Origin of the sequence: Antarcticirhabdus aurantiaca (assembly GCF_009765365.1) — a bacterium.
Lineage (GTDB): Bacteria > Pseudomonadota > Alphaproteobacteria > Rhizobiales > Rhizobiaceae > Antarcticirhabdus > Antarcticirhabdus aurantiaca.
Window position 1 is genome coordinate 386,454 of the sequence record NZ_VTOM01000001.1, and the last position, 52,592, is coordinate 439,045.

The 52,592-nt window shown below is 70.2% G+C and carries 55 protein-coding genes (1 of these 55 only partly in view); 25 read left to right on the top strand and 30 right to left on the bottom strand.

The window, feature by feature from the left end:
• The first annotated feature begins 214 nt into the window (after positions 1 to 214).
• From leuA to FZN60_RS01950, 4 genes are all read left to right on the top strand, one after another.
• Entirely contained in the window at positions 215 to 1,942 is a 1,728-nt protein-coding gene (gene leuA / locus FZN60_RS01935) for a 2-isopropylmalate synthase (RefSeq protein WP_158870467.1), read from the top strand.
• 8 nt (positions 1,943 to 1,950) lie between these two features.
• Positions 1,951 to 3,603, top strand: a complete 1,653-nt coding sequence (locus tag FZN60_RS01940) for a thiamine pyrophosphate-dependent enzyme (protein ID WP_158870469.1) — start codon at positions 1,951 to 1,953, stop codon at positions 3,601 to 3,603.
• Positions 3,600 to 4,403 carry an alpha/beta fold hydrolase gene (locus FZN60_RS01945; protein ID WP_158870471.1) on the top strand — a complete coding sequence of 268 codons (804 nt, stop codon included), beginning with the start codon at positions 3,600 to 3,602 and terminating at the stop codon, positions 4,401 to 4,403. Before FZN60_RS01940 ends, FZN60_RS01945 begins: the two co-directional genes overlap by 4 nt.
• A 90-nt stretch (positions 4,404 to 4,493) precedes the next feature.
• The gene (locus FZN60_RS01950; protein WP_158870473.1) at positions 4,494 to 5,111 is read left to right on the top strand and encodes a hypothetical protein; all 618 of its coding nucleotides are present in this window, start codon (positions 4,494 to 4,496) and stop codon (positions 5,109 to 5,111) included.
• A 63-nt stretch (positions 5,112 to 5,174) separates the two neighbouring features.
• Here FZN60_RS01950 and FZN60_RS01955 read toward each other — a convergent pair whose 3' ends face one another.
• The gene (locus FZN60_RS01955; RefSeq protein ID WP_158870475.1) at positions 5,175 to 6,134 is read right to left on the bottom strand and encodes a metallophosphoesterase family protein; all 960 of its coding nucleotides are present in this window, start codon (positions 6,132 to 6,134) and stop codon (positions 5,175 to 5,177) included.
• 63 nt (positions 6,135 to 6,197) lie between these two features.
• Here FZN60_RS01955 and FZN60_RS01960 point away from each other — a divergent pair, with 63 nt between their 5' ends.
• On the top strand, positions 6,198 to 6,659 hold the full coding sequence (locus FZN60_RS01960; protein ID WP_158870477.1) for an NUDIX domain-containing protein: 462 nt from the start codon (positions 6,198 to 6,200) through the stop codon (positions 6,657 to 6,659).
• Between the two features lie 10 nt (positions 6,660 to 6,669).
• Here the strand turns inward: FZN60_RS01960 and FZN60_RS01965 are convergent, their stop codons facing one another.
• Positions 6,670 to 7,653, bottom strand: a complete 984-nt coding sequence (locus FZN60_RS01965; RefSeq protein ID WP_158870479.1) for a glutathione S-transferase family protein — start codon at positions 7,651 to 7,653, stop codon at positions 6,670 to 6,672.
• A 313-nt stretch (positions 7,654 to 7,966) separates the two neighbouring features.
• Between FZN60_RS01965 and FZN60_RS01970 the strand changes: the two genes are divergently transcribed.
• A complete protein-coding gene (locus tag FZN60_RS01970) occupies positions 7,967 to 8,470 on the top strand; it encodes a GNAT family N-acetyltransferase (protein WP_422570284.1) in 504 nt (167 codons plus the stop codon).
• A 46-nt stretch (positions 8,471 to 8,516) separates the two neighbouring features.
• Here FZN60_RS01970 and FZN60_RS01975 read toward each other — a convergent pair whose 3' ends face one another.
• From FZN60_RS01975 to FZN60_RS01990, 4 genes are read right to left on the bottom strand one after another with little or no spacing between them, the layout of a single operon-like run.
• Positions 8,517 to 10,595 (bottom strand): hypothetical protein, encoded by a 2,079-nt coding sequence (locus FZN60_RS01975; RefSeq protein ID WP_158870481.1) that lies wholly within the window; start codon positions 10,593 to 10,595, stop codon positions 8,517 to 8,519.
• A 12-nt stretch (positions 10,596 to 10,607) separates the two neighbouring features.
• Positions 10,608 to 13,529 (bottom strand): DUF4159 domain-containing protein, encoded by a 2,922-nt coding sequence (locus FZN60_RS01980; protein WP_158870483.1) that lies wholly within the window; start codon positions 13,527 to 13,529, stop codon positions 10,608 to 10,610.
• Complete coding sequence (locus tag FZN60_RS01985; protein WP_158870485.1) at positions 13,526 to 14,437, bottom strand: DUF58 domain-containing protein; 912 nt, start codon at positions 14,435 to 14,437, stop codon at positions 13,526 to 13,528. The genes FZN60_RS01980 and FZN60_RS01985 overlap by 4 nt, the downstream gene beginning before the upstream one ends.
• Positions 14,438 to 14,444: 7 nt before the next feature.
• Positions 14,445 to 15,455, bottom strand: coding sequence for an AAA family ATPase (locus FZN60_RS01990; RefSeq protein ID WP_158870487.1), 1,011 nt, complete (start codon positions 15,453 to 15,455; stop codon positions 14,445 to 14,447).
• A gap of 218 nt (positions 15,456 to 15,673) precedes the next feature.
• On the opposite strand from FZN60_RS01990, the gene FZN60_RS01995 reads away from it, so the two are divergent.
• The 3 genes from FZN60_RS01995 to FZN60_RS02005 are packed head-to-tail and all read left to right on the top strand — an operon-like array spanning position 15,674 to position 18,140.
• A complete protein-coding gene (locus tag FZN60_RS01995) occupies positions 15,674 to 16,252 on the top strand; it encodes a DUF1285 domain-containing protein (RefSeq protein WP_158870489.1) in 579 nt (192 codons plus the stop codon).
• Positions 16,249 to 16,896 (top strand): CoA pyrophosphatase, encoded by a 648-nt coding sequence (locus tag FZN60_RS02000; protein ID WP_246726525.1) that lies wholly within the window; start codon positions 16,249 to 16,251, stop codon positions 16,894 to 16,896. The genes FZN60_RS01995 and FZN60_RS02000 overlap by 4 nt, the downstream gene beginning before the upstream one ends.
• Positions 16,893 to 18,140 (top strand): CCA tRNA nucleotidyltransferase, encoded by a 1,248-nt coding sequence (locus FZN60_RS02005; RefSeq protein ID WP_158870491.1) that lies wholly within the window; start codon positions 16,893 to 16,895, stop codon positions 18,138 to 18,140. Before FZN60_RS02000 ends, FZN60_RS02005 begins: the two co-directional genes overlap by 4 nt.
• 68 nt (positions 18,141 to 18,208) lie before the next feature.
• Here the strand turns inward: FZN60_RS02005 and FZN60_RS02010 are convergent, their stop codons facing one another.
• Positions 18,209 to 18,385, bottom strand: coding sequence for a DUF1059 domain-containing protein (locus FZN60_RS02010; RefSeq protein WP_158870493.1), 177 nt, complete (start codon positions 18,383 to 18,385; stop codon positions 18,209 to 18,211).
• 101 nt (positions 18,386 to 18,486) lie between these two features.
• Positions 18,487 to 19,395 (bottom strand): oxygen-dependent coproporphyrinogen oxidase, encoded by a 909-nt coding sequence (hemF, locus tag FZN60_RS02015; RefSeq protein WP_158870494.1) that lies wholly within the window; start codon positions 19,393 to 19,395, stop codon positions 18,487 to 18,489.
• 250 nt (positions 19,396 to 19,645) lie between these two features.
• Here hemF and FZN60_RS02020 point away from each other — a divergent pair, with 250 nt between their 5' ends.
• The 3 genes from FZN60_RS02020 to FZN60_RS02030 are packed head-to-tail and all read left to right on the top strand — an operon-like array spanning position 19,646 to position 20,465.
• Complete coding sequence (locus FZN60_RS02020; protein ID WP_422570204.1) at positions 19,646 to 19,906, top strand: hypothetical protein; 261 nt, start codon at positions 19,646 to 19,648, stop codon at positions 19,904 to 19,906.
• Positions 19,907 to 19,938: 32 nt separating this feature from the next.
• Positions 19,939 to 20,178: a transcriptional regulator gene (locus FZN60_RS02025; protein ID WP_158870496.1), complete on the top strand. Its 240-nt coding sequence runs from the start codon at positions 19,939 to 19,941 to the stop codon at positions 20,176 to 20,178.
• Positions 20,175 to 20,465 (top strand): type II toxin-antitoxin system RelE/ParE family toxin, encoded by a 291-nt coding sequence (locus FZN60_RS02030; RefSeq protein WP_158870498.1) that lies wholly within the window; start codon positions 20,175 to 20,177, stop codon positions 20,463 to 20,465. Before FZN60_RS02025 ends, FZN60_RS02030 begins: the two co-directional genes overlap by 4 nt.
• On the opposite strand, the gene FZN60_RS02035 is transcribed toward FZN60_RS02030, so the two are convergent.
• Positions 20,426 to 20,986: a tRNA (cytidine(34)-2'-O)-methyltransferase gene (locus tag FZN60_RS02035; RefSeq protein ID WP_158870500.1), complete on the bottom strand. Its 561-nt coding sequence runs from the start codon at positions 20,984 to 20,986 to the stop codon at positions 20,426 to 20,428. The genes FZN60_RS02030 and FZN60_RS02035 overlap by 40 nt on opposite strands.
• 230 nt (positions 20,987 to 21,216) lie before the next feature.
• Between FZN60_RS02035 and FZN60_RS02040 the strand changes: the two genes are divergently transcribed.
• The 5 genes from FZN60_RS02040 to FZN60_RS02060 all read left to right on the top strand — a co-directional run bounded on the left by FZN60_RS02040 (position 21,217) and on the right by FZN60_RS02060 (position 28,142).
• Complete coding sequence (locus FZN60_RS02040) at positions 21,217 to 23,091, top strand: ABC transporter ATP-binding protein (protein ID WP_158870502.1); 1,875 nt, start codon at positions 21,217 to 21,219, stop codon at positions 23,089 to 23,091.
• Positions 23,091 to 25,001 (top strand): ABC transporter ATP-binding protein, encoded by a 1,911-nt coding sequence (locus FZN60_RS02045; RefSeq protein ID WP_158870504.1) that lies wholly within the window; start codon positions 23,091 to 23,093, stop codon positions 24,999 to 25,001. The genes FZN60_RS02040 and FZN60_RS02045 overlap by 1 nt, the downstream gene beginning before the upstream one ends.
• A 231-nt stretch (positions 25,002 to 25,232) precedes the next feature.
• On the top strand, positions 25,233 to 25,793 hold the full coding sequence (petA, locus tag FZN60_RS02050) for a ubiquinol-cytochrome c reductase iron-sulfur subunit (protein ID WP_158870506.1): 561 nt from the start codon (positions 25,233 to 25,235) through the stop codon (positions 25,791 to 25,793).
• Between the two features lie 23 nt (positions 25,794 to 25,816).
• A complete protein-coding gene (locus FZN60_RS02055; protein WP_158870508.1) occupies positions 25,817 to 27,130 on the top strand; it encodes a cytochrome b in 1,314 nt (437 codons plus the stop codon).
• Between the two features lie 202 nt (positions 27,131 to 27,332).
• Entirely contained in the window at positions 27,333 to 28,142 is an 810-nt protein-coding gene (locus FZN60_RS02060) for a cytochrome c1 (RefSeq protein ID WP_246726538.1), read from the top strand.
• A gap of 83 nt (positions 28,143 to 28,225) precedes the next feature.
• Here the strand turns inward: FZN60_RS02060 and FZN60_RS02065 are convergent, their stop codons facing one another.
• The 17 genes from FZN60_RS02065 to lgt form a co-directional block, all read right to left on the bottom strand.
• On the bottom strand, positions 28,226 to 28,702 hold the full coding sequence (locus FZN60_RS02065) for a MaoC family dehydratase (protein WP_158870512.1): 477 nt from the start codon (positions 28,700 to 28,702) through the stop codon (positions 28,226 to 28,228).
• Positions 28,699 to 29,166 carry a MaoC family dehydratase gene (locus FZN60_RS02070; RefSeq protein ID WP_422570205.1) on the bottom strand — a complete coding sequence of 156 codons (468 nt, stop codon included), beginning with the start codon at positions 29,164 to 29,166 and terminating at the stop codon, positions 28,699 to 28,701. Before FZN60_RS02070 ends, FZN60_RS02065 begins: the two co-directional genes overlap by 4 nt.
• 82 nt (positions 29,167 to 29,248) lie before the next feature.
• A complete protein-coding gene (gene ychF, locus FZN60_RS02075; protein ID WP_158870516.1) occupies positions 29,249 to 30,352 on the bottom strand; it encodes a redox-regulated ATPase YchF in 1,104 nt (367 codons plus the stop codon).
• A gap of 36 nt (positions 30,353 to 30,388) precedes the next feature.
• Entirely contained in the window at positions 30,389 to 31,132 is a 744-nt protein-coding gene (gene pth / locus FZN60_RS02080) for an aminoacyl-tRNA hydrolase (RefSeq protein WP_158870518.1), read from the bottom strand.
• 63 nt (positions 31,133 to 31,195) lie between these two features.
• Positions 31,196 to 31,867, bottom strand: a complete 672-nt coding sequence (locus tag FZN60_RS02085) for a 50S ribosomal protein L25/general stress protein Ctc (protein ID WP_158870520.1) — start codon at positions 31,865 to 31,867, stop codon at positions 31,196 to 31,198.
• Between the two features lie 180 nt (positions 31,868 to 32,047).
• Positions 32,048 to 32,710, bottom strand: coding sequence for a hypothetical protein (locus tag FZN60_RS02090; protein ID WP_158870522.1), 663 nt, complete (start codon positions 32,708 to 32,710; stop codon positions 32,048 to 32,050).
• Positions 32,711 to 32,747: 37 nt separating this feature from the next.
• Complete coding sequence (locus FZN60_RS02095) at positions 32,748 to 33,026, bottom strand: hypothetical protein (protein ID WP_158870524.1); 279 nt, start codon at positions 33,024 to 33,026, stop codon at positions 32,748 to 32,750.
• Between the two features lie 80 nt (positions 33,027 to 33,106).
• Complete coding sequence (locus FZN60_RS02100; protein WP_158870526.1) at positions 33,107 to 33,397, bottom strand: curlin repeat-containing protein; 291 nt, start codon at positions 33,395 to 33,397, stop codon at positions 33,107 to 33,109.
• An 83-nt stretch (positions 33,398 to 33,480) separates the two neighbouring features.
• Positions 33,481 to 33,783 (bottom strand): curlin, encoded by a 303-nt coding sequence (locus FZN60_RS02105; RefSeq protein WP_158870528.1) that lies wholly within the window; start codon positions 33,781 to 33,783, stop codon positions 33,481 to 33,483.
• Between the two features lie 454 nt (positions 33,784 to 34,237).
• Positions 34,238 to 35,722: an autotransporter domain-containing protein gene (locus FZN60_RS02110; RefSeq protein ID WP_158870530.1), complete on the bottom strand. Its 1,485-nt coding sequence runs from the start codon at positions 35,720 to 35,722 to the stop codon at positions 34,238 to 34,240.
• A 122-nt stretch (positions 35,723 to 35,844) separates the two neighbouring features.
• On the bottom strand, positions 35,845 to 37,260 hold the full coding sequence (locus FZN60_RS02115) for an MATE family efflux transporter (protein ID WP_158870532.1): 1,416 nt from the start codon (positions 37,258 to 37,260) through the stop codon (positions 35,845 to 35,847).
• 158 nt (positions 37,261 to 37,418) lie between these two features.
• Positions 37,419 to 38,351 carry a ribose-phosphate pyrophosphokinase gene (locus tag FZN60_RS02120; protein WP_158870534.1) on the bottom strand — a complete coding sequence of 311 codons (933 nt, stop codon included), beginning with the start codon at positions 38,349 to 38,351 and terminating at the stop codon, positions 37,419 to 37,421.
• Positions 38,352 to 38,485: 134 nt separating this feature from the next.
• Positions 38,486 to 39,352, bottom strand: coding sequence for a hypothetical protein (locus FZN60_RS02125; RefSeq protein ID WP_158870536.1), 867 nt, complete (start codon positions 39,350 to 39,352; stop codon positions 38,486 to 38,488).
• Positions 39,353 to 39,459: 107 nt separating this feature from the next.
• Entirely contained in the window at positions 39,460 to 40,608 is a 1,149-nt protein-coding gene (locus tag FZN60_RS02130) for a M24 family metallopeptidase (protein WP_158870538.1), read from the bottom strand.
• An 11-nt stretch (positions 40,609 to 40,619) separates the two neighbouring features.
• Positions 40,620 to 41,426, bottom strand: a complete 807-nt coding sequence (gene pgeF, locus FZN60_RS02135; RefSeq protein WP_158870540.1) for a peptidoglycan editing factor PgeF — start codon at positions 41,424 to 41,426, stop codon at positions 40,620 to 40,622.
• A 32-nt stretch (positions 41,427 to 41,458) separates the two neighbouring features.
• On the bottom strand, positions 41,459 to 42,556 hold the full coding sequence (locus FZN60_RS02140) for a class I SAM-dependent methyltransferase (RefSeq protein ID WP_158870542.1): 1,098 nt from the start codon (positions 42,554 to 42,556) through the stop codon (positions 41,459 to 41,461).
• A complete protein-coding gene (lgt, locus tag FZN60_RS02145; protein WP_158870544.1) occupies positions 42,553 to 43,431 on the bottom strand; it encodes a prolipoprotein diacylglyceryl transferase in 879 nt (292 codons plus the stop codon). Before lgt ends, FZN60_RS02140 begins: the two co-directional genes overlap by 4 nt.
• A 166-nt stretch (positions 43,432 to 43,597) precedes the next feature.
• On the opposite strand from lgt, the gene FZN60_RS02150 reads away from it, so the two are divergent.
• From FZN60_RS02150 to FZN60_RS02165, 4 genes are all read left to right on the top strand, one after another.
• Entirely contained in the window at positions 43,598 to 43,894 is a 297-nt protein-coding gene (locus tag FZN60_RS02150) for an accessory factor UbiK family protein (RefSeq protein WP_158870546.1), read from the top strand.
• 359 nt (positions 43,895 to 44,253) lie between these two features.
• A complete protein-coding gene (locus FZN60_RS02155) occupies positions 44,254 to 44,751 on the top strand; it encodes a type III secretion system chaperone family protein (protein ID WP_158870548.1) in 498 nt (165 codons plus the stop codon).
• Positions 44,752 to 44,754: 3 nt separating this feature from the next.
• The gene (gene proC, locus FZN60_RS02160) at positions 44,755 to 45,576 is read left to right on the top strand and encodes a pyrroline-5-carboxylate reductase (protein WP_158870550.1); all 822 of its coding nucleotides are present in this window, start codon (positions 44,755 to 44,757) and stop codon (positions 45,574 to 45,576) included.
• An 11-nt stretch (positions 45,577 to 45,587) separates the two neighbouring features.
• Positions 45,588 to 45,956, top strand: a complete 369-nt coding sequence (locus FZN60_RS02165; protein WP_158870680.1) for a tRNA-binding protein — start codon at positions 45,588 to 45,590, stop codon at positions 45,954 to 45,956.
• Between the two features lie 12 nt (positions 45,957 to 45,968).
• Here FZN60_RS02165 and FZN60_RS02170 read toward each other — a convergent pair whose 3' ends face one another.
• From FZN60_RS02170 to FZN60_RS02180, 3 genes are all read right to left on the bottom strand, one after another.
• Positions 45,969 to 47,327: an ATP-binding protein gene (locus FZN60_RS02170; protein WP_246726540.1), complete on the bottom strand. Its 1,359-nt coding sequence runs from the start codon at positions 47,325 to 47,327 to the stop codon at positions 45,969 to 45,971.
• A 69-nt stretch (positions 47,328 to 47,396) separates the two neighbouring features.
• Positions 47,397 to 48,086 (bottom strand): response regulator, encoded by a 690-nt coding sequence (locus FZN60_RS02175; protein WP_158870684.1) that lies wholly within the window; start codon positions 48,084 to 48,086, stop codon positions 47,397 to 47,399.
• Between the two features lie 67 nt (positions 48,087 to 48,153).
• Positions 48,154 to 48,702 (bottom strand): MarR family winged helix-turn-helix transcriptional regulator, encoded by a 549-nt coding sequence (locus FZN60_RS02180; protein ID WP_158870552.1) that lies wholly within the window; start codon positions 48,700 to 48,702, stop codon positions 48,154 to 48,156.
• Positions 48,703 to 48,893: 191 nt separating this feature from the next.
• On the opposite strand from FZN60_RS02180, the gene FZN60_RS02185 reads away from it, so the two are divergent.
• The 4 genes from FZN60_RS02185 to FZN60_RS02200 all read left to right on the top strand — a co-directional run bounded on the left by FZN60_RS02185 (position 48,894) and on the right by FZN60_RS02200 (position 52,499).
• Positions 48,894 to 49,784 carry a branched-chain amino acid aminotransferase gene (locus FZN60_RS02185; protein WP_158870554.1) on the top strand — a complete coding sequence of 297 codons (891 nt, stop codon included), beginning with the start codon at positions 48,894 to 48,896 and terminating at the stop codon, positions 49,782 to 49,784.
• Positions 49,781 to 50,641 (top strand): glucosamine kinase nucleotide-binding domain-containing protein, encoded by an 861-nt coding sequence (locus FZN60_RS02190; protein ID WP_158870556.1) that lies wholly within the window; start codon positions 49,781 to 49,783, stop codon positions 50,639 to 50,641. Before FZN60_RS02185 ends, FZN60_RS02190 begins: the two co-directional genes overlap by 4 nt.
• Before the next feature lie 68 nt (positions 50,642 to 50,709).
• Entirely contained in the window at positions 50,710 to 51,846 is a 1,137-nt protein-coding gene (locus tag FZN60_RS02195; RefSeq protein ID WP_158870558.1) for an anhydro-N-acetylmuramic acid kinase, read from the top strand.
• Positions 51,847 to 51,857: 11 nt separating this feature from the next.
• The gene (locus FZN60_RS02200; RefSeq protein WP_158870560.1) at positions 51,858 to 52,499 is read left to right on the top strand and encodes an MBL fold metallo-hydrolase; all 642 of its coding nucleotides are present in this window, start codon (positions 51,858 to 51,860) and stop codon (positions 52,497 to 52,499) included.
• 3 nt (positions 52,500 to 52,502) lie between these two features.
• Here the strand turns inward: FZN60_RS02200 and FZN60_RS02205 are convergent, their stop codons facing one another.
• Positions 52,503 to 52,592: the final stretch of a hypothetical protein gene (locus FZN60_RS02205; RefSeq protein ID WP_158870562.1), read on the bottom strand. Its footprint extends 501 nt past the window's final position; the window shows 90 of its 591 coding nt (coding positions 502-591); its start codon lies beyond the right edge, outside the window — the gene reads right to left on this strand; the stop codon is at positions 52,503 to 52,505.

A 52,592-nucleotide genomic window follows, 5' to 3' on the forward strand; every position in this document is an offset into this window, starting at 1 on the left:
GCGACCGTCGGACCCGTTGATCGAAAAGGGGCGTCCGGCGGTCGAAGCCGGCGCCCGTCCCCGAACCCGCTGAGGTTCGCCGATCGCCGCTGCCCCTTCCGCTTTACATCCGATCCGATTTGCCGGATGACCGCCCGCATCGAGCCGCCCGAGGCTTCGGCGCAGCACGGCATCCGCTGAACAGTTCAAGCGACGAAGGCGCTCTTCAGAACCCATGTCCGCGATCCGCCAGCCCGTATCCCCCTCCGCCGATCAGGCTCCCGCCACAGGCGGCATGCCCACCGCTCCGCGCAAGTACCAGCCCTATCCCGCCGTCGACCTGCCCGACCGCACCTGGCCGTCGAAACGCATCGAGACGGCGCCGATCTGGTGCTCGGTGGACCTGCGCGACGGCAACCAGGCCCTCGTCGACCCGATGGGCCAGGACCGCAAGGAGCGCTTCTTCCGTCTCTTGAAGGCCATGAACTTCAAGGAGATCGAGATCGGCTTTCCCTCGGCCTCGCAGACCGATTTCGACTTCACCCGCTGGTGCGTCGAGAAGGGCGAGATCGCCGACGACGTGTCGCTGCAGGTGCTGGTGCAGTGCCGGCCGGAGCTGATCACCCGCACCTTCGAGAGCCTGGAAGGCGCCAAGCGCCCGATCGTCCACTTCTACAACTCCACGAGCGAGCTGCAGCGCCGCGTCGTGTTCAACAAGGATCGTGCCGGCATCAAGCAGATCGCCGTCGATGCCGCCAAGATGATCGCCGACATGGCGGCCAAGGTCGGCGGCGACTACCGCTTCGAATACTCGCCGGAAAGCTTCACCGGAACCGAGCTCGAATTCGCCGCGGAAATCTGCAACGCGGTCGCCGAGATCATCCGGCCGACCCGCGAGAACCGGCTGATCCTGAACCTGCCGGCGACCGTCGAGATGTCGACGCCCAACATCCATGCCGACCAGATCGAGTGGATGTGCCGCAACCTCGACAATCGCGAAACCATCATCGTCTCGCTGCATCCCCACAACGACCGCGGGACGGCGATCGCCGCGACCGAGCTCGGTCTCCTGGCGGGCGCGGACCGCGTCGAGGGCACGCTGTTCGGCAATGGCGAGCGCACCGGCAACGTCGATCTCGTGACGCTGGCGCTGAACATGTTCACGCAGGGCGTCGATCCCGGCCTCGACGTGTCGGACATCAACGCCGTCAAGGAAGTCTACGAGTACTGCAACCAGCTCGCCATCCCCGAGCGACACCCTTACGTCGGCGAGCTGGTCTACACGGCCTTCTCCGGCTCGCACCAGGACGCCATCAACAAGGGCATGAAGGCGGCGAAGGTCGCCAACTCGCCGCTCTGGGAGGTGCCCTACCTGCCGATCGATCCGAACGACGTCGGGCGCTCCTACGAGGCGATCATCCGCATCAACTCGCAGTCGGGCAAGGGCGGCATCGCCTACGTGCTGCAGGCCGATTACGGGCTGAACCTGCCGCGCGCGCTTCAGGTCGAGTTCCGCGACGAGATCCAGCGGATCACCGACGAGGAAGGCAAGGAACTGCCGGTCAAGCGCATCTACGAGCGCTTCCTTGAATCCTACGTCGAGGCGAACCAGTCGGGTGCGCGGCTCCGCTACGTCGACCACGTGACGCGCACCGAGGGCGGCGACCGCACCCGCCGGATCGTCGAGGCGACGATCCGCGACGGTGGCGGCGATATCTCGATCGAGGGCCGGGGCACCGGCGCGATCGACGGCTTCATCGACGCCCTGTCGCGCCATCTCGGCGTGCCGCTCACCGTGCACGACTATTCCGAGCATTCGCTCCAGCACGGGTCGAACGCGTCGGCGATCGCCTATATGGAGATCGAGCATCCCGGCGGCCGCGTCTTCGGAGCCGGCATCGACCAGAACGCCACGACCGCCTCGCTGAAGGCGATCGTCGCGGCTGCCAACCGCATCGGCTGAGGCGTCCGATGAGCGTTGCGGGCGGCGTCCTTCTCGTGAAGGCCTTGGAGAACCAGGGCGTCGCCCGCGTCTTCTGCGTGCCGGGGGAAAGCTATCTCCCGGTGCTCGACGCGCTGCATGATTCGCCCGTCGAGACGGTGGTCTGCCGCCAGGAGGGCGGCGCGGCGATGATGGCGGAAGCCGACGGCAAGCTCACCGGCCGCCCCGGCATCGCCTTCGTCACGCGCGGCCCCGGCGCCACCAACGCGTCCGCCGGCGTCCACGTGGCGGCCCACGACCGGACGCCGATGATCCTCTTCGTCGGTCAGGTGCCCAAGCGCTTCCGCGGCCGCGGCGCCTTCCAGGAGGTGGATTACGACCGCTTCTTCGGCGGCATGGCCAAGGCCGTGTTCGAGGCGGAGAACGCCGACGCGCTGCCCGGAATCGTCGAGGAAGCCTATCGCATCGCCCTCGGACCCGCGCCCGGGCCCGTGGTCGTCGCGCTGCCGGAGAATACCCTGTCGGGACCGACCGCGGCCGCGGCGCCGGATTTCGTCGAGGCGCCGTCGGTCGAGCCGGACGCCGCGGCGATGGAAGCGCTCGGCGCCCGTCTTGCCGAGGCGGAGCGGCCGGTGGTGATCCTCGGCGGCCCCCGTTGGACCCGCGAGGCCGTCGACGACATCGCAGCCTTCGCGGCGGACTGGCGCCTGCCGGTCGTCTGCTCCTTCCGCCGGCAGGTCTTTCCGACTGGCCATCCGAGCTATGCCGGCGACCTTGGGCTCGGCGTCAATCCGGCGCTCGCGACCCGCATCGCGGAGGCCGACCTCGTGCTCGCGATCGGCGCGCGGCTCGGGGAGGTGCCGAGCCAGGGCTACACGCTCTTCGCCGTGCCCGAGCCGCGCCAGCGCCTCGTCCACGTTCTGCCGGACGCCGCCGCCATCGGCCGGCTCTATCGGCCCGCGCTCGGCATCGCCGCCGATCCCGTCGCCTTCGCCCGGGCCCTGCGGCGGCTTGCGCCGACCACGGTGCCGGTCTGGGCGGAGCAGACGCCGATCGCGCACGAAGCCTATCTCGCCTGGTCGACGCCGCAGCCCGAGGCGACGCCCGCGGGCACCGTCGACATGTTCGCCGCGATCGCGGCGTTGCGCGACGCGCTTCCGGCGGACGCGATCGTGACCAACGGCGCGGGCAACTACGCCGCCTGGGCGCATCGCTTCCTGCGCCAGGCGGGCTTCGGCAACCAACTCGCGCCGACCTCCGGCTCGATGGGCTACGGCCTGCCGGCGGCGGTGGCGGCCAAGCTCCGCTTCCCCGAGCGCGCCGTCGTGGCCCTTGCGGGTGACGGCTGCTTCCAGATGACGGGACAGGAGTTCGGCACCGCCGTCCAGGCCGGCGCGGCGGTGGTGGTCATCGTCTTCGACAACGGCCAGTACGGCACGATCCGCATGCACCAGGAGCGGCACTATCCCGGCCGCGTCTCCGGCACCGGGCTCGTCAACCCGGACTTCGCCGCGCTGGCGCGGGCCTACGGCGCCCGGGCCGAGCGCGTGGAGCGGACGGAGGACTTCGCCCCGGCGCTGCGCGCGGCGCTCGCAGCGGGCGAGCCGGCACTCCTTCACGTCGTCACCGATCCGGCCCGCATCTCGCCGTCCACGCGGTACGCACCGGCCGAGCCGCGATGAGCGGTCCGCATCTCGCCCGTCGCGAATGGCCCGCGACGCGCGAGGCGGCCGGGCGACCCGTTATCCTTCTCCACGGCTTCGACGGCTCGGCCGCGGCCTGGGAGGTCGTCGCGCCGATGCTGGCGCGCCAGCGCCGGGTCGTCGCCTTCGACCTGCCGGGGCATGGCGGGTCCTTGTCCTATCCCGGATACGGGCCGCCCAAGCTCGCGGCCCGCGCAGTCCTCGCCGAGCTGTCGTGGATGGGCGTCGAGGGGCCGGTGCACCTCGTCGGTCACTCGATGGGCGGCGCCGTCGCGTCGCTCGCCGCCCTGTTCGAGCCGGAGCGCGTCGCCTCGCTGGCGCTGATCGCGCCGGGCGGCTTCGGACCGGACATCGGCCTCGACCCGATTCGCGCCGTCATTATGGCGCGGAACCCCGCCGATCTCGCGGATGCCCTGTCCACCATGGGCGCGCCCGGCTGGCGTGCGCCGGCCGCGATCGCCGCGGCGATCCTTGCCGAACGCTCGGCGGCCGGCGAAGCGGGGCGGGCGGCTGTCGCCTCGATCTTCGACCAGCTCTTCGGCACCGGTCTGCAGGGCGTCCTGCCGCTCGACGCCGTCGCCGCGGCGGGCCGCCCCGTCACCCTCGTCTGGGGCGACGCCGATCCGGTGACCCCGACAGCACAGGCGCACGGCGCGCCGGCCGGCTTCCAGCGCCGGTTCCTGGAAGGCGTCGGCCACCTGCCGATGCTGGAAGCGCCCGGTCAGCTCGCCGCGATCCTTTCGGAGCACCTCGCCGCGGCCGATGCAGCCTGTCGATAGGCGACCTCGCGCGTCGTCGGCGCAGGAAGCATTCCCTTCCGTGATGTCTATGACATATGGTGAACGAAAGGTGTTCGGCGGTCGGGTGTGATGATTGACGGAGTTGAGGGCGCCGCGGTGGCCTCCGGCGGGACGCGCCGGCTGGCCGAGGCCGTGCGCCAGGCCAAGATCGCGGCCGCCAGCCGGTCCGACGTCGTCGTCGACATTCGCGAGGCCGACCGCGCGCGCCTGGAAATCCTTCAGGAGCTTCTGGACGGTCTGATCGCCGATCTCCCGGCCGACAGCGAGTTCTTCGACTTCGCGCTGTCCGGCGGGCTCCAGCCGCGCCTTTGGATCGACGCGACGGCGCACGTCGCCATGGCGCGGGACCGGCGGACCTACCGCTTGTCGCGCGAAACCCGGGTGGGCCGGGTGCTGCTCGCCGAGGCGACCGATCCGCGCGTGATGGCGGACCGTGTCACCGACTACGTCGCGGAGCGCATCGTCGAGCGCGACCGGGCGCTCGCCGTCGGCGATGGTATCGCCGAGCGCGTCGCCGTCGGCGTTCGAAGCCGGGCCGGCGGTGGCGCGGCCGCCGATCCGCTCGAGATCAAGGCGGGACGCGCCAAGGAAGGGCTCCTGGCCGCCATGTGGCTCATGCTCGGCATCGTGCTCGGCGCCGGCGCGCTGCTGGCGCTCGCTTATTACCGCGGCTTCGCGCTGAACTGATCGGCCCGGGGCGACCGGCCTCGCTGCCGGGCGGGCGGGAGATGCGAGCCGGTCCGCCGCGCCTCAATCCTCGTCCCGGGCCGGCGCCGCGTCTTCCGTTTCGGGCACCGCCTCCGCCGTGCCGTCGTGGAGAAGGCGGCGCTGGCGGACCCAGCCGATGCCGGATCCGTCGGGTTTCAGCCCGCGCTCGCGCTGGACGAGGTCCCAATGGCCGGGCTCGCCCGAGATCTCGAAGAGGTTGTAGCGCGCGGGCGGCTTGGAGGAGCCGGCGGACTGGCTGGCCGAGGGCACGCCGACCACCGGCACGCGCCCGTCGCGGCCGTCCAGCCAGTAGAGGGTGTCGAGGTGGGTATGCCCGTGCAGCACCAGCTCGGCGCCGGCATCGCGCATGACCTTGGAGAAGAACTGCTTGCCGATCAGCCGTTTGTGCCAGTCGGTCGAGCCGGCGATCGGCGGGTGGTGGATCATCACGACGCGGAAGAGGCCGAGCGCCCGGCAGCTTTCGAGGAGGCGCGCGAGCTCGATCGCCTGTCCGCGCTTGAAGGTGCCGGTGGCGAAGAAGGGCGCCGTCGCTTCGGCCGTGGAGACGCCGAGGATCGCGACGTTGCCGCGCACGCGAAGATAGGGAAAGCGCTTTTCCGTCGAGGGATGGGCGTTGTCGCCCGCCATGTAGAGGTTCCACTCCTGGCAGGCTCGCTTCAGGGCGCCGGGCACGTAGGCGTCGTGGTTGCCGGGAACAACCGACACCGCCTTCGGAGCGCCGAGCGCTTCCAGCCAGAGCCGGGCGGCGATCGTCTCGGTTCGCGTCGCGAGATTGACGAGGTCGCCCGTGACGGCGATATGGTCTGCACGCTGCGCCTTCAGATCGTCGAGGAGGTGCAGCAGCGTGTCCCCGAACATCGATTTGGCGCGGTTGCGGTGCCAGTTGACGAAGCCGGTGATCCGCTTCGTCGCGAGCTCCTTGATGGAGAGCTCGGGCAAGGGACCCAGATGAATGTCGGAGAGATGGGCAAGGCGGTACATGGCGGGTGAAGTAGCCTGCCGCCGCCCCGCGGAAACCCGGCCGACCCAACAAAAGGACCAGGAATGGCGCTGCCGAAGATCGTGCTGAGGGCCCTCCACAAGGGCTTCCTCGCCACGCGTCCCCTGACGCTCGGGGTTCGCTGCGCGCTGTTCGACGCGCAGGGGCGGATCTTCCTCGTGCGCCACACCTACATGACGGGCTGGTTCATGCCGGGCGGCGGCGTCGAGGCAGGCGAAACGGCCGGCGAAGCGATGCGCCGCGAGGTGCGCGAGGAGGGCAATATCGAGCTCCAGGGCGAACCCGCCCTCTTCAACCTCTACTTCAACAACCAGGCCTCGCGCCGCGACCACGTCGCGCTGTTCCGCTCCGACAGCTTCGTCCAGAGCGCGCCGAAGGTGCCGGACCGCGAGATCGCCGAGGCCGGCTTCTTCGCGCCCGACGCGCTGCCGGAGGACGCGACGCCGGCCACGCACCGGCGGCTTCGGGAGCTGGCCGGCGAGGTGCCCGCCTCGCCCTACTGGTGAGGCGTCCGCCTCAGCCGAGCCGCGCCCGGTCGTGCGCCTGCCACAGGTCCTCTTCGGGGCCGAGCGGCACGATGCCGGTCGGGTTGATGGTCTTGTGGCTGATATAATAGTGGTTCTTGACGTGGGTGAAGTCGACGGTCTCGGCGACACCCGGAACCTGATACAGATCAAGCATGTAGGCGAAGAGGTTCGGGTAGTCCGCGATCCGCTTCTTGTTGCACTTGAAGTGCCCGACATAGACCGGGTCGAAGCGGATCAGGGTCGTGAAGAGGCGCCAGTCGGCCTCGGTCGGCGCCTGCGATCCGACGAGCCAGCGCTGCGTCGACAGGCGCTCATCGAGCCGGTCGAGGGCTTCGAACAGCTCCCGGAACGGCTTCTCGTAGGCTTCCTGCGTCGTCGCGAAGCCGCATTTGTAGACGCCGTTGTTGACCGCGCCGTAGACCTCTTCGTTGATCGCGTCGATCTCGGCTCGCAGTTCCGGCGGCGAGATGCGGACGGACGCGTCGCCCCAGGCATCGAAGGCCGTGTCGAGCATGCGCAGGATCTCGGCCGATTCGTTGTTGACGATGCGCTTCTCCCGCTTGTCCCAGAGCACGGGCACCGTGACGCGGCCGGAATAGTGCGCATCGCTGAGGAGGTAGACCTCGTAGAGCCGCTGCTTGTTGTTCACCGTGTCGGGGATCGCGCCGTCGCGCTCGGAGAAGACCCAGCCCTCCGATCCCATGTGCCAGTCGACGATCGACAGCGAGATCGCGTCCTCAAGCTTCTTCAGCTTGCGCGCGATCAGCGTGCGGTGCGCCCAAGGGCAGGCGAGCGAGACGTAGAGATGGAAGCGGCCGGGCTCGGCCTTGACGCCGCGCTGCCCGTCGGGACCGGGACCGCCGTCTGCGGTCACCCAGTCGCGGAAGCTCGTCGTCGTCCGCTTGAAGCTGCCGCCGGTGGACTTGGTATCGTACCACTCGTCCTTCCACTCGCCGTCCACCAAGAGCCCCATGGCCGTCCTCCGTCGCGCGTGCCGATCTCGTCAGCACACATGGCGCCCCGGCCGGCCGGAGGCGAGGGGCTCGGCATGCGACGCAGCGTCGACCAATGCGGCTCCCTTTCGCATCTCGCGGTGAAGTGATATGGCGCTCGCGGACGAACTCCCGACAAGGGCCGCGCGCGATGATCATCCGGCGACGACGACAGGTTCCACGCGCCCTCGCGCGCTGACCGCCGTTCCGTCCGCCCGACGATCCGCACCCATGCCGGACCCGGGAGCCGAGGCGCAGCGCATCCCGCACAGCCGCTCCGTTCCGGTCCCGTCCATGCTGCTCTTCTCCGACATCCGCTACGCGCCGGAAGCGCGCGAGCACGACGCCGACATTCTCGACATCTGCGAGGAGGCTTTCGGCCCCGGGCGGTTCGCGCGCGCCGCCGAGCGCGTGCGCGAGATGGCGCCGCACGCGCCGGAGCTTTCCTTCGTCGCCCTGATCGGAGATGCGGTGGTCGGCGCGGTGCGGCAGGTGCCGATCAGCATCGGCGGCCGGCCGGCCCTGATGCTCGGGCCGCTCGCGGTGCGGCCCGGCTTCAAGGGACGGGGGGCCGGGCGGGCTCTGATGCGCCTCGCCGCGCAGGCTGCGCGCGAGGCCGGCGAGAGCGCGACGATCCTCGTCGGCGACGCGCCCTACTACGCCCAGTTCGGCTACCGCGCCCTGCCGGAGGGAAGCGTCCTCATGCCCGGCCCCGTCGATCCGCGGCGCCTCCTCGGGCTGGCGCTGCGCGAGGGCGGGCTGGACGGGCTCGCCGGCCGCGTCGGGCCGCGTCGCTGAAGCCGGGGACGAAGCGGCGCGCCCGCTTCGCGACGGGCGCCTCGCCTCAGCGGCCCTCGCGGTACCAGGTGGCGGAAAGGGCGAGGAGGAGGACGGACAGGCCGAGGAAGCCGGCGAAGAGCGGCATGCGGTCGACGCCACGCAGCACCGTCTCCTCCGTCGTCTTCAGGCCGATCCAGTCGCGCCCCGAAGCGTCGGCGCGGCCGGCGACGGGGATGACGCGCGGCACGGACACGCCGTCGCCCTCGGCGACGCGGCGCACGCTGCCGCGTGTTTCCTCGGCGATCGGCTCCAGCTTCTGCGTGGTCGAGACGGCCTCGCGATATTCGCGCGGGTTCTCCGGGCCGACATTGGCCAGGGCGCGGAGTTCGCCGTTCGCGGCCTGGAAGAGCCCGAGCTCTTCCGTTTCCAGCGTGCCCTGCCAGCGGCCCTCGCTGAGATCGGCGAGCGGCACGGTGACAGCTTGGCCCGAGGGCGTGACGACGGTGGCGGGGCCGGGGTCCTCGCCGACGGTTTGGCGCGTGACGACGAGGTCGCGACCGCGGGCGGTGGCGTCGAGCGCTTCCTCTTCCAGCTCCGGCTCCTTCATCAGCCAGTGGGCGAGACGGCGGAAAAGGGGGACGTGCGGGCCGCCGCCCTCGAAGCCGCGCGACCAGAGCCAGCCCTGATCGGACAGGAGAAGGGCGATGCGGCCCTCGCCGGCGCGATCCAGCACCAGGAGCGGCTTGCCGTCCGGCCCGTTCATCACCGTTTCGCCGCGGGGCGTCGCGACGTCGACCGAGCGGAACCAGGGCGCCCAGTCGGGCGGCGTCTGGTCGGAGCCGGGCAGGTCGCGCGTCACCGGATGCTTACGGCCGAGGTCGGAGAGCGTGGGATAGAACGCCTTGTTCTCGACGCCTCCGGTCGGAAGCGCCGGCAGGATCGATTCCAGCGGCGTCGTCGCCACCGAGTCGTAGCCGGCATATTCCGGGCCGGAGGCGATCAGGAGGGCGCCGCCGTTCTCGACGTACTGGGCGATGTAGTCGAAGTAGAGCGTCGGCAGCACGCCGCGCTGCTGGTAGCGGTCGAAGATGATGAGGTCGAAGTCCTCGATCTTCTCCACGAACAGCTCGCGCGTCGGGAAGGCGATCAGCGAGAGCTCGTCGATGGGCGTGTTGTCCTGCTTCTCCGGCGGGCGCAAAATGGTGAAGTGGACGAGGTCCACCGCCGCGTCGGACTTCAGGAGATTGCGCCAGGTGCGCTCGCCGGCATGCGGCTCGCCCGACACGAGGAGGACGCGCAGGTTCTCGCGGATGCCGTCGATGGTGGCGATGGCGCGGTTGTTGACCGGCGTGATCTCGGCCGGATCGCGGGCCACCGAGAGCTCGACGATGTTCTTGCCGGCGCGCGGCAGCCGCAGGCCGACCTCCGTATCCTGGCCGGGTACGGCCTGCTCGCGGGCGACGAGATCGCCGTTGAGGAAGACGCGCACCTCGGTCGGCGCGGTGCTGGCGCGCGGCCCGTCCTCCATGACGCGGTAGACGAGGCGCTGGTCCTCGTCGACGAGGCCGAAGCGGGGCGCCGAGCGCACCTCGATGCGGCGGTCGAACTCGTCCGGCTCGCCGGTCACGAGGGCGTGGACGGGCGCGTCGAAGCCGAGGGCCGAAGCGTTTGCCGGGATGTCGTGGACCTGCCCGTCGGTGATGAAGACCGCGCCGCCGACGCGCGCGGGCGACACGTCGCCGAGCGCGCCCTTGAGCGCCGAGAAGAGCGCGGTGGTGGCGTCGGAATTGGCGTCGCCGGTGCCGCGCGCCTCGACGGTGCGCACCTCGAATTCCGGGAAGCGGGCGAGCGAGGCCTGGAGGGCGCGCTCCGCCTCGTCGGTCTCGGCGGCACGCGCGCCGATGGTCTGGCTCTGCGAGCGGTCGACGACGAGGGCGACGACGCTCTTCAGGGGATCGCGCTCCTCGCGCAGAACCACGGGGTTGAGGAGGGCGAGAAGGAGGGCGGCGATGGCGAGGACGCGCAGCAGCGCGCCGCGCACGCGAGTGAGGATCAGGACGGTCGCGAGGATCGCCGCAGGGACGGCCAGGATCGCGATCGTCGCCAGCGAGAAGAAGGGGGCGAAGTCGAGGGACCAGGTCATGGGCTTCTCCTCCTACTGGCCGAGCCGTTCGAGGAGCGCGGGCACGTGGACCTGATCGGCCTTGTAGTTGCCGGTGAGGACGTACATCGCGATGTTCACCCCGGCGCGGTAGGCGTGCTCGCGCTGGACCGGGTCGGACGAGTCGGTCGGGTAGAGGAACATGCCGCCGGCGTCGACCGCCCAGGCGCTGGCGAAGTCGTTGGACGTGATCATGATCGAGGACACGCCGTCGCCGGCATTGGCCGGGCGCTCCGCGGCGTTCGGGTCGCGCACCAGGGACTCGACCCAGAGGTCCGAGCCCTCGTGCCGGCCGGGAAAGTCGTCCATGATGTAGAAGGCCTTGGTGAGGACGTGGTCGGCCGGCACCGGCTCCAGCGGCGGGATGTCGAGGTCGGCGAGGATGTCGCGCAGGCGTCGCTGCCCGTCCGAGACCGCACCGCCGTTCAGCCCGCCGAGCGCGCCCTCGTCGACGTCGAAGAGCACGGTGCCGCCCTGTTTCATGTAGGCGTCGATGCGGCTGATCGCGGCATTGTCGGGCATCGGCGCCGTGGCGCGGATCGGCCAGTAGATCAGCGGGTAGAAGGACAATTCGTCCTGGGTGATGTCGACGCCGACCGGCGCACCCGGCTCCAGCGCGGTCTTGGCCGCGACGAACTGGGTGAGGCCGTCGAGGCCCTGGCGCGAGATTTCGTCGACATCGGACTCGCCGGTCTCGACATAGGCGAAGTGGGTCGTCTCGGTCGCCTCGATGGCCGCGGCGACATCGATGCCGAGGTCGTTCGGATCGGCGGGGCGCGGACCGCGGCGCTCCGTTTGAGGCGGGCCCCCCGGCTCCTGCGCGCTCGCCTGGCCGCTCGTGCCGAGAAGCATCGCGCCGGCGGCGAGACACAAGGAGACGCCCGCGGCAGTGCCGACCCGGCGCCCGCCAGCCATACGCCCGAGCCGGGCGAAGACGCCGTTCATCCAGAGAAGGGCGAGTGCGTCGAGCGCGAAGAGGAGGAGCGCGCCGGCGAAGAGCCAGGGCGTGAGGTTGCGCGAGGCGTCCGCGCCGTAGCCGCGGGCCGCCACCGGCGCGCCGAGGTTCAGGTCGGCGGGGAGAGGGCGCAGGACCGTGTCGGGGGAGAGAAGGTTCAAGGCGACGTAGCCTTCCTCGCTGCCGTAAAGGCCGGGGGGATGGGCGGGCGAGACGCGCGGCGGACCGCCGGGCCCGAGCTGCAGCGGCTCCACCTCGGGATCGGGAGAGGTCAGGATGCCGTTCGCGTCGAGCATGCGGTAAGGCGCGAGCGTCACCGCCTCGCCGGGCTCGGTGCCGGCCTCGGGCGCAGGGCCGGCGGCGCGCGACAGGGTAACGATGCGGCGGAGCATGTCGACGAAGGCGCCGGAGATCGGCAGGTTCGACCAGGTCGCCTCGGCCGTGGTGTGGAAGAGGACGATCTGGCCCGAGCCGAGCGGGCCGGCGGTGACGAGCGGCGTGCCGTCGGCGAGGCTCGCCCAGGTGCGCTCCGTCAGGTCGACGGAGGGCTCGGCGAGGATCTGGCGGGTGACGGTGACGTCCTCGGGAACGGTGATCCCTGCGAAGGGGCTCGTCGGCGCCATCGGCGCGATCGCCTGCGGCTCCGACCAGGATAGGGCGCCGCCGAGCTGGCGCTCGCCGCCGCGCAGGCGCACGGGAACGAGCGGGTCCTCGCCCGTCGAGGCGGCGAGCCGCGGGCCGGCGAAGCGCACCAGCGTGCCGCCGCCCTCGACCCAGCGCGTCAGCTCCGTCCGAGCGGCCTCCGGCAGGACGCCGATATCGGCGAGGACGATCATCGAGGGGCGCTGGGCGATCAGCTCCGGCACGCCGCGGGCAAGGTCCGCGTCGGTCGGTCGGGCGAGATCGGCGAAGGGCTCCAGCGCGCGGGAGATGTAGTAAAGCGGCGAGAGCAGCGGCTGGGCGAGATCGGCGGCCTCGCCGGACAGGAGCCCGACGCGCCGGCGGCGGAAGGAATCGTCGACAAGCCGCACGGCCGCGGCGTTCGCCTCGCCCTCGACTTCGAGGCGGGCGATGTCGTTGCGCAGCTCCGGCGGGATTGCGAAGCGCGCCTCCGCGGCGGCCGAGCCCTGGTTGAAGACGAGCGGCGCGCGGCCGACCTCGCGCCCCTGCGCGTCGAGGGCGCGGAGCTGATAGGTGACGGAGCCGACGGAGCCTTCGGGGCGCACGGCCGAGACGGAGAGCGCGTCGGTGGCGTTGCTGGCGTTGGTGAGGCCCGCGAGGCCGTCGACGCTCGGGCGGTAGAGGAGCGCCTGACCTTGGCCGAGGCCCGCAAGCGGCGCGAGCGCGGCGGAGGCCGCCTGCGGCTCGCCCTCGCCGTCGAGACCGTCGCTGAGGAAGGCCAGCGTGCCGGGAGCGTTGCCGTCGAGGGCGGTGGCGAGGCGCTGGGCGGCCGCCGCGCGGTCGGCCGGCACGGGACGCGGGCGGGCGGCGGCGAGGCGCTCGAGGGCGGTCGCGGCCTCGACGGGCGTCGCGTCGTTGCTCGGGCCGTCCGCGGTGAAGGCGAGGGACACCGGACGCCCGGCCTCGCCGGCCTGATTGATGAGGTCGGCGGCTGCGGCCTCTCGGGCGTCCCAGTCGCCGGCGCTCGCCCAGCCGTTGTCGACGAGAACGGCGAGCGGGCCGTCGCCGGACAGGCGCTCGTCGGACGGGTTCAGGATGGGCGCGGCGAGCGCCAGGATGATGAGGGCGGCGAGGAGGAGGCGCAGCAGCGTCAGCCACCAGGGGCTTTTCGCCGGCGTTTCCTCGACCTTCAGCACGCGCTGGAGGATGCGCAGCGGCGGGAACACCTCCGTCTGCGGGCGCGGCGGCGTCAGCTTCAGGAGCCACCAGATCACCGGCAGGGCGAGAAGCCCGAACAGGACCAGCGGCGCGCCGAAGGACAGGGACAGGCCGCCGATCATGCGCGTTGCCTCACGGTTTGCGGCACGCCGCTCATGCGGCCGTGGACGGCGATCAGCGCTTCGGAGGCGAGCCGGTCGGTGCGGTGGGGGATGAAGCTCCAGCCGAGATGTCGGCAGTGATCGGCGAGCGTCTCGCGCTGGGCGCGGTAGAGCGTCGTGTATTCGGCGCGCAGGTTCTCCGCCCGGCCGGCGGTGAGCTTGGCGCCGGTCTCGGGATCGCGGAACTCGGTGCGGCCCGAATAGGGGAAGGCTTCCTCCGCCGGGTCGGCGACGCAGACGAGGTGGCCGCGCACGCCGCGTCGCGCGGCGCGGTCGATCCGCTCGACGGTGGTCTCGACGGGATCGAGGAAGTCGGACACGAGCACCAGCTCGCTATGCCGCTTCAGCCGCTCGTCCGACGGGAAGCCGGTGGCGGGGCGGTTGTTGAAGAGGGCGGTTGCGATGCGCTCGGCGGCGTTGCGCGAGAGCACGGGCTCCATGACGCCGGGATAGCCGATCCGCTCGCCGGATCGGGCGAGGAGCTCGGCGAGGGCCAGGACGATCACCAGCGCGCGGCTTTCCTTCGACACGCTCGCCGTCTTCGACTGGTAGAGCATGGAGGGCGAGGGATCGGCCCAGAGCCAGACCGTCTGCGCCGCCTCCCATTCCCGGTCGCGCAGATAGACATGGTCGTCGCGCGCCGAACGGCGCCAGTCGATGCGGCTCACCGGCTCGCCCTCGACGAAGGGGCGGAACTGCCAGAAATTCTCGCCGACGCCGCGCCGGCGCCGCCCGTGCCAGCCGGCCGCGACGCTCGCCACGACCCGCTGCGCCTCGACGAGGAGGTCCGGCAGGAGCGCGGCGCGCGCCCGCGCGCGCAGCAGCGCGTCGGGGCCGGTGGTCAGTTCGACCGTGGAGCCGATCGCCATGGGGCCGTCAGCCGGCGGCGCGCTTGAGCTGGGCGATCACGTCGCGGACGCTCATGCCTTCGGCTCGCGCCGAGAAGTTCAGCGCCATGCGGTGCTGGAGGATCGGCTCGGCAAGCGCGTGCACGTCGTCGACGGAGGGCGCCAGGCGGCCGTCATAGAGGGCGCGGGCGCGAACGCAGGTCATGAGGGCCTGGGAGGCGCGGGGCCCGGGACCCCAGGCGATGTGCGAATCCGCTTCCTTGGACCCGTTGCCGGGGCGGGCGGAGCGCACGAGCGCGAGAATCGCCTCGACGACGCTTTCGGGCACGGGCATGCGGCGGATCAACCCCTGGATCTCCCGGAGGCGCGCGGCGTCGAGCACGGGCTCGGCGACGGCCTCGGTCTCGCCGGTGGTCTGGAGAAGGATCTGCCGCTCGGCCTCGAAGGACGGGTAGGGCACGTCGACCTGCATCAGGAAGCGGTCGAGCTGGGCCTCGGGCAGGGGATAGGTGCCCTCCTGCTCCAGCGGGTTCTGCGTGGCGAGGACGTGGAAGGGCGCAGGCAGGTCGTGCCGCTCGCCGGCAACCGTCACGTGATACTCCTGCATCGACTGGAGCAGCGCCGACTGGGTGCGGGGGGACGCGCGGTTGATCTCGTCGGCCATCAGGAGCTGGGCGAAGACGGGACCGCGCACGTAGCGGAAGGAGCGGCGGCCGGTCTCGTCCTGGTCCATCACCTCGGTGCCGACGATGTCGGAGGGCATGAGGTCGGGCGTGAACTGGATGCGGCGCGCGTCGAGGCCGAGCGCGCGGCCGAGCGTGTCGACGAGCTTGGTCTTGGCGAGGCCCGGAACGCCGACGAGGAGGGCGTGGCCGCCGGCGAGGATCGCGATCAGCGTCTGCTCGACCACGCTTTCCTGGCCGAAGATCACGGTGCCGACGGTCCGGCGGACCGATGCGATGTCGGCGAGCGCGCTTTCCGCCAGCCGGACCACCGCATCCGCGTCGAGAACGGGTTGCTGCGGTGCAAGATTCGTCATCGCGGAACGGCTCCGTTTGGGGGAAGGCGAGAAGGCTGGGCCGGGGCGGCCGCTTTGGATTCGGACAGGCGACGCGGCGATGCCGCAGCGCACCGGCCATCAAAGCCCCCGTCCCATGTCCTGGCAAGCGCGAGGCGCGCAACTATTTCGTGACCGCGAAGGCGGGCCGAAATAAGACGGGCGCCCGGACGGTCATTTCGTCGCAAGAACGGCAGGCCATGGAAAATCAACGTCATAGCTCCGCGGGCGTCAGCCTCCAGGCGCTCGTCTCGCGCGCCGAGCGGGCGGGAAAGGGCGCGCCGCCCGTCGAGCGGTGGGACCCGCCCTTCTGCGGCGACATCGACATGGTGATCCGACGCGACGGCTCCTGGGATTACATGGGCACGCCGATCGCTCGTCCAGCCCTGGTCCGCCTGTTCTCGACCGTGCTGCGCCGCGAGGCGAAAGGCGGCTTCGTGCTCGTCACGCCGGTGGAGAAGCTCGGCATCACGGTCGAGGACGCGCCCTTCGCCGCCGTCGAGATGAGCGCCGAGGAGCGGCAGGGCGAGCCGGCGCTCGCCTTCCGCACCAATGTCGGCGACCTCGTCGAGGCCGGGCCGGCGAACCCGCTGCGCTTTGCCGAGAGAGAGGAGGGCGGCTTCGTGCCCTACGTTCTGGTGCGCGGCGGCCTGGAGGCGCGGCTGACGCGGGCGCTCGCCTTCGAGCTCGCCGACCTCATCGAGGAGGATGCCGACGGCCTGTTCCTGCGCTCCAACGGTGCGCGCTTCGCCATTCCTCCGGAGTCGGGCGGCGCATGAGGATGGAGAGCGAGGCCGCGCCCTTCTCGGCGGCGGATCTGCGGACGCGAATGGCGCGGATGGGCACGGGCGAGGACGAGACGACGCGCTACGGCGACCATCTCCTCAACCCCGACCTCGTCCAGCTCGCCGAGCATGCCGAGGCGCGCGACGCCGCCGTGCTGGTGCCGGTGGTCGACTACGGCTTGGGGACGGAGGCCGGCGTCATCCTGACGACGCGGGCGGCGCATCTGCGCAAGCATTCCGGCCAGATCGCCTTTCCCGGCGGCTCGGTGGATCCCGGCGACGGCTCGCCGGAAGCCGCGGCGCTGCGCGAGGCGGAGGAGGAGGTGGCGCTCGAGCGCCGCTTCGTCGAGCCGATCGGGCGCCTGCCGCGCTACTTCACGACCACCGGCTTCCGGATCACGCCGGTGGTCGCGATCGTCTCGCCGGGCTATGAGCTGCGGCCGAGCCCGAGCGAGGTCGACGACGCCTTCGAGGTGCCGCTCGGCTTCCTGATGAACGCTGCCAACCACCGGCAGGAAAGCCGGGTCTGGAACGACGTGCTGCGCCACTACTACACCATGCCCTTCGGCGACCGCTTCATCTGGGGCGTCACCGCCGGGATCATCCGCACCCTCTACGAACGGTTCTACGCATCGTGACCAGCCCGACCCGCATCGACGCCGACTGGCTGCGCGCCGAGCCGCTGCAGCGCCTGCTTTCCGCCCTGTCCGAGAACGGCGAGGAAGCGCGCGTGGCCGGCGGCGCGGTGCGCAACGCGCTGATGAAGCGCGATGCGACGGACATCGACGTCGCGACGACGGTGCTGCCGCAGGAGACGATCCGCCGGGCCGAAGCCGCCGGCTTCCGCGCCGTGCCGACCGGCATCGAGCACGGCACGATCACCGTCGTCACGCCCGGCGGTCCCTTCGAGGTGACGACACTGCGCGAGGACATCGAGACGGACGGGCGCCGCGCCGTCGTGCGCTTCGGCCGCGACTGGAAGCGGGATGCGGAGCGGCGCGACTTCACCATCAACGCGCTCTACGCCGACAAGGACGGGGCGGTGCTCGACCTCGTCGGCGGGATCAAGGACATCGAGGCGGGCGTGCTGCGCTTCGTGGGCGATCCGGAAACGCGCATCCGCGAGGACTATCTTCGAACCTTGCGCTTCTTCCGCTTCTTCGCCTGGTACGGCTCGGGCCGGCCGGACGCGGCTGGGCTGCGTGCCTCGGCGCGGCTGAAGGACGGGCTGTCGCGGCTCTCGGCCGAGCGCGTCTGGATGGAGCTGAGGAAGCTCCTGGCCGCCCCCGATCCCTCCCGCGCGCTGCTCTGGATGCGGCAGGCGGGCGTTCTCACGGCCGTCCTGCCCGAGAGCGAGAAATGGGGCATCGACGCGATCCATCTGCTGACGCAGGCCGAGGCCGCGCTCGGCTGGCCCGCCGACGCGCTCCTGCGCCTCCAAGCGATCGTTCCGCCGGATCCGGAACGGATGGTCGCGATGGCCGGGCGCCTGAAGCTGTCCAACGCCGAGCGCGACCGGCTGCTCGCCTGGACGCAAGCCGACAAGCCCGATCCCGCCATGGCGGACGGCGCCTTGCGCGCGCGGCTGTTCTTCGGCGACCGTCAGGCGATCCTCGATCGCCTGCGGCTGGCTCTCGCCTCCGCGCGCGGAAGGGCGGCGGGCGGCGCGCCGGACGCGCTGGCCGAGGCGGCGGCGCTGTCGCGCCAGCTCGATATCGCCTCGCGCTTCGATCCTCCCGCATTTCCCGTGTCCGGCAGCGACGTCGTCGCGGCGGGAACGCCGGCGGGACCCGAGGTCGGGCGGGCGATCGATCGCTTGAAGCGGCTCTGGGTGGACGGTGGCTTCGTGATGAGCCGCGAGGATCTCCTCGCTCGGCTCTGAGGCGCAAACGAAAAGCGGGCCCGTGGGCCCGCTCCATCATCGACTCGATTCGCGGTGCGGTTTTGCCGTCAGTTCGGCAGTTCGGTGGTCTTCTCGCGGAACGAGTCGAGCAGGGCCGGGGTGATCTTCTCGAAACCGAGCTGGCGCGCCTGCACCACCGCCCGGCGCACCACCTCGGCTTGGCTCTCGGCACGGATCACGCGCTCGCAGCCCGGGATGATGCCTGCGCAATTCAATTCGTACATGATTGATCCTCCCTGATCGATCACTCCCTGACCATGTCGTTTCGAAATGGTCTGTGAGGATTAATAAGGAAGGTTGCCGGCTTCACAAGAGGAAGGCGCGTTCACGGCCACTTAACGATTGGTGGAAGCGAAGAGAGGATCGACGACACGTTGCCGCCGGTCTTCAGCCCGAACAGCGTGCCGCGATCGTAGAGCAGGTTGTATTCGACGTAGCGTCCGCGCCGGATCAGCTGCTCCTCGCGGTCCTCGTCGGTCCAGGGCTTGGCGGCGTTCTGCCGCACGATGTGCGGATAAACCACGAGGAAGGCCTTGCCGAGGTCGCGCGTGAAGGCGAAGTCGGCTTCCCAGCCCCCGGCCTCTTCCGCCGAATGCAGCCAGTCGTAGAACACGCCGCCGACGCCGCGCGCCTCGTTGCGATGGGGCAGGAAGAAGTATTCGTCGCACCAGGTCTTGAAGCGCTCGTAGTCGGCGATGCCGGGATGACGCTCGCAAACGAAGCGCATGGCGCGGTGGAAGGCGCGGGTGTCCGGGTCGTCCTGCGTGCGGCGCCGGTCGAGGGTCGGCGTTAGGTCCGCACCACCACCGAACCATTGCCGGCTCGTCACCACCATGCGGGTGTTCATGTGGACGGCGGGAACATTCGGATTGCGCATGTGGGCGATCAGCGAGATGCCGGAGGCCCAGAACGACGGGTCCTCGTCCGCCCCCGGGATCTGCTTGCGGAATTCGGGCGTGAACTCGCCGTAGACGGTGGAGACGTGGACGCCGACCTTCTCGAAGACACGTCCGTGCATCATCGACATGACGCCGCCGCCGCCGTTCTCTCCGCGGTTCCAGGCGGTCTGGACGAAGCGCCCGGGCTCCATCCCGTCCTCGGCTCCGAACTCGTCCTCCAGCCCTTCGAAGGCGGTGCAGATCCGGTCGCGCAGCTGCTCGAACCAGTTCCTCGCCGTCGCCTTCTTGGCGTCGATGTCCTCGGGGATGCCGAGGGGGATCTCCGGGCGTTCCATGGCGAAGCGGTCTCCTGCGGCCTGTCCTGAAACGGGACAACGATCGCGCATCCCGTGAAACCCCGAATCTAGAGCGCCATGCAAGCCCGGACGGGGGACCGGCGCGCAATCCACAAGAGGTTGGATCGGCGCCGCACGATTCGGCGCCGGCTCGGCTCGAAAACCAGGGCTCGCGCACTTATCTCTGGGGGCGAAAATCAAGGCTGCGAACAGGGTGCGGACCAGGGACGGACACGGAGGCGGCGAGGCCATGACAATGCGCATCGAACCGCCGCGCGAAGCCCTGCGTCGGCGCCTGTCGAAGACGCGCCGCGGCGCTCCCTCGACCGCGGCGCCCGACCTCTTCGTCCGGGAGACCTTCACCCTGCCGCGCGAGGCGGCGCGCTCGAAGGCGCGCGAATGGTTCGAGAGCTTTCCCAAGGCCGCCTACTGGACCAGCATCGAGAGCTGGCGCGAGCTGCCCGAGAACCGCATCGAGTTCACCATGCGGCGACTGCCGACGGCGGATTGAAGGGCGGTCGAGACCGTGAGACAATGCTGCGCATGACGACGGACAGCGCCATCTCCGAGCACCTGCGCCCGCGCTTGCAGGCCTTGACCGAGCGCATGAACCTGTCCGCCTCCGACCTCGTCGCAGATGCCCTGGAGAACGGCCGCTCGCTCGCTTGGCAGGAGCGCTTCGTCGATACGGTCGTGCGCGGAATCGAGGCCGCAGACCGCGGCGACTTCGCAGGCGAGGACGAGATCGCCGCGGTGCTCGACAAGTATCGCCCTGCCGGATGACGGTTCGCTGGACGCGGCCGGCGCTCCAAGACGTCGAGCAGATCCAGGACTTCGTCGCCAAGGATAGCCCGGTCGCCGCTCGCCGGCTTGCTCAAGCCCTGATTTCGCGCTCGACGGCCATCCTGGCAGATAACCCGTCCGCAGGCCGCGCGGGGCGAGTGGCCGATACGCGTGAGCTCGTGGTTTCCGGCACAGCCTTCATCGTCGTTTATCGGCTGCGCCAGAGCGTCGAAATCCTGGCCGTGTTTCACGGTGCGCGCGAATGGCCCGACGAGTTCTCGGCCTGATCCGATGGGTCTAGGTTGGCGGCCGTCCCGCCCCAGCGCACCTGCCGCAGCGCTTCGCCGGCCGCCATGCCGGCGGCGACGGCGAGGTTGAGCGACCGGCCGCCACCGTCCATGGGGATCAGGAGCCGGGCATCGGCGATGTCGTGGAACGCGTCGGGAACGCCGGCGCTCTCGCGGCCGAAGAGAAGGGCGTCGCCTTCCTGGAAGCGGAAGTCGGTGTAGCGCGTCGCGCCTTTCGTCGTGAACAGGACGAGGCGGCGGCCTGTGGCGTGGCGCGCCGCTTCGAAGCTCGCGAAGTCGACGTGGCGGGTCAGCGCGGCCATCTCCGCATAGTCCATGCCCGCGCGCTTCAGCGCCCGGTCGGAAAAGTCGAAGCCGGCCGGGCCGATCACCTCGACGCCGATATCGAGGCAGGCGCCGAGGCGCAGGATCGTTCCGGTGTTGCCCGCGATGTCCGGCTGGTAGAGGACGAGACCGAGCCGCGGGGCCTCGCGGGCGGTTCGAATCGGCGCGTGGTTCATCGTCGCAACTCTCCGGCGTGACCTTGGGCGAGAGGCTGCCTATATCAGGCCCCTCGGGGGATGCCGCCACACGCGAACGGTGTCGATCCTTCGCCCGTCGACCGGCCTTCCGGGCCGGCGCGGACGCGGGCCGCCGGCGCTCCGCCCCTGACCGGCGGGCGCCCAGCCCGAACTTTCGCGCGTCGCCCGCCGCGACGCATCGGCACGAACGACGCATGGATGGACCTGGCATGTTCTCGCGCTTCGAGAGGATGGTCGACGCGTTTCCGGACGACGGCGCCCGCACGCCGCCGGCCGGAAGCCTCTTGTCCTTCATCTGGTTCTATTCGCGCCCGGTCTGGCCCTTCCTCCTCGGCATGGCGGTGTTCACGATCGCCGTGTCGATCATCGAGGTGTCGCTTTTCGCCTTCCTCGGCCAGGTCGTCGACTGGCTGAGCGGCCTCGACCGCGAGACCTTCCTGCAGAACGAGGGCTGGAAGCTGGTCCTGATGGGCCTGACCATCCTCGTCCTCCTGCCCGGCCTCGTCTTCGCCGAGGGGCTCTTCACCTTCCAGGCGCTGTCGGGCAACTATCCCATGCGCTTCCGCTGGCAGGTGCATCGCTGGCTGCTCGACCAGTCGCTCGGCTTCTTCCAGGACGAGTTCGCCGGGCGCATCGCGACGAAGCTGATGCAGACCGCGCTCGCGGTGCGCGAAGCGGTGATGAAGTCGATCGACGTCCTCCTCTACGTCGCGGTCTATTTCACCGGCGTCATCGTGCTTGTCGCCAGCGCCGACTGGCGGCTCGCGCTGCCCTTCGCCGGCTGGGCGGCGCTCTACGCGCTCATGCTCTGGTACTTCATCCCTCGCTTGGGGATCGTCGCCGAGGCGCAGGCCGACGCGCGCGCCGAGATGACAGGCCGCGTCGTCGATGCCTATTCCAACATCCAGACGGTGAAGCTCTTCGCCCACACGCGGCGCGAGGCCGACTTCGCGAAAGCCAGCATGGGCGGCTTCCTGAAGACGGTCTACAGGCAGATGCGGCTTATCAACCTCTTCTTCTTCTGCCTCTACGCGCTGAACTCGCTGCTCCTGTTCGCCGTCGGCGCCCTGTCGATCACGCTCTGGCTGAACACGGCGGTCTCGATCGGCGCGATCGCCGCGGCGCTCGGCCTCGTCCTGCGCATCAACGGCATGAGCCAGTGGATCATGTGGGAGGTGTCCGCGCTCTTCGAGAACATCGGCACCATCCGCGACGGCATGGCGACCTTCACGCAGGGGCGCGCCGTCGCCGACAAGCCGGGCGCGCCGGACCTTAAGGTCGAGCGCGGCGGAATCCGCTTCGAGGCCGTCACCTTCCGCTACCGGGCCGATGGACGCCTCCTGGAGAACTTCAGCCTCGACGTGCGACCGGGCGAGAAGATCGGCCTCGTCGGCCGCTCCGGCGCCGGCAAGTCGACGCTCCTCAACCTCCTCCTGCGCTTCCACGACGTGGAGAGCGGCCGCATCCTCGTCGACGGACAGGATATTTCACAGGTCACGCAGGAGTCTCTCCGCCGGTCGATCGGCATGGTGACGCAGGACACCTCGCTCCTCCACCGCTCGATCCGCGACAACGTGCTCTACGGCCGCCCCGAGGCGAGCGAGACGGAGCTGCTCGCCGCGCTGGAGCGCGCCGAGGCCTCGAACTTCATCGCCGAGCTGTCCGACGTCGAAGGTCGGCGCGGGCTCGACGCCGAGGTCGGCGAACGCGGCGTGAAGCTCTCCGGCGGGCAGCGCCAGCGCATCGCCATCGCCCGCGTCATGCTGAAGGACGCGCCGATCCTTCTCCTCGATGAGGCGACGTCGGCGCTCGATTCCGAGGCCGAGGCGGCGATCCAGGAGAACCTCTATCGGTTGATGGAAGGCAAGACCGTGATCGCCATCGCCCATCGCCTGTCGACGCTCGCCGCCATGGACCGGCTCGTCGTCCTCGACCGCGGCCGGATCGTGGAGGAGGGGACCCATGCCGATCTCGTCGGTCGCGGCGGCCTTTACGCCGAGCTCTGGCGCCGGCAGGTCGGCGGCTTCATCGACGCGGGCGAGGACGCCGACACGCAGGCCAAGCGCATGAAGGCGGCGGAGTGATGCTGGACCGGCTGCTGAGACCCTTCGAGCGCGTTCTCGATCCCTTCGAGGACCGGATCGGCGAGGAAGCGCGCGAGCGCGAGCGCCTGACCGGCCACCTCGCGCCGCTGCCGACCACGGCGAACAGCTTCATCTGGTACTTCGCCCGCCAGGCCAAGTGGCCGCTCCTCGGCGTGCTGGTGATCGGCGGGCTCGCGGCCATGGTCGACGCGGCGATGTTCACCGGGGTCGGCTGGATCGTCGATGCGCTGGAGCATTCGACGCCCGAGACCCTTTTCGCCGAGCACGGCGCGCTGCTCTTCGGGCTCGCGGCTCTGACCCTCGTCGGCCGGGCGGTGGTGCTCGTCGCCTCCTCGATCCTCGAGGAGCAGGTGATCGCGCCGAGCTTCTACAACCGCATCCGCTGGCAGAGCTACCGCCGGCTGATGGACCAGCCCTACACGTTCTTCCAGAACGATTTTGCCGGACGCCTCGCCACGAAGGTCCAGCAGATCGGCCAGGCGACCGGCGACTTCATCATCACGACGCTTCAGACCTTCTGGAGCTTCGTCGCCTTCGTTCTCCTCACCGTCACCATCCTCGGCGCGATCGACTGGCGCATGGCCGTGGTGCTGGCGTTCTGGACGCTCGGCTACGCCTGGATCGTCTACGCGCTGCTGCCGCAGATCCGGCAGTACGGGCGCGAGCGGGCCAATGCCAATTCGGTCTGGACGGGGCGGGTCGTTGACTCGTTCACCAACATCCTGTCGGTCAAGCTGTTCGATGCGACGCGAGCCGAGGATGCCTTCGTGAAGGAGGGCTTCTCGTCCTATGTCGAGGCGGTCTGGCGCGTGTCGCGGGCGCTGACGGGCGTGCGCGGCGCGACGGCGATCCTCAACGGCATCCTGATCACCGGCGTCGGCGTCGTCGCCGTTCTCGGCTGGCAGGCCGGCACGACGTCTTCCGGCGCCGTCGCGACGGCGCTCGGGCTCGTGCTGCGCCTCAACCAGATGAGCGGCTGGATGATGTTCAACATCAACGGCCTCGTACGCAACTACGGCACGATCCAGGACGCGGTCGCGACGATCTCCGTGCGGCCCGCCCTGATCGACCGGCTGGACGCGACGGATCTCGTCGCCCCGCGCGGCGAGGTGCGCTTCGAGGACGTCACCTTCCACTACGGCAAGGGCGCGGGCGTCATCGAGAACCTGTCGCTCCACATCCGTCCCGGCGAGAAGATCGGCCTCGTCGGGCGCTCGGGCGCCGGCAAGACGACGCTGGTGAACCTGCTGCTCCGCCTCTACGACGTCGAAGGCGGCCGCATCACGATCGACGGCCAGGACATCGCCGCGGTCACGCAGACCTCGCTTCGCTCGGCCATCGGCGTCGTGACGCAGGACACCTCGCTCCTTCACCGATCGATCCGCGACAACATCCGCTACGGGCGCGAAGACGCCGACGAGGCGGCGATCGAATCGGCCGCGCGCCGGGCCGACGCGCTGGCCTTCATCGCCGGGCTCAAGGACCCCAAGGACCGCACCGGCTTCGAGGCCCATGTCGGCGAACGCGGCGTTAAGCTCTCCGGCGGGCAGCGCCAGCGCATCGCCATCGCCCGCGTCCTCCTCAAGGATGCGCCGATCCTCGTTCTCGACGAGGCGACGAGCGCCCTTGATTCGGAAGTCGAGGCGGCGATCCAGGAAAACCTCCAGGAAATGATGCAGGGCAAGACGGTGATCGCCATCGCGCACCGCCTCTCCACCATCGCCTCGCTCGACCGGCTGATCGTCTTGGATGCCGGCCGGATCGTGGAGCAGGGGACGCATGCCGAGCTGATCGCCCGGGGCGGACTCTACGCCGACCTGTGGCATCGCCAGTCCGGCGGATTTATTGGAGCCGGCGACAAAAAGAATCGCGTGGCGGCCGCCGAGTGAGGCCAGACCTCGCCGATCTGCAGCGAGGCTTGTGCAAGGCGGCGACACGTTGACCCTTGGAGCGCTTCCAATCTGGACAAGATCGAGGCAGGCAGCTTAATAGCCCCTGCGCCGAGGGGAGGCGTGCGTCATCGCTTGGCCGTGCGTCCCATCCCTTGTCGCCGCGCTTCGAATCCGCAACAACGATTCCAAACAAAAGCGCGTGTCCGATTTCAAGGAGTGGCCAGCCCCGTGAGCGTCAACGAATCCGCCGAGCCGACCCGCCGGGACTTCCTCTACATCGCGACCGGCGCGGCGGGCGCCGTCGGTGCGGCAGCCGCGGTCTGGCCCTTCATCGACCAGATGAACCCCGACGCGGGCACGCTCGCCCTTGCCCAGGTCGACGTCGACATCTCCCAGGTCGCCGAGGGGCAGTCGATCACCGCCAAGTGGCGCGGCAAGCCGATCTTCATCCGCCAGCGCACCGCCGCCGAGATCGAAGAAGCCAAGACCGTCGACCTCGGCGCTCTGAAGGACCCGCTGGCGCGCAACGCCAACCTGCCGGCCGACGCCCAGGCCACCGACGCCAATCGCGCCGTGGACGGCCGCGAAGCCTGGCTCGTGATGGTGGGCGTCTGCACCCATCTGGGCTGCGTGCCGCTCGGCCAGTCCGGCGACTTCGACGGCTGGTACTGCCCCTGCCACGGCTCGCACTACGACACGGCCGGCCGCATCCGTCAGGGGCCGGCGCCGGAGAACATGGCGATCCCGGCCCTCGAATTCGTCAACGACACCACCGTGCGCATCGGCTGAGGTAAGGGAGCACTCCGAATACTATGGCTGGTCACTCCACCTACGTTCCCTCCAACGGCGTGATGCGCTGGCTCGATGCCCGCCTGCCGTTGCCGCGCCTGGTCTACGATTCCTTCGTGGCCTATCCGGTCCCGCGGAACCTCAACTACGCCTACACCTTCGGCGGCATCCTGGCGCTGTTCCTGGTGATCCAGATCGCCACCGGCGTCGTGCTCGCCATGCACTACGCCGCCTCGACGGAGCTCGCCTTCCAGTCGGTCGAGCGCATCATGCGCGACGTCAACTGGGGCTGGCTGCTGCGCTACATGCACGCCAACGGCGCGTCGTTCTTCTTCATCGCCGTCTACTGCCACATCTTCCGCAACCTCTACTACGGCTCCTACAAGCAGCCGCGCGAGGTGCTGTGGATCCTCGGCGTAGTCATCTTCCTCCTGATGATGGGCACGGCCTTCATGGGCTACGTCCTGCCCTGGGGCCAGATGTCCTTCTGGGGCGCGACGGTGATCACCGGCCTGTTCTCGCCGATCCCGGTGGTCGGCCCGGCGATCCAGACGCTGCTGCTCGGTGGCTTCGCCGTCGACAACGCGACGCTCAACCGCTTCTTCGCGCTGCACTACCTCCTGCCCTTCATGATCGCGGGCGTGGTTATCCTCCACGTCTGGGCACTCCACGTGACGGGCCAGACCAACCCGACGGGCGTCGAGGTCAAGTCGTCGAAGGACACCGTCCCCTTCACCCCGCACGCCACGGTGAAGGACGGGCTCGCGATGATCGTGTTCCTCGCGGTCTTCGCCTACTTCGTCTTCTACATGCCGAACTTCCTCGGCCACCCGGACAACTACGTCCCGGCGAACCCGCTGCAGACGCCCGCCCACATCGTTCCGGAATGGTACTTCCTGCCCTTCTACGCGATGCTGCGCGCCATCACCTTCGACATCGGCCCGATCGATTCCAAGCTCGGCGGCGTCCTGGTGATGTTCGGCTCGATCATCATCCTGTTCTTCCTGCCCTGGCTCGACACGAGCCGGGTGCGCTCCACCGCCTTCCGCCCGGTCTACAAGATCTTCTTCTGGATCTTCGTCGCCAACGCGGTGTTCCTCGGCTGGCTCGGATCGAAGCCGGCGGAGGGCATCTACCCGACGCTGTCGCTGATCGGCGCCATCTACTACTTCGCCCACTTCCTGATCATCCTGCCGGTGCTCGGCCTCGTCGAGACCCCGCGCAAGCTGCCGAACTCGATCTCGGAAGCCGTTCTCGGGCCGGATCGCGGCATCGGCACGGGAACCGGCAAGGGTGCACCGGCGGCTCCCGCCGCCTCGGCCCCCTCGCAGCACTGACAAGCAGGACTCGGAGTTGCCTGACATGAGACACCTGCTTCCCGCCCTCCTGCTCGCGGGTTCGCTGCTGACGACGGGCGCCGCCCTCGCGCAGGAGGCCGGCGCGCCGCCGGCCCCCGCGCCGGCGGCTCCGGCCAGCGCGCCGGAACAGCCCTCCGCACCCGAGGCCGCGGCCGGCGAGGCCGTCGCCCACGGCGAGCCGATGGCGCCCGGCGCGACCGACGAGGCCGCCCACGAACAGGGCGGAACGCCGCACTACCCGCTGATCAAGCCGGCCGAGCTCGACTGGACCTTCGCCGGGCCCTTCGGGCACTACGACCTCGGCCAGCTTCAGCGCGGCCTCAAGGTGTACCGGGAGGTCTGCTCGGCCTGCCACTCGATGAACCTCGTTTCCTTCCGGAACCTCGAGGGGCTCGGCTATTCCGACGAGCAGGTCCGCTCCTTCGCCGCCGAGTTCCAGGTCGAGGACGGCCCGAACGCCTCGGGCGAGATGTTCATGCGGCCGGGCATCCCGTCCGACCGCTTCCCCTCGCCCTTCCCGAACCCGGAAGCGGCGGCGGCGGCGAACAACGGCGCGCATCCGCCGGACTTCTCGCTTCTCGCCAAGGCGCGCTTCGCGACCCAGGGTTTCCCGAAGTTCGTTTTCGACATCTTCACCCAATATGCCGAGGGCGGGCCGGACTACATCCACGCCCTTCTCACCGGCTACGGGCAGGAGCCCCCGGCGCACATCACGATCCAGCCGGGCACCCACTACAACCCGTACTTCATGAACGGTCCCGCGCTCGCCATGGCGCAGCCGATCATGGACGATCAGGTCGAGTACACCGACGGCACGCCCCAGACCGTCGACCAGTACTCGCGCGACGTCGCCGCCTTCATGATGTGGGCCGCCGAGCCGCACCTGCCGGAGCGCAAGGCGACGGGCATGGTCGTCATGGTCTTCCTGATCGGCTTCGCGATCATGGTCGGCATCGTCAAGCGCCGCGTCTGGGCCGACACGCCGCACTGATCGGCGCGGCCTTCAAAGAACGAGACATGAAAAAGGGGCCGAAAGGCCCCTTTTTCGCGACCGCCGTCCGGGCGCCGGTGTCGTCAGTTTGTCCCGACAAAGGCGCTGCCCTTGAAGCCGAAGACGTCCTCGCCGCGCTGGTTCGTGGCCGACACGTCGAAGGACACCACGCCCCAGCCGGCACGGGATTCGGACACGCGCTTGCCCGACACGCGCTGGCGGTAGGTGACGGTGTCGCCGGCATAGACCGGCGTCGGCCAGCGCAGGTCGCGGAAGCCGGGGGAGGGGCCGATCAGCGGCATCGGATTGCCCTCGGCCGCGAAGGCGGCGACGCGGCGGCCGAGATATTCGACGTTGAGCCGCATGAAGACGGCCGCCGTGTGCCAGCCGGAGGCGCAGAGACCGCCGAGCACCGAGCGCGTCGCCGCCGCCTCGTCCAGATGAAAGGGCTGCGGGTCGAACTGCGCGGCGAAGCGCTTGATCGCGTCCGCATCGAAGGTGTGGCTGCCGAGCTCCTGCTCCTCGCCCTCGACGATCCGATCCCAGAAGCGCCCGCTCATGCCGCCTGCTCCGCGGCGGCTTCGCGCGTCAGGAGGATCACCGTGTATTCGCTGGCGAGCACCGTCTCGCCGCGATCGTTGACGAGGTCAGCCGCGAGCTTGGCGAGGCCGATCGTCGGGCGGCTGGCGGAACGGCGGGAGGACAGGACGCGGACCGTGCCGCTCAAGGTGTCGCCCGGCCGCACCGGGCGCAGCCATTTGACGAAGTCGATGCCGGGCGAGCCCTGGCTCGTCGAATCGTTGAGGAAGCCGTCCGCCATCATGCGCATCATCATCGCGCAGGTGTGCCAGCCCGACGCCGAGAGGCCGCCCAGCATGGATTTGGCCGCGGCAGCCTCGTCGAGGTGGAAGGGCTGCGGATCGAATTCGGAGGCGAAGGCGATCACCTCCTCCTTCGTCACGCGGTATGGCGGCAGGGGAAACGCCACCCCTTCTGTGAAGTCCTCGAACGCGCGCTTGGCCATCATCCGCTCCGGCTGTTTCGCCGGCCAAGATAGCGCCGGCGCCCCCGCCGGCAAAAGGGCGACGACGGACCGAGGTGGGTCCTCAGACGTTGAACTTGAAGAGCATGACGTCGCCGTCGGCGACGACGTATTCCTTGCCCTCGTCGCGCGCCTTGCCGGCTTCCTTCGCCGCGACCTCGCCGCCGAGGCCGATGAAGTCGTCATAGGCGATGGTCTGGGCGCGGATGAAGCCGCGCTCGAAGTCGGTGTGGATGACGCCGGCGGCCTGCGGCGCCTTGGCGCCGCGCTTCACCGTCCAGGCGCGAGCCTCCTTCGGACCGGCGGTGAAGTAGGTGATGAGGTCAAGGAGGCCGTAGCCGGCCCGAATCAGGCGATCGAGGCCCGGCTCGGTCAGGCCCATGGCGTCGAGGTACTCGCCGACCTCCTCGTCGGGAAGCTGGGCGATCTCGGCCTCGATCGCGGCGGAGATGACGACGGTGCGCGCGCCCTGGCGCTCGGCCATGGCCTCGACGGCGCGGGAGTGCTCGTTGCCGCTCGCCGCGTCCTCTTCCGCGACGTTGCACACGTAGAGCACCGGCTTGGAGGTGAGGAGCGCGAGGCCGCGGAGCACCGCGCGCTCTTCCGCGTCGAGCGAGGGCAGGAGGACGCGGGCCGGCTCGCCGTTCTGGAGCTTGGCGAGGGCCGCCTCCATGACCGGCAGCTGGGCCATGGACTCCTTGTCCTTGCCCTGGGCGCGCTTCCTCGTGTTGACGATGCGGCGCTCGAGGCTTTCGAGGTCGGAGAGCATCAGCTCGGTCTCGACCGTTTCGGCGTCGGCCACGGGGTCGATGCGGCCCTCGACATGGGTGATGTCGTCGTTCTCGAAGCAGCGCAGGACGTGGACGATCGCGTCCACCTCGCGGATGTTGGCGAGGAACTGGTTGCCGAGGCCTTCGCCCTTCGAGGCGCCGCGCACGAGGCCGGCGATGTCGACGAAGGTGATGCGGGTCGGCACGACGTTGGCGGATTTCGCGATCTTCGCGATCTCGCGCAGGCGCGCATCCGGCACCGGCACGTCACCGGTGTTCGGCTCGATCGTGCAGAAGGGATAGTTCGCCGCGGCCGCGGCCGCCGTCTTGGTGAGGGCGTTGAAGAGAGTCGACTTGCCGACGTTCGGCAGGCCGACGATGCCGCATCTGAAACCCATGAGATCCGTCCGTGTTCGATGTCGCGGCGAGGCCGCTCAGTCCGCTCCGCCGCCGAGGAGCTTCTTCAGCATGGCGGCCATCGGCCCGCTCGCCGGAAGCGCCGGCTTCGGACCGGAATTGCTTCGTGCCTGGCGGATGTGGCTCTGCCCGGCGGGCTTCTTCTCGCCGCCGCCCGGCGCCTTGCCCTTGGCGCCCGCCGGCTCCTCGGAGCCGCCGAGGGCGAGGCTGACGCGGTTCATGAAAAGGGCGTCCTCGCCCTTCACCAGCGCGTCGGCATTGCGCGCGACGGCATTGAAGAGCGTCTCCAGCCATTCGCCGTCGACCTTGGCGAAATCGCCGAGGACGTAAGGGGACACGAGGTCCTTGTTGCCGGGATGGCCGATGCCCAGCCGCACCCGGCGATAGTCCCTGGTGCCGAGATGGGCGTCGATCGAGCGCAGGCCGTTGTGTCCGCCGTGCCCGCCGCCCGTCTTCACCCGCACCTTGGCGGGTGGCAAGTCGAGCTCGTCGTGGAGAACGATGATGTCGGCGGGCTCGATCTTGAAGAAGCGCGCGGCCTCGCCGACCGAGCGGCCCGATTCGTTCATGAAGGTCTGCGGCTTCATCAGGAGCGCCTTGACGCCCGCGATCTGGCCTTCGGCGATCTCGGCCGAGAACTTCTTCGTCCAGGGGCCGAAACTGTGCGCCCGCGCGATCTCGTCGACCGCCATGAAGCCGATATTGTGCCGGTTTCCGGCATAGCGGGGGCCGGGATTGCCCAATCCTGCGATCAGCAACATGCCGCCCGGCCTCCGTGCGTCGGGGAATGCGGGCGCCCGAAGCGGATCGGGCGCCCTGGTCGATCAGTCGTCCGACTTCTTCGGCTCGTCGTCGGCCACGTCCTGCTCAGTCGCCTCGACGGCATCGGCCGCGGGCGCCTCACCGGCCTCTTCCTCTTCGGTGAGGACGTCGGGGGCGGCGATCGTGGCGACGGTGAAGGCGCGGTCCTGGATCGTGAACTCGACGCCCTTCGGCAGCTTGATCGCGTCCGAATGGATGCTGTCGCCGATCGACAGGCCCGTGAGGTCCACGGTGAAGGCGTCCGGAATGGAGCCCGCCGGAGCTTCGACCTCGACCGTGTGGCGCACGATGTTCAGGACGCCGCCGTCGCGCTTGAGACCTGGGGCCTCGTCCTCGTTGGTGAAGTGCACGGGCACCTCGACCGTCACGCGGGTCGACTCGGACACGCGGAGGTAATCGACGTGGATCAGGAAGTCGCGGACGGGGTCGAGCTGGTAGTCCTTCGGGAGGACCTTGATCTGCTGGCCGCCGACTTCGATCGTCGCGACCGTGGTCAGGAAGCCGCCCGCGTGGAGCTTGAGGAAGGTTTCCTTGTAGGGGACGGCGATCGACTGGGGTTCCTGCTTGCCGCCGTAGATAACGGCCGGCACCATGCCGTTGCGGCGCAGATGTCTGGCGGCCCCCTTGCCGACCTTCTCGCGCGCCTCGGCCTTGACCGTGTAGGTCTCGCTCATGGCTGAAGTCCTTGTTGTTCGTTCGAGGTGGTCGAGACCGGCTCGTCCGGAAACGACGAAAAGCGGCCCCGATGGGACCGCTTCTTCCGCGCTGCCTCCAAGGGTGTCCGCGCGGACCGCCGGCCTATAGCGGCAACGGGGCGCAGGCGCAAGACGAGCGGCCCGCCGGCCGCGCCCGCCTCATTCGGTGGCTTGGCGCACGATGGTGTTCAGCGAGCGCGCCGCGCCGAGGTCGCGGCCGGTCTCGCGCCGGACGTCGGCGTCGAGCGCTTGCAGCCGCCGCTGCGGATCCATGCGCCGCTCCAGCGCCTGCGCCGAATCGCTGCGCCGCTCGGGAGCGGGCGCCGGCTTGGGCGTCGGTGTCGGAGTGCCCGAGGCGCGGGACGAGCCGGATGCGCCGGAGCCCGGCTTGGCGCTCGCCCCGTCGTCCTTGCAGGCCTCGATGCCGGCCGCCGCACCCGCAGCGACCGCGCCGCGGCCGCGCTCCCTCGCGGCGGAGCCGGATGCGGAGGAGCCGGGCTTGGCGTCGCCGGCGGCTTCGTCCGGGTCGCAGCCGAGGGCGGCCGCGGCCTCGTCCTTCATGTCGTCGAGGGAGCGGCCCGCGCTCTCGCCGGCCTTGCCGCCGGACGCGCCGCCCGAACCTTGCGTGATCGTCGCCGAGCTGTTGCCCGACTGGCGGGTGATGGTCTGGGAGCCGTTCGTGCTGCGGGTGACGGTGCTGGAGCCGTTCGGCCCGCTCTGGGTGATCGTCGCCTTGGACGATCCGCTGTTCTGGGCCATGGCGAAGCCGCCGGCGCAGGCGAGGGCGACCGCCGAAGCGGCGGAAAGCATGAAGCGTCGCATCCTTCTCCTCCTTTGGCACCGGGGCGAGGGCGCGAGATCAGCGGTCGATCGCCGCGCCCGCCTCGCCCCGCATGGAATTCAGCATGCGGTCGGCGTCGGCGCCCGACGCCTCCCGGGCGGCCGCGCCGTCTCCGCCGCCCGACTGGCGGACGATCGTCTGGGAGCCGCTGCTGCTCCGCGTCACGGTCTCGCCGTTCTGGGTGATGGTGGCCGTGTTTCCGGACGCGCCGCCGCGGGCTTCGGTGTCGTTGCAGCCGCTCAGGATCGGGGCGCCCAGAAGAAGGAGCGCGAAGGCGGTGGGTAGGGAACGCCGCATGGTCGTATCCTCGTCATCGCTGTTCCGGAGCCGCCGGGCCCCAGGGGAGAGGTCCGGCGGTCGAGAGCGTGAAGTGCCGGTCAGTTGCCGGGTACGCTTGGGGCCTGACCCTGGACGGTCCGGGCCGTGTTGTTGGAGCCGGTCTGCGAGACCCCGACGCTGTTGTTGCGCCCGGCCTGCACGCAGCCCGCGACGTTGTAGTCGGAGCTCTGGGTGATGGTCGCCGAATTGTTCCGGTCGGCCTGCACGCAGCCTTGAACGTCGGCCGTGGGCGGTTGGGTCCCGCTCAGGCGGCCGCGGGTCTGATCGGCGAGAGCTGCCGGCGCGCTGGCGAGGAGCGCGGCGAGGCAGATGAGGCTAGTCGTCCGCATCGAACCAATCCTTGTTGTCGGTTGCAAGCCCGCCGGTACGGGGCGGGCGGTCCGGGCGCGCGGGGGCGCGCCCGGACGCGGCGTCAGCAGCGGCCGCGCTGGGTCTGGCCGACGCCCGCGGAGTTCACGCTGTTCGTGCCGCCCTGGCCGACGGCGGCGACGTTGCGGCAGCCTTCCTGGTCGGTGACGGCGAGGTTGTCCGAGTTGCGGCCCGACTGCACGGTGAGCGCGTCGTTGTTCTGGCCGCGCTGCGAGGTGACGCCCGTGTTGAGGCTGTTTTCGCCACCCTGGACGATGGTCGAGGTGTTGGACTGCGCGAAGCTCGTGGCGGGCACGAAGGCGGCAGCGAGGGCGGCGGCGAGAACGGTCGACTTCAGAATAGACATAGAGATTGTCCTCCGGAAAGTTCTGATGAGCGCTCCATGCAGGGAGCTTTTGTTTCGGCTTTACTCTGCACGCGCTGGACGATAAGGCCGCTGCGTCGTCTGATCAATGTCAGGTGACGTAAGGTGCGGTGCCGTGGATATTGATGCCACCAACCTGAATCGCACATGAATGGGCCGTTCATTCGCGCGAGAAGCCCGGTTCGACAAGGCTTTGGCCCGTCTGCCTAGAGCAGCCGAGGGTCGACGCAAGTCTTCGCGACATGCGACGCGAGTAACGTCCGCACGAGACGCGTCTCGCCCGAAGTCAATTCGGCAAGCCTATGATTTCGCGGGACAATCGGCGCCGGTCGAACGCCATGCATGGGCGGCTTCGCGAAAACCGCGGCCTGGCCTCGTGATCACGAATATGTGTCCGGTCGCCGGGCCGATTTCCCGGCGGCGCGAGCCGGCGCGTTCAGAAACCCTTGCGCAGGGCTCCACCGATCCGCCAGCTGTCGCGTTCCTCGCTCCAGCGGCCGCCGGCCGAGAGGTCGAGCGAAACGTCGTTGGCGAAGCCGATGCTCGCCTGGCCGGCGAGGCTGAGATAGTCGACGTCGCCCATCGCCTCGACGGGCGTCCAGGCGCCGACGCCGGGCGCGAAGGCGAATTCGGTGCGCTGCGCAGAGAAGTCGTCGTCGGCAAAATCGCGCTCGTAGGACACGTCGAGGATGCCCCGCAGGGTGTAGGCGGAGGCCGCGTGGTCGAAGCCGAAGCGGGCGCCGACGAGAGCCATGCGGGCTTCCGACGACTGGCCGCCGATCGCGGTCTGGGCGAGGAGGGCGTCGCCCGATTCCGAGTAGCCGTCGACCTCCGAGCGGATGTGCGAGTAGCCGACGATCGGGCCGGCATCAAACGTGCCGAGGTCGAAGAGGTAGCCGGCCCGCAGGGCGCCGCCATAGGTGTCGCCGTCCGGGTCCGCGCCGACCGAGCCGCCGCCGAAGCCGGCGCGCTCGATCTCGATCTCGTCGCGCAGGTAGAAGCCGAGACCGGTGACGAAGAAGCCCTCGCGGCGGAAGTCGCCGTAGAGCGCGCCGCCGTAGGAGTCGACGTCGATGTCGGCGAAGCCGTCGCCCACATCGGCGTCGGTGCGGGCGTAGCGCAGGGCGATGCCGCCGGTGAACTCGGGCGTGATGGGCATCTCGGCGCCCAGCGTGACGCCGGTCGTGTCGTGGTCGAAGCCGATGGCGCCGAGGCGGCCGTCCTGGTGGCCGTCGGCGTAGTCGATCTTGGCATAAAGGCTGAAGGTGCCGCAGGCGGCCTCCGGCGGCGCCTTCAGGTCGAGGGGCGCCGTGCAGGCGCCGGCCTGCTCGCGCGTCCGGTCGAAGAGGCTGTCGACGAAGGCGATGCCGCCGAGCTCGGTCACTTCGGCCGGGGCGCGCACCGTTTCCGGCGCGTAGAGGAAGTTCGTCGCCAGCCGGCGCGCGTCGGTCGCGGAGAGAACCGGACCGCCCCCGTTGCTCTGGATGGTGCCGCCCTCGTTGACCGCGCCGTCCTGATCGAGGAGGCCGTCATTGTTGATGCCGGTCTGGACGATGAAGCCGCTGTTGGTGCCGCCGCGCTGCTCGATCGTCGCGACGGGGTCGCCCGTGGTCTGGAGGATCAGGGCGCGGTTGAAGGCGCCGGTCTGATCGATCTCGGCGACCGGATCGGTGCCGGTCTGGACCACGACGCCGCGATTGTAGAAGCCCGTCTGGCCGACGAAGATATCGGATGCGGCGCTGCCGGACACGGCGCCGGCGACGTTGAGGTCGCCCGCCTGAACGACGTCGACGAAGCCGAAGGCGTTCGCCGTCACCGGGTCGAAGCCTTGGCCCGTCGTCACGAACGCGTCCTGCGCCATCGCCGGCAGGGCGGTTCCGCAAAGGAGAGCGAGGGCGGCGGGGAGGAGCTTCGGGGTCATCGGGTTGCCTTCAACTGTCGTCGCACGGGCAAGATGCGGCGCGCCGGCCGGCGCCGCCATCCCGAAACCTCGCGATGCCGACGATTGCGCGCCGGGTGTGTTCGAAGCGCTGCGCCCCGGCCTCAGCCGAGGCGCCGGTCGAGAAGACCCAGCCGTTCGCGGAAGGCGAAGCGCAGGAGCAGCATGGCCGCGACGGCCGCGAGCCCGCAGGCGAGGCCGAGCCAGATGCCGACCCCTTCCAGCCCGAGCGGGAAGCCGAGGACGTAGCCGAGCGGCAGGCCGATGGCCCAGTAGCCGCAGATCGCCGCGACCATCGGCCAGGCCGTGTCGCCGAGGCCCCGAAGCGCCGAGGCGGACACGACCTGCGCCCCGTCGGCAAGAGCGAAGAGGGCGGCCACCGAGAGATAGGAGACCCCGAGCGCCAGCGGGCGCTCGATCGCCGCCGCGTCGCCGTGGAGGAACACGCCGACCAGCAAGGCCGGCACCGCGAGGAAGAGGAGAGCGGTCGTCGACATGAAGCCCATGCCGAGGCCGATCGAGGTCCAGCCCGCGCGCCCGACGCCCGCCCGGTCGCCCTGGCCCTGAGCCAGGCCGACGCGCACCGTCGTCGCCTGGCCGAGGCCAAGCGGCACCATGAAGGCGAGCGCCGCCCATTGCAGCGCCGCGGCATGGCCGGCGAGCGCTTCCGTGCCGAGCCAGCCCATCATCACGGCGGCGCCGGCGAACATGCCGGTCTCAGCCGCGAGCGTTGCGCCGATCGGCACGCCGATGGCGAGGATGCGCCGGAGTCGCGGCCAGTCCGGCTTCCAGAAGCGCACGAAAAGGCCGTAGCGGCGGTAGCGGCGGCGGGACTGGATCGCGAGAAGCGAGAGCGCGAACATCGCCGCGTTGGTGACCGCCGAGGCGATCCCGGCGCCGAAGAGGCCGAACTGCGGCAGACCGAAGGGGCCGAGAACGAGGAGCCAGAGGCCGAGGACGTTGAGGCCGATGCAGAAGACGGTGATGGCGAAGATCGTGCCGGTGTGGCCGTGCGCGGCGAGAAACGAGCGCGTCACGATGAACAGGAGCGAGGGCAGGATCAGGAAGACGCCCGACGACAGGAAGTCGCCGACGAGCGCCGCCGTTTCCGGTTCCTGACCCGTCTTCAGGAGCACCGTCTCGATGGACAGGACGAGCGGCAGGAGCACGGCGAAGGCGATCCCCGAGGCCCAGAAGCCCTGGCGGAAGGAGCGGCGCACGGAGCGCAGGTCGCGCTTGCCCAGCGCCTGCGCGATCATCGGCGCGCAGGCCGTCGCGATGCCCACGCCGAACAGGAGAAACGGGTGGAGCACGGCGACGGCGAGGGTCGCGGCGGCGAGCTCGCGGGGCCCGAGCCGGCCGATCATCACGACGTCGGTGGTGAGGATCAGCATCTGCGCGAGCTGCGCGGCGATCAGCGGCCAGGCGATGCGCAGCGTCGAGCCGAGCTCGGCGCGCCAAAGGATCCGGGGCGCGGCGGCCAGGGGGGCGGAGGCCGGGCTCGTCTGGGAAAGGCTCATGGCGCGGGTTCGCTCGAAGCTTCGCCGCGCCGATGGAAATGCCGACGAAATCGGGCGCGGATAGGCCCGTCCTGTCGGCCCTGCCGCTTTACTGGTCAAATGAATTGTTCTGATGCCGGCGATGAACGCCGTCGATCAGTTGGTCGGCGACGAGCCGGTCAATCGAAGAGGCTGGAGACCGATTCTTCCGAGGCCGTGCGGGCGATCGCCTCGCCGAGGAGGTTGGCGGTGGTGATGATGCGGATGTTGGGGGCCGAGCGGATGGCGGCGGTCGGCTGAATCGAGTCGGTGATCACCAGCTCCTTGAGGCTGGAGGAGGAGATGCGCGCCACCGCGCCGCCCGACAGGACCCCGTGGGTGATGTAGGCCGAGGCGGATACGGCGCCGGCGGCGATCAGCGCGTCGGCGGCGTTGCACAGCGTGCCGCCGGAATCGATGATGTCGTCGATCAGCAGGCAGTGCCGGCCGGCGACCTCGCCGATGATGTTCATGACCTCGGACTCGCCCGGCCGGTCGCGGCGCTTGTCGACGATGGCGAGCTGGGCGTCGATGCGCTTGGCCAGCGCGCGGGCGCGCACCACGCCGCCGACGTCCGGCGAGACCACGACGACGTTCTTCCAGTCCTGGAAGGCCTTCACGTCCCGCGCGATCAGCGGGGCGGAGAAGAGGTTGTCGGTCGGGATGTCGAAGAAGCCCTGGATCTGCCCGGCATGGAGGTCGAGCGTCATGACGCGATCGGCGCCCGCCTCGGTGATGATGTTGGCGACGAGCTTGGCCGAGATCGGCGTGCGCCCGCCCGCCTTCCGATCCTGACGGGCATAGCCGAAATAAGGGAGCACCGCCGTGATGCGCCGCGCCGACGCGCGCCGCAGCGCGTCGATCATGATCAGGAGCTCCATCAGGTGATCGTTCGCCGGATAGGAGGTCGACTGCATGACGAAGACGTCCTCGCCGCGGACGTTCTCCTGGATCTCGACGAAGATTTCCTGGTCGGCGAAGCGGCGGACCATGGCCTGGGCGAGGGGCAACTCGAGGTAGCGCGCGATGTCTTCGGCAAGGGGACGGTTCGAATTGCCGGCAAACAGTTTCATCGCTCTCGCTCAAGGCTCGTTGTCGATCGTCGCCGCGCTCCGCTCCCGATCCGCGGGTGCAGCGCGCAACGAACCGCATTCGCCGGCTCATAACAAGAACTATTCCGGAATCCTATGCGAAATCCGGCGGATCCCTAGCCCGCGCTGCGCACGGCCTCGGCCAATGTCTTGCGCGCGATCGCCTCCATGGTCTCGGGACCGACGGCGGTCCAGGCGTCGCCCGAGGCGCGGCCGGTAGCCGGCTCCTGGCCCTGGATGCGGTTGATCCGGTTGCCCGCCGCGTCGAGGACGTCCCAGACGTAGATGACGCTGGTCTGGCCGTTCTCGGTCATGGCCGAGAGATAGCCCTTGAGGCGCGTCGGCGCCGTGCCGGCCGAGGCCGCGACGATCTGGACGTTGCTCCCCGGCGCGTTGCGGGCGAGGGCCTGCGCGAGCTGGGCGACGCTGTCGGGCGGCGCGCCGACGATCGGCAGGAACTGCACCTGTTGCAGGCCCGCCGGCGCGGCGGCGCGCGGCGGCTCGTAGGCGGCCTGCTGCTGGTAGACGGCTGCGGCCTGCTGCGGCTGCTGGGCCGGGGCGGGCTCCTCGTACACCGCGGCCTGCTCGTAGCTCGGCTCGGGCGCGGCGTCGTAGGACGGCTCGGGCGACGAGGCGGGCTCGTTGTAGCCGCCGTAGCCGCCGGACGAGACGACCGGCGTGGGCGCGGCGGAGGCCGTCGCGGCGGCCATGCGGCTCGGCGGCTCGTAGCCGTTCCCGCCGCCCGAGCCGACGGGCGTGCCGATCGGGCCGCGAACCGGGGCGCGGGGGATCGAGCGCACCGGCGGGGCGGCGTAGGTGTGCGAGGGCGCGCGCTCGAAGCTGGCAACGAGGTCGCCGGAGTCCCCGCCGATCGGCGCGCGCGGCACCATGCCGAGCGTCGGGTCGTGCTCGATGCAGCCGGACAGGGCGCTGAGCGGGATCAGGGCGAGGAGAAGGGGCACGCGAGCCGGGTTCGGAGCCATGAGGCCCTCCGGGTTCGGATTTCCGGGAGGCTCAAGGCTTAGGGATGGCGCGACAAGAAAGCCTTAAGTGACGGTCTTGCCGCGCGACATGCTTACCAAGTCCTGAATCACCGCAAGGCGAGGTCGAGCGGCAGGGCCGACAAGGGCTCGGCCATGCCCTCGGTGGTCAGGTAGGTGCGGCCGAGCGTCATCGCCGTGCCGGTGTCGGAATCGGCGATGATCATGTGGGCGAAAAGGGTCATGTTCGGCACGATCGGCGCGGCGTTCCCGGCGACGAACATCGGCGTGTCCATCCAGGACGGGGCGAAGGTGCCGCCGAGCGAGTAGCCGCAGGCGCTCAGCCGGTGGCGGGCCAGTTCGTGCCGCTCCATGACGGCGGCATGGGCGTCGAAGACGTCGCCGAAGGTGAAGCCCGGCCGCATCACCGCCTCGACCGCCAGGAGCGCCTCGCGGGCGGCGTCGAAGAGCTGGAGGTGCCGGTCGCTCGGGGAGCCGACGATCACCGTGCGCATGAGGGCCGCGTGGTACTGCGCCTTGACCCCCGCCCACTCCAGCGTCAGCTGGTCGTTCTCGTCGAGCCTGCGGCGGCCGGACTTGTAGCGGCAGAGGAGGGCGTCGTCGCCCGAGCCGATGATGAAGGGGTTGGCGGGATAGTCGCCGCCGCCCGCCAGTACGGCGCCTTGCATGGCGGCGAGGATGTCGGCCTCGTCGGCGCCCGGCTTGATCTGCGCGAGCCCGGCCTCGAAGGCGAGGTCGCCGAGGCGCGCGGCCTCGCGCACCGTCTCGATCTCGGCCGGGCTCTTCACCGCGCGAAGCCCCGGGATGAGGTCGGACGCGTCCTTGAGGGTCGCGAAGGAGGTGAGGCGGGCTTCGAGCATCTGCCCGTTCGCGGCCGTCAGCCCGTGCGTCGCCCATTCGACGCCGATCCGCGCGCCGAGAAGATCCATCTCCTCCAGCATGTCGCGCAGGTCCACCGTCGGGTCCGCGCTGCCGCGATCGCGCCAGACCGTGATCTGCTCGATGATCGAGGTGTGCCGCGCCTGGCGCAGGTCCGCCGAGCGGGTGAGGAGGCGCATCTCGCCGTCGCCCTTCACCACGAGGCACTGGAAGAAGCAGAAGCCGAACGTGTCGTAGCCGGTCAGCCAGTACATCGAGGCCTGGGAGAACAGGAGCATGGCATCGAGCTTGTTCGACGCCATCTCGGCCAGGAGCCGGTCGCGCCGGCCGGCGAACTCGTCGCGGCTGAAGTGCAGCATGGGTCGGTTCCTCAAAGGTCCAGGACGATGGCCGAGAGCTGGCGGCCGTAATCGGGCTCGCCGCGAAGGGTCGTGCGGCGGAACGAGAAGAAGCGCTCGGGCTCGCCGTAGGTGCAGCGGCCGACGAAGGCGGCGCTGCCGACGCCCGCGGCAGACAAGCGCGACAGGATGAAGCCCGGCAGGTCGAACTGCGCCTTGCCCGGAGCCGCGCCGGCCGAGAAGAAGCGCTGCCGGTCGGCCTGGGGAAACTGGTCGGCCATGTCGGCGCCGACCTCGTAATTGGCTTGCGTGATCGTCGGGCCGAGAACGGCGCGCACGGCGCCGCGCCGTGTGCCGATCCGCTCCATGGCGTCGAGCGTGGCTTCCAGAACGCCGCCGAGCGCCCCGCGCCATCCGGCATGGGCCGCGCCGACGACGCGGTTCTCCGGATCGTGAAACAGGATCGGGCCGCAATCGGCGGTGAGAACGCCGACGACGAGGCCCGGCACCCGCGTCACAACGGCGTCGGCCTTCGGCCGCTCGCCCGAGAAGGGCGCCTCGACCACGACCGCCTCGGCCGAGTGCACCTGCCAGGGCGTCGCCAGGCGATCGGCCGGCGCACCGAGGAAGGCGCTCGCGCGGGCGCGGTTCTCGGCGACGTGGCCCGGATCGTCCTCCGAGCCGGTGCCGACGTTGAGCCCGGCGTAGAGGCCGGTCGAGACGCCGCCGGGCCGGCCGAAGAAGCCGTGGCGGGCGCCGCCCAGGGTCGAAAGGTTCGACGATCGGACGACATCGGACGGCGCGAGAGCCGCACCGGGGGAGGTTTGCGCGTGATCCATGGGCGAAAGCGTGGGCGAGGGCGGGGCCATAGTCAATCGACGGGAGCTTGCACGAAAGGCGGGAGGTCGAGCGGCGCGGAGGCCGTCGCGAGCACCTTGAAGAGCGTTCCCATCCCGGTCTCGCCGCTGCCCGCGAGGCGCTCGACGGCGGCGCGGATCGCCTCGCGCCCCGCCTCCTCCGCCCCCGCGCCGAGCGCCCCGGCGCGCTCCAGAAGCCCCATGGCGAGGAGGAACCCGCCCTGGGTCGCCGGCGGCGCCACCTGGAGGCCGCCGGCGCGAAACACCTCCGCGAGGGCCGCGAAGTCGACGTGCGAGGTGATGTCGCGGCGTCCGGGTTCCGCCAGCGGATCGGCGAAGGCGTGGCGGCGCAGGGCCTGGAGCGTGTCGCCGGGTCCCGGCGCCCAATGCCCGTAGTCGAAGAACAGCCCGGCGCCCCCGTTCGCGGCGAGATGGCGGGCGAGGGTCGCGGCGAGCGCCGAGCGGGCGGGCGAGGCCTCGTAGACGGCGCCGGCCTCGACCGGGCCGAGCCCGGGCGGTCCCTTCGTCAGCGGGGGGCCGGATACGAAGGCGAAGCGTTCGGTGTCCGGCGAAAGGCCCACCAGCCGCTCGCGCCAGGCGGTGCCGTCGAAGACGATCTGCCGGATCGGCAGGGCGTCGAAGAGCTCGTTGCCGACGAGGATCAGCGGCAGCCTTTCCAGCTCCTCGACGCGGCGGACGCGCCGGGCGGGCAGGTCGAAGCGGGCGACGGCGCGCAGCTGCTCGGCCGCCAGCCGGTCGCTGACCTCGACGAGCCGCAGCCGGGCGGCTCTCGCGAAATCGGCGTCGAGCCGCAGCGCCGCCCGTAGGAGGTCGGCGATCAGCGTGCCGCGCCCGCCGCCGATCTCCGCGAGCAGGAACGGCGAGGGGCGGCCGACGCCGCGCCAGGCCATGACGCACCAGGCGCCGACGAGCTCGCCGAACATCTGGCTGATCTCGGGCGCGGTGATGAAGTCGCCTTCAGCGCCGAGCGGGTTTCCCGTCGTGTAGTAGCCGTGCGCCCGGTCGAAGAGCGCCGCCTCCCACCAGGCCTCGAGCGTGAGCGGCCCGCGCTCCGCGATCCGCCGCTTCAGGATCCCGGCGAGAGCGTTCATCGCGCCTGCGGCAGGGCCGGCGGGTTCTCGGTCTTCGGCGGATAGATGCGGGGCTTGGCCGTGGCGATGCCCCAGGCGGCGACGAGCAGCATGGGCAGCGACAGCACCATGCCCATGGTCAGCCAGCTCGTGCCGAGGAGATAGCCGAGATGGGCGTCGGGCATGCGGAAGAACTCGACGAAGATGCGCGCCAGGCCGTAGCCGCCGATGAACACGGCGCCGACGAGGCGGGGGCGACCGAACGCGCCCATGCTATGCGTCATGAAGCGCAGCACGAGGAAGAGGACGATGCCCTCCAGCGCCGCCTCGTAGAGCTGGCTCGGATGGCGCGGCTGCTCGTCCGCCGTCGGGAAGACCATGGCCCAGGGAACGCCCGTCGGTGCGCCCCAGAGCTCGCCGTTGATGAAGTTGGCAAGGCGCCCGAAGAACAGGCCGAAGGGCACCGAGGCCGCGACGACGTCGATCAGCGGCCAGAGCGGCACCTTGTGCCAGCGCGCGAAGAGGAACATCGCCACGACGACGCCGATGAGGCCGCCGTGGAAGGACATGCCGCCTTCCCAGAGCCGGACGATGGCCAACGGATCGGCGACGTACTTGTCGAAGTCGTAGAACAGGATCGAGCCGATGCGCCCGCCGAGCACAATGCCGAGCGTGATGTAGAGGATGAAGTCGTCGATGTCGGTCTTCGTCATCGGCGCGCCGCCGCCCGGCCAGAGGCTCGCCTTGCCCACGAGGTAGCGGCCGTAGAGCCAGCCGCACAGGATGCCGGCGACGTAGGCGAGGCCGTACCAGCGCAACTGGATCGGCCCGAGCTCGAGGAAGACCGGATCGATGTTCGGGTAGGCAAGGACGCCGAGGGTCGTCAGGGTGAGCAAGAGCGTTCCGCCTCTTCCGCTTGTCCGCGCGCCCGGGTCGCTCGGGCGGCGCGAGATAAGGAGGAGGAAAGCGTCGCGGTCAAGGCGCGGGGCGGCCGCCCGGCATTGCCGGGCGCGCGCCGGACGCCTAAGTCAGTCGCGAACCCGATGAACCGGAGCAGAAGCCATGGCCAGCCGCGGACCCAACCGAGTGCTCGACGAGTTCGCGCGCATGATGACCGACGCGGCCGGCGCCGCCCAGGGCGTGCGCCGCGAGATGGAGACCGTCTTCCGGTCGCAGGGCGAGCGCCTGCTTCACCAGATGGATCTCGTCCAGCGCGAGGAATTCGAGGCGGTGCGCGACATGGCGGCGAAGGCGCGGATGGAGAACGAGGCGCTCAAGAAGCGCGTCTCGGATCTCGAAGCGAAGGTTGCCGGCACGGGCCCGACGCCGTCGACGACCGCCGGCGATCCGGCGATCTGAAGCCTTCGTGGCAGGAGGAAGGCCGCGCCCAAGCGGCCTTCATCGCTTATCCACAGGTCTTCAACAGGTTTTAACGATTGACTCTCGCGTCAGCCCGCGACTCGAAAAGCCTTCGCGCTGAGTCGGTTAACGGCCCGATCGACGCCTCGGGGCGCGCTATCCAAAGCGCAAAATCGTTGAAGAAGCCTTGTCCCCCTCCAACCCGCGACTCGCCTCCTATAGGCTGATTCCAAAGGGTGATTCGTGAATTTCTCGCGAAGCACCCCAGGGGCCGGGCCATGAGGGCGCCGGCCTGCGAGGGAGCACGTGGCGGCGGCGCATTCCTCGCGAGGCAAACCTCATGCGAGGAGAGGTGCGAGATGCTGGAAGAATGGGGAGTGCGGCGGGCGACGAATCCCGTCGACGTCGTCGAGGGCGTGGCTTCGGCGCGTTGCTGGGCCTTCGAGCGGTCCTGCGACGACGAGATCGAGCTGACGGTTGCCGGGCACGACGCGGACTACTCCGTGTCCTTTTCCTGGATGGAGCCGGTAGAGGCGCTGCACCTGGGCTGCGCCTTCGACATGGAGATCCCGCTCCAGCGTTTGCCGGAGGTTCTTCGGCTCCTCGCCAAGATCAACGAGCAGCTCCTGATCGGCCACTTCGACCTGTGGCTGGAGGAGCGGGCGGTCGTGTTCCGCAATTCGCTGCTGCTCGCCGGGGGCGCCGAAACGACGGACCGCCAGGCCGAGCGCCTGCTCGCCTCGGCGCTCGACGCCTGCGAGCGCTTCGGCCCGGCTTTCCGCTTCGTGGTGCGCGACAATCGCCGCGCCGAGGATGCCATGGCCTTCGCCCTGTTCGAGACCGCGGGAGCGGCCTGAACCGTGAGCGGAACCGCGTCTCCTTCGGTGCTCCTCGTCGGCGGCGGCAACATGGGTGCCGCCATGCTCGGCGGCTGGCTCGCCGCCGGGCGGCCGGCGGCCTCCTTCACGGTGCTCGACCCGACGGTCGGGCCGGCGCTGAAACCCATCCTCGACGCCTGGCCGGTGACCCACCGCGACACGCCGCCGGCCGAGCCGGTGGACGTTCTCGTTCTCGCGGTGAAGCCGCAGATGATGGGCGCGGTGCTGCCGGACTTACGCGCCGCGGTCGGGCCGGGAACGCTCGTCGTCTCGATCGCGGCCGGGACGACGATCGATACCATCCGGCAGGGGCTCGGCGCCCGCGCGGTGGTGCGCGCCATGCCGAACACGCCGGCCCTGATCGGCCGCGGCGTCACCGGCGCCTTTGCCAACGAACACGTCACCCCCGAGCAGCGGCAGGAAACCGACGATCTTCTCGGCGCCTCCGGGCCGGTGGAATGGGTCGGACGCGAACCGCTGATCGACGCGGTGACCGCGGTTTCGGGCTCGGGTCCGGCCTACGTGTTCCTTCTCGCCGAGGCCCTGGCCGCTGCCGGCGAGGCGGTCGGCCTCGAGCCGGACCTCGCCATGCGCCTCGCGCGCCACACGGTGGCGGGCGCCGGCGAGATGATGATCCGCTCGTCCGACGCGCCAGAACAGCTCCGGCGCAACGTCACCTCGCCGAACGGCACGACGGCGGCGGCACTTGCTGTTCTGATGGCGGAGAGCGGGGGCCTGCCCGAGCTGATGAACCGGGCGGTCGAGGCGGCGCGGGCGCGCGCGGCCGAACTCTCCAAGGATTGAGCGGCAAGGCGATGGCGGAGCACGGAACGGGTGGCGAGGCCGCGGAGCGGATCACCTTCGCCGACTTCCTCAAGGTGGACATCCGGGTCGGGACGATCGTCGAGGCCGCGCCTTTCCCCGAGGCGCGCAAGCCGGCGATCAAGCTGATCATCGATTTCGGTGCGCCGATCGGGCGCAAGAAGTCCTCGGCGCAGATCACCGTCCACTACAGGCCCGAGGATCTCGTCGGCCGGCAGGTGCTCGCCGTCGTCAACTTCCCGCCCCGCCAGATCGGGCCTCTGATGTCCGAGGTGCTGACCCTCGGCATGCCGGACGAGGCGGGCGAGGTCGTGCTGATCGCGCCCGACAAGGCCGTGCCGAACGGCGGCCGGCTGTATTGACGCCGCTCCGGCTCAGGCCGGAACCCGGATCGTCGCCTTCAGGCCCCCCATCGCGCTCGTCGACAGGAGCACGTCGCCGCCGTGGCTGCGGGCGATGTCGCGCGCGATCGAGAGGCCGAGCCCCGTTCCGCCCTCGTCGATGTTGCGGGCCTCGTCGAGCCGCACGAAGGGCTTGAACACCTCCTCGCGGCTTTCCGCCGGGATGCCCGGCCCGTCGTCCTCCACCACCACGGAGAGCCAGCGCCCCTCGTGGCGCGCGACGAGCGACACGCGTTCGCCGTGGCGCATGGCGTTGGCGACGATGTTGGTGACGAGGCGCGAGAAGGAATCGGGCCGCACGGTCACGCGCGGATCGCCGATGATGTCGATGTCGAGCTTCTTGTTCTTCAGTCGCGCGTCCGCCGCGAAGCGCGCGAAGAGCGGCTCGAGGTCGAGCTCGCCGACATCCTCGCCCGACTCGTCCTTGGCGAAGGCGAGATAGCCCTCCAGCATCCGCGCCATCTCGTCGACGTCGTGGTCGAGCTCGTCCCGGTCCTCGCCCTCCGGAAGGAAGGCGAGCTGGAGGCGGAAGCGCGTGAGAACGGTTCGAAGATCGTGGCTGACGCCGGCGAGCATCGCCGTGCGCTGCTCGATCTGGCGCTCGATCCGGTCGCGCATCTGCATGAAGGCCAGCGAGGCGCGCCGCACCTCGCTGGCGCCGCGCGGTCGAAAGTCCGGCGGCATCGCCTGGCCGCGGCCGAAGCTCTCGGCCGCGGCCGCCAGCGCCTGGATCGGGCGGATCTGGTTCCGGAGGAACAGGATCGCGATGATCAGGAGGACGAGCGAGGCCGCGACCATCCAGACGATGAAGATGTGGGTGTTGGAGGCGTAGGCCGAGTTGCGCCGGGCAAAGACGCGCAGGAGCTTGTCGCCGAGATCGACCCGGATCTCGACGATCCGGGACTGGCCGACCGTGTCGATCCAGAAGGGCCGACCGATCTGGTCCTCCAATTCGTCGGACAGGATGTCGTCGAGGATGTTGAAGAAGGGGCTCGGCTCGGAGGGCGGCAGCGGTCCCGGCGGCAGGATCTCGATGTTGAGGTCGAGCTTGTCCTCGGCGATGCGCTTGATCGCCGCCTCGTTCTCCGGCCCCGGAAAGGTCGCGATCATGTCGATGACGCCGGCGATGTCGCGAACCACCGCCTCCGACAGGCGCTGCGTGACGAGCTGCCAGTGCCGCTCCATGAACACGCCCGCGACGACGCCCTGCAGGAGCACCATCGGCGCGATGATGATGATCAGCGAGCGCGGATAGAGCCCTTTCGGCATCCACCGCTGGACGAAGCGCGGCAGGATGCGCAAGGGACGGGGCAGGGGGCCGAGGCGGGGCAGGCTCTTCGGCGTCGCGCCCGCCCGGATGCGGTCGAGGATGGTCACGCTCCCGCTCCCCTCAGGGCCCCGTCAATCGACGTTCAGCCGGTAGCCGATGCCGCGCACCGTCTGCAGCCAGAGCGGATTGGCCGGATCGCTCTCGATCTTGCGGCGCAGCCGGTTGATCTGAACGTCGACGGTCCGCTCGCCGACCTCCGTCTCGTCGCCCAGGAGGTCCTGGCGCTGCACGGTCTCACCGGCGCGCTCGGCGAACTGGGTCATGATGTCCTGCTCGCGCTCGGTCAGCCGGATCACCTCGGTACCCCGCTTCAGCTCCTTCTTCGGCAGGTTGAAGGTGAAGGGCCCGAAGCGGACGTTCTCGAGCTTCAGGACCGGCGGCTGGCTGGAGCGTTTCAGGATGTTGTTGATGCGCAGGAGCAGCTCGCGCGGATCGAAGGGCTTGGGCACGTAGTCGTCGGCGCCCGCCTCCAGCCCTTCGATGCGCTGCTCGGTTTCCGAGCGCGCAGTCAGCATCAGAACCGGAGCCGGGCGCACCGGACGGATGCTCCGCACGAACTCGACGCCGGTCTCGCCCGGCATCATCACGTCGACGATCATCAGGTCGAAGTCGAGACCCGTCAGGATGCGCCGCGCTTCCGCCGCATCCGCGGCGGTCGACACCCGGAAGCCCTTCTCCGTCAGGAAGCGCTGGAGAAGTCGGCGGATACGGCGGTCGTCGTCGACGAGGAGGAGGTGCGGCGCGTCGTCCGCGACGATCAGCTCCGGCGCGGTCTCGTCGCCCGGAACGGGAACCGCCGCGCTGTCCTGCGTCGTCGCCTCGATCGGATCAGGTCTCACGGTCGATGCCCTTCTTGGCGAACCAGTCGCGTGCCGCCTTCCGCTCGCCTCCCATCTCCACCAGAAAGGCGGCGACGGAATGGACGTCGATGCCGCCTTTGGCCTGCAGGGCGGCGTCGATGCGCCTCACCTGCGCCCGGGACAGCTCGAGCGTCAAGGCGCGCCCCCGCTCGGTCGGGTAGAGCCAGCGCTCGCGCCGGTCCTCCGTGCCGGGCACCAACGCGATGAAGCCCCCGTCGACGAGCTGGCGCAGCACGCGCGAGAGCGACTGCTTGGTGATCTCCAGGAGGTCCAGGAGTTCGGCGATCGTCATGCCGGGATCGCGGTTGGTGAAGTGCAGCACCCGGTGATGGGCGCGGCCGAACCCGTACTGCGCGAGGATCGAATCGGCGTCCCCCGTGAACTCGCGATAAGCGAAGAAGAACAGCTCGATCAGCTGGAAGTCGACGTCGCCGCGCGTCGGCAGCGGCTCGCGCACGATGTCGGCGTCGCTCGTCAGGTCGGGTTCGTTGCGGGAGACGGCGGGTTCAGCATTCATAAATAGGTCAGCATTGTTGACGTTATTTGTTTCCATTGTTACACAGCCCCGGCAGTCGGGAACAGCGGCGAGGGCATCGCTGCGACCGTAGATCGTCCGCCCGGAGCCGACTTTGGCTCCGCGCGTCGCCGGCCTATGATCCATCGACGACAACGTTCACGGAGGGTGCCGCCCTGCGGCACGAAAGCAGCATGAGCGCCATTCCCTTCGACCAGATGGACGGCCAGATCTGGTTCAACGGCGAGTTCGTCCGCTGGCAGGACGCCAAGATCCACGTTCTCACCCACGGTCTTCATTACGCGAGCTGCGTCTTCGAGGGCGAGCGGGCCTACGGCGGCGAGGTGTTTAAGCTGCGCGAGCACACCGAGCGGCTGATCGAATCGGGTCGCCTCCTCGGCTTCACCGTGCCCTATAGCGCCGACGAGATCGACACGGCCACGCGCGAGCTGCTCGTGCGCCAGGGCCTCACCGACGCCTATGTGCGCCCCGTCGCCTGGCGCGGCTCGGAGATGATGGGCGTTTCGGCGCAGAGCAACCGCATCAACGTCGCCATCGCCATCTGGCAGTGGCCGAGCTACTTTGCGCCCGAGCAGAAGATGAAGGGCATCCGGCTCGACCTTGCCGAGTACCGCCGGCCCGACCCGCGAACCGCGCCTTCGAAGTCGAAGGCTGCCGGCCTCTACATGATCTGCACCATCTCCAAGCACGCCGCCGAAGCCAAGGGCTACGCCGACGCGCTGATGCTCGACTGGCGCGGCCAGGTGGCCGAGGCGACCGGCGCCAACGTGTTCTTCGTGAAAGATGGCGCGATCCACACGCCCAAACCCGACTGCTTCCTCGACGGCATCACGCGCCGCACGGTGATCGATCTCGCCCGCCGCCGCGGCGTCGAGGTGATCGAGCGCGCGATCCTGCCCGAGGAGCTTTCCGGTTTCAGAGAGTGCTTCCTGACCGGCACGGCGGCCGAGGTGACGCCGGTCTCCGAGATCGCCGACTGGCGCTTCACGCCGAGCGAGCTGTCGCGCCGGCTCATCGACGACTACGCCGCCGAGGTCACGCCGAAGCGCGCCGCGGCGGAGTGAGCGGACCGGCGCCGCTTCGTCTCGGCATCGATGGGGGCGGCACGAACTGCCGCGCCCGCCTGACGGACGGCGAGGGTCGGGTTCTCGGGGAGGGGCGCGCCGGCCCGGCTACGCTGCGGCTCGGCGCCGACCGCTCCTTCGCCGCCCTGATCGAGGCGAGCATGGCCGCTCTCGTCGCGGCCGGCCTCGACCCGGTCGCAGATGCCCGGCGCGTCGCGGCCTGCGCAGCCCTCGCCGGCTTCTCGCGCAGCGAAGCGCGCGAAGCGCTCGCCGCCAAGCCGCATCCCTTCGGCAGGCTCCGCCTCGCTCCCGACATCGAGGCCGCCTGCATCGGCGCCCATGCCGGCGCCGACGGGGGGATCGTCGTCGTCGGCACCGGCAGTTGCGCCTTCGCGCGCGTCGGCTCCCGGCACATCCGCTTCGGCGGCTGGGGCCTGCCGGCCTCCGACGAGGGCAGCGGCTCCTTTCTCGGCCTGCGCGCCGTGGAGGCCGCCTTTCGTTGCCTCGACGGTCGGCTGCCGCCCTCCGCCTTCTTCGAAGCCATCTTCGCCGCCGTGCCGGCCGAGCCCGCGGCGCTTGTCGCCTGGGTCGACGAGGCCGGCGCGACCGAGCTGGCCTCGCTCGCGCCGCTCGTCGCGTCCGCCGCCGACGCGGGCGACCCGGCGGCGGCGGCCATCATGAACGAGGCGGCGCGCGCCGTCGACGGCTTGGCGCAGGCGCTCGTCGCGGCCGGGGTGCCTCGCGTCGCGCTGGTCGGCGGCTTGGCGGACGTCATGCTGCCGCGCCTGAGGACGCCCCTTGTCGCGCCGCTCGGCGACCCGCTGGACGGCGCGCTGATCCTCGCCCGCGGCCCGTGACCGCGCGCTGGCGCCCCGGCGCTGGTCCGGCTACACCGGGCCCCCGTTCCTCGACGAAAGGCACTGCCATGGCGCCGATCTGGGCCATCGGTCTGATGACCGGCACCGTTCTCGACGGAAACGTCGACGTCGCCATGGTGCGCACGGACGGCGAAACGATCGCCGAGCTCGGCCCCTTCGCGCTGAAGCCCTATCCCGACGCGGTCCGCGCCGTGATCGGCGAGGCCGTCGAAGCCGCCCGTGCCTGGCGCTTCGAGGGCCCGGAACCGGCGATCTTCGCCGAGGCCGAGCGGGCGCTGTCGCTGGCCCAGGCGGATGCCGTCGCCGAGTTCCTCTACGACAACGCCATCGCGGCGGACGAGGTCGGCATCGTCGGCCTGCACGGTCAGACCGTTCTCCACAGGGCGCCCAAGGCGGACCGCATCGGGGCGACGCGACAGCTCGGCGACGGGCAGGTCATGGCCGACCGGCTCGGCATTCCCGTCGCGTTCGACTTCCGCAGCGCCGACGTCGCGGCCGGCGGGCAGGGCGCGCCGCTCGCGCCGATCTACCACCGCGCGCTCCTGGAGCGGGTATCGGGGGGCCGCGCGGCCGCGATCCTCAATCTCGGCGGCGTCGGCAACGTCACGGGCCTTCGCGACGACGGGAGCCTCGTCGCCTTCGACACGGGCCCCGCCAACGGGCCGGTCAACGACTGGGTGCGCCGCCACACCGGCGCGGAGATGGACCGCGACGGGATCCTCGCCGCGCTTGGCCGGCCCGACGAGGCGATCATTGCGCGTCACCTCGCCCATCCCTACTTCGCAGCGGAGCCGCCGAAGTCGCTCGACCGCTACGACTTCACGGCCGACATGGCCGAGGGCCTGTCGATCGAGGATGGGGCGGCGACGCTCACGCATTTTGCCGCGGCTGCCGCGGCGAAAGCCCTGGAGCATCTGCCGAGCGACGTGCGGCGGCTCGTCGTGTCCGGTGGCGGTCGGCGCAACCCGTCGCTGATGGCGGCGTTGCGGGAGCGGACCGGGCTCGAGATCGTCGACGCCGATGCGTTGGGCCTTCGCGGCGACGCGATCGAGGCCGAGTGCTTCGCGCTTCTCGCGGTCCGGGTGGCTCGCGGGCTGCCGATCAGCTTTCCCTCCACCACCGGCGCGCCGCACCCTTTGGCCGGTGGTCGGCTGGCCGAGCCGCGTCCGAGCCGAGAATCCTGAAAGGATTGCCCATGAGCCGACTGTCCACCCGCATCGTTCCGGTCACGCCGTTCCAGCAGAACTGCTGCATCCTCTTCGACGAGGCGACGAAGCGCGGCGTCGTCGTGGATCCCGGCGGCGACGTCGACGACATCGAGGCGGCGATCACCGACGTCGGCGCGACGATCGAGGCGATCTGGCTGACCCACGGTCACATCGACCATGCCGGCGGCGCCATGGACCTGAAGGACCGACTCGGCGTGCCGATCCTCGGCCCCCAGAAGGGGGACGAGATGCTCCTCGCCAACCTCGAAGCGCAGGCCCGCATGTTCGGCCTCGGCGGCGCGGTGCGCAACGTCATTCCCGATCGGTGGCTCGGCGACGGCGAGGAACTCGCGATCGGTCCGCACCGCTTCCGCGTCATCCACGCGCCCGGCCATGCGCCCGGTCACGTCGTCTTCTTCAACGACGAAGCCAAGTTCCTGCATGCCGGCGACGTCCTCTTCGCCGGTTCGATCGGTCGAGCCGACCTGCCCGGCGGAGATCACGCGACGCTGATCCGCTCGATCAAGGAGAAGATCCTGCCGCTGGGCGACGATGTCGGCTTCATCTGCGGACACGGTCCGGGGAGCCGGCTCGGCGTCGAGCGCCGGACCAACCCCTTCCTCGTCTGACGCTCAGAAGTCGGGCGAGACCCGGATGATCTTCGGACCGCCGCGCGAGATGATGTCGAGCCCGTCCGGCCCGTAGGGCCTGCGATCGAGCCG

What these genes read in the sequence shown, in the direction of transcription:
- leuA (WP_158870467.1), top strand. Translation starts at nt 215, where the DNA reads ATGTCCGCGATCCGCCAGCCCGTATCCCCCTCCGCCGATCAGGCTCCC.
- FZN60_RS01940 (WP_158870469.1), top strand. Translation starts at nt 1,951, where the DNA reads ATGAGCGTTGCGGGCGGCGTCCTTCTCGTGAAGGCCTTGGAGAACCAG.
- FZN60_RS01945 (WP_158870471.1), top strand. Translation starts at nt 3,600, where the DNA reads ATGAGCGGTCCGCATCTCGCCCGTCGCGAATGGCCCGCGACGCGCGAG.
- FZN60_RS01950 (WP_158870473.1), top strand. Translation starts at nt 4,494, where the DNA reads ATGATTGACGGAGTTGAGGGCGCCGCGGTGGCCTCCGGCGGGACGCGC.
- FZN60_RS01955 (WP_158870475.1), bottom strand. Translation starts at nt 6,134, where the DNA reads ATGTACCGCCTTGCCCATCTCTCCGACATTCATCTGGGTCCCTTGCCC.
- FZN60_RS01960 (WP_158870477.1), top strand. Translation starts at nt 6,198, where the DNA reads ATGGCGCTGCCGAAGATCGTGCTGAGGGCCCTCCACAAGGGCTTCCTC.
- FZN60_RS01965 (WP_158870479.1), bottom strand. Translation starts at nt 7,653, where the DNA reads ATGGGGCTCTTGGTGGACGGCGAGTGGAAGGACGAGTGGTACGATACC.
- FZN60_RS01970 (WP_422570284.1), top strand. Translation starts at nt 7,967, where the DNA reads ATGCTGCTCTTCTCCGACATCCGCTACGCGCCGGAAGCGCGCGAGCAC.
- FZN60_RS01975 (WP_158870481.1), bottom strand. Translation starts at nt 10,595, where the DNA reads ATGACCTGGTCCCTCGACTTCGCCCCCTTCTTCTCGCTGGCGACGATC.
- FZN60_RS01980 (WP_158870483.1), bottom strand. Translation starts at nt 13,529, where the DNA reads ATGATCGGCGGCCTGTCCCTGTCCTTCGGCGCGCCGCTGGTCCTGTTC.
- FZN60_RS01985 (WP_158870485.1), bottom strand. Translation starts at nt 14,437, where the DNA reads ATGGCGATCGGCTCCACGGTCGAACTGACCACCGGCCCCGACGCGCTG.
- FZN60_RS01990 (WP_158870487.1), bottom strand. Translation starts at nt 15,455, where the DNA reads ATGACGAATCTTGCACCGCAGCAACCCGTTCTCGACGCGGATGCGGTG.
- FZN60_RS01995 (WP_158870489.1), top strand. Translation starts at nt 15,674, where the DNA reads ATGGAAAATCAACGTCATAGCTCCGCGGGCGTCAGCCTCCAGGCGCTC.
- FZN60_RS02000 (WP_246726525.1), top strand. Translation starts at nt 16,249, where the DNA reads ATGAGGATGGAGAGCGAGGCCGCGCCCTTCTCGGCGGCGGATCTGCGG.
- FZN60_RS02010 (WP_158870493.1), bottom strand. Translation starts at nt 18,385, where the DNA reads ATGTACGAATTGAATTGCGCAGGCATCATCCCGGGCTGCGAGCGCGTG.
- hemF (WP_158870494.1), bottom strand. Translation starts at nt 19,395, where the DNA reads ATGGAACGCCCGGAGATCCCCCTCGGCATCCCCGAGGACATCGACGCC.
- FZN60_RS02020 (WP_422570204.1), top strand. Translation starts at nt 19,646, where the DNA reads ATGACAATGCGCATCGAACCGCCGCGCGAAGCCCTGCGTCGGCGCCTG.
- FZN60_RS02025 (WP_158870496.1), top strand. Translation starts at nt 19,939, where the DNA reads ATGACGACGGACAGCGCCATCTCCGAGCACCTGCGCCCGCGCTTGCAG.
- FZN60_RS02030 (WP_158870498.1), top strand. Translation starts at nt 20,175, where the DNA reads ATGACGGTTCGCTGGACGCGGCCGGCGCTCCAAGACGTCGAGCAGATC.
- FZN60_RS02035 (WP_158870500.1), bottom strand. Translation starts at nt 20,986, where the DNA reads ATGAACCACGCGCCGATTCGAACCGCCCGCGAGGCCCCGCGGCTCGGT.
- FZN60_RS02040 (WP_158870502.1), top strand. Translation starts at nt 21,217, where the DNA reads ATGTTCTCGCGCTTCGAGAGGATGGTCGACGCGTTTCCGGACGACGGC.
- FZN60_RS02045 (WP_158870504.1), top strand. Translation starts at nt 23,091, where the DNA reads ATGCTGGACCGGCTGCTGAGACCCTTCGAGCGCGTTCTCGATCCCTTC.
- FZN60_RS02055 (WP_158870508.1), top strand. Translation starts at nt 25,817, where the DNA reads ATGGCTGGTCACTCCACCTACGTTCCCTCCAACGGCGTGATGCGCTGG.
- FZN60_RS02060 (WP_246726538.1), top strand. Translation starts at nt 27,333, where the DNA reads ATGGCGCCCGGCGCGACCGACGAGGCCGCCCACGAACAGGGCGGAACG.
- FZN60_RS02065 (WP_158870512.1), bottom strand. Translation starts at nt 28,702, where the DNA reads ATGAGCGGGCGCTTCTGGGATCGGATCGTCGAGGGCGAGGAGCAGGAG.
- FZN60_RS02070 (WP_422570205.1), bottom strand. Translation starts at nt 29,166, where the DNA reads ATGGCCAAGCGCGCGTTCGAGGACTTCACAGAAGGGGTGGCGTTTCCC.
- ychF (WP_158870516.1), bottom strand. Translation starts at nt 30,352, where the DNA reads ATGGGTTTCAGATGCGGCATCGTCGGCCTGCCGAACGTCGGCAAGTCG.
- pth (WP_158870518.1), bottom strand. Translation starts at nt 31,132, where the DNA reads ATGTTGCTGATCGCAGGATTGGGCAATCCCGGCCCCCGCTATGCCGGA.
- FZN60_RS02085 (WP_158870520.1), bottom strand. Translation starts at nt 31,867, where the DNA reads ATGAGCGAGACCTACACGGTCAAGGCCGAGGCGCGCGAGAAGGTCGGC.
- FZN60_RS02090 (WP_158870522.1), bottom strand. Translation starts at nt 32,710, where the DNA reads ATGCGACGCTTCATGCTTTCCGCCGCTTCGGCGGTCGCCCTCGCCTGC.
- FZN60_RS02095 (WP_158870524.1), bottom strand. Translation starts at nt 33,026, where the DNA reads ATGCGGCGTTCCCTACCCACCGCCTTCGCGCTCCTTCTTCTGGGCGCC.
- FZN60_RS02100 (WP_158870526.1), bottom strand. Translation starts at nt 33,397, where the DNA reads ATGCGGACGACTAGCCTCATCTGCCTCGCCGCGCTCCTCGCCAGCGCG.
- FZN60_RS02105 (WP_158870528.1), bottom strand. Translation starts at nt 33,783, where the DNA reads ATGTCTATTCTGAAGTCGACCGTTCTCGCCGCCGCCCTCGCTGCCGCC.
- FZN60_RS02110 (WP_158870530.1), bottom strand. Translation starts at nt 35,722, where the DNA reads ATGACCCCGAAGCTCCTCCCCGCCGCCCTCGCTCTCCTTTGCGGAACC.
- FZN60_RS02115 (WP_158870532.1), bottom strand. Translation starts at nt 37,260, where the DNA reads ATGAGCCTTTCCCAGACGAGCCCGGCCTCCGCCCCCCTGGCCGCCGCG.
- FZN60_RS02120 (WP_158870534.1), bottom strand. Translation starts at nt 38,351, where the DNA reads ATGAAACTGTTTGCCGGCAATTCGAACCGTCCCCTTGCCGAAGACATC.
- FZN60_RS02125 (WP_158870536.1), bottom strand. Translation starts at nt 39,352, where the DNA reads ATGGCTCCGAACCCGGCTCGCGTGCCCCTTCTCCTCGCCCTGATCCCG.
- FZN60_RS02130 (WP_158870538.1), bottom strand. Translation starts at nt 40,608, where the DNA reads ATGCTGCACTTCAGCCGCGACGAGTTCGCCGGCCGGCGCGACCGGCTC.
- pgeF (WP_158870540.1), bottom strand. Translation starts at nt 41,426, where the DNA reads ATGGATCACGCGCAAACCTCCCCCGGTGCGGCTCTCGCGCCGTCCGAT.
- FZN60_RS02140 (WP_158870542.1), bottom strand. Translation starts at nt 42,556, where the DNA reads ATGAACGCTCTCGCCGGGATCCTGAAGCGGCGGATCGCGGAGCGCGGG.
- FZN60_RS02150 (WP_158870546.1), top strand. Translation starts at nt 43,598, where the DNA reads ATGGCCAGCCGCGGACCCAACCGAGTGCTCGACGAGTTCGCGCGCATG.
- FZN60_RS02155 (WP_158870548.1), top strand. Translation starts at nt 44,254, where the DNA reads ATGCTGGAAGAATGGGGAGTGCGGCGGGCGACGAATCCCGTCGACGTC.
- FZN60_RS02165 (WP_158870680.1), top strand. Translation starts at nt 45,588, where the DNA reads ATGGCGGAGCACGGAACGGGTGGCGAGGCCGCGGAGCGGATCACCTTC.
- FZN60_RS02180 (WP_158870552.1), bottom strand. Translation starts at nt 48,702, where the DNA reads ATGAATGCTGAACCCGCCGTCTCCCGCAACGAACCCGACCTGACGAGC.
- FZN60_RS02185 (WP_158870554.1), top strand. Translation starts at nt 48,894, where the DNA reads ATGAGCGCCATTCCCTTCGACCAGATGGACGGCCAGATCTGGTTCAAC.
- FZN60_RS02195 (WP_158870558.1), top strand. Translation starts at nt 50,710, where the DNA reads ATGGCGCCGATCTGGGCCATCGGTCTGATGACCGGCACCGTTCTCGAC.
- FZN60_RS02200 (WP_158870560.1), top strand. Translation starts at nt 51,858, where the DNA reads ATGAGCCGACTGTCCACCCGCATCGTTCCGGTCACGCCGTTCCAGCAG.